We start from the raw sequence: 57,377 nt of genomic DNA on the forward strand, positions 1-57,377 counted from the left end.
CATAGACATCATAGCCAGTCCGACTTCGCTTGCGTAATTCTTTGAAGAGTTGGTCATCAGAATAAAGTTGTAATCCTTTTTTGACGCGTTTGGCTTTATCAACTTCGCGAAATAACGAGGCGATGAAGTGACTGATCAGGGGCGCCTGTTCGACTTGTAAATCCTGCCGCTGCGCTTTTTTAGCGACTGTCAAGAAGCCCGGTGTTCGTAACGGCCGAGGGGCGAGTTCCAGTGCCCGTTGATCGAAGGCACGGTAAATCAATACGCCTACGTGATCTGGGATTTCAGCTTGGACTTCTTGATAAAGTTGTTGCGGCAAGACAAAGTAATTGTAATGACCGATAAAGGAAAGCTTGGCTTTAGAATGAAAGTCAGCTTTAGTGACTTTTAATTCATAGCAGCGCCATTCAATCTGGCCATCCGGGAGTTGTTGGTAGCTTAACGTATCAACAATCCCCTTATCAGCGGGCATTGCAACTTCTTCAACCACGTAAGCGCCCTGTTCCAGACAGTACTGGTAGAGCGTGCTTTCAAGTTGCTTAGTTAATTTAGTCTTCATTAATGAGTCACCTCCGTTTGGTGCCAAAAGTTGGTAATGGTCGCTTCGAGCTGCGGCACTGATTGGATCGTCTGATAGTATTGCCAGTGTGCTGGGAATAACTCAGTGTAGCGTCGGCTGGCAAAACGTTGGTCTAATAACAGCACGATTCCGGTATCCTTGGCGCTACGAATTAGGCGACCAGCTGCCTGTAGGACGTTGTTCATCCCTGGTAGCTGATAAGCGTAGGCAAATCCCAGGCCATTTTGATGGTCGTAGTAGTCCCGAATCAAGTTGGTTTCGGGATTGATCCCTGGCAAACCAACGCTAACGATGGCAACTCCGATTAAACGATCGCCACGTAAATCAATACCTTCAGAGAAGATGCCACCCAGTACGCAGAAACCGAGTAAGGTTTGCGCTGGGGCTGACTGAAACTGGTTCAAAAAGGTCTGCCGGGCTGTTGCATCCATCGTCGAGGCTTGCGCAGTAGTTGCGACATCGGGATAGGCGGCTTCAAAGGCTGTCTTAATCTGCAGCAGATAGCCATACGATGGGAAGAACACGAGGTAGTTGCCGCGTTTAGCTGTCAACATGGCGTGTAAACTAGCAATGATCCGGGGCACGTTATGTTCCCGCTCGTGATACGTCGTTTGAACGTACTGAGTGACGAGGATGGCCTGATGTTTTGGTGGAAATGGCGATGGCAGTTGGTAGGCCAAACTATTGGCTTCACCACCGAGCACCCGCTGGTAATATGCCATGGGGGTTAGTGTTGCAGAGAAAAGGACGGCACCACTACCCAGTTCTAGGGAACGGTTAAGAAAGTCACTTGGATCAAGGCAGAGTTCCTTGATCGTCAAGTGATGGCCATCAAGGACGAAGCGTGTCTGATAGCTGCCATCGTACAGATCGCCAATCTTAACAAAAGTCAGACAGGCGAAGAAATAGTCACGGACGGCGTCAAGCAGCGGTCCCGGCTTTTGCTGCGCTAACCAGTCGATCACAAATTCGTTAAAAGTTCTTAGGGTGCGTAATAATTTGTCCGGGGGATCAGGTAATACTTGTTCGGTGACTTGATCGTCAAGCAAGGTCTTACTGATCCGTGTAAAACTGCGCCGAACCTTTTTGAGTTCGCGTTGCAAGTCATCACTAGGTTGACTTTTATCGGGTTTGGCAAGCTTTAGTAACGCACTAATCGGTTGATTGCTAATCGCTGCTGAGTACATATCACGAGATCGACTAACTAGGTTGTGAACTTCATCGACAAGAAAGAAGTTGTCGTCATCACTTTCGCTAAAGAATCGTTGTAAATAGACTAACGGATCAAAGAGGTAATTGTAATCGCAAATAATCACATCACAGAAAAGCGATGTATCGAGGGAGAATTCAAATGGATCGATAGTATGCTTGCGAGCATACTGTTCAATAATGGGACGAGTAATCTGGTCTTCATGAGTCAATAAATCCTTGAGTGCCGGCTTAAGCCGGTCGTAGTAGCCAATCATATAAGGATTATCTTCGGGAAGCATATCTTGTTCTTCAGGAAAGCGAATCTGATCCTTGGCGGTTAACGTAATGCTTTTAAGTTTGAGACCGTCATGACTCATTAATGTAACGGCCTCTTCAGCGACGTGGCGCGTACTTTGCTTAGCAGTCAGGTAAAAGAGGCGTTCAATCACGTCTTCGCCCATTGCTTTGATGGCCGGAAATAGTGTTGAGATCGTTTTCCCCGTCCCAGTTGGTGCTTCGACAAATAATCGTTTTTGTAATCGAATGGTCTTATAAACAGCGCCAGCTAATTCGTGCTGGCCCGGTCGAAAAGCTGGAAATGGAAATGGGAGCTCTTTAATGGAAGTATTTCGTTGCTGACGCAAATCAGCCCGTAGTGTTAGCCAATATTCATATTCTGTAATTAAGTCCTGAAAGAAGGCGTCTAGTTCGGCGCGGTGAAGAACTTGCTGAGTTTTAGTGATTTTTTCATTGATAACTTGAAAATAAGTCAGCTGTAAAGTAACTTGATCGAGGTCAGGGTGCTCTTGTAGTAAAAGGTAACCGTAGACTTTAATTTGGCCCCAGTAAAGAGTCTGTGTATTGGTACTTAAGTCTTCAAAGGCTTGATCAGAAGTTTTGATTTCTTCGATCAAAGCGCCGTCATCGTTTAATTGAATACCATCTGCCCGACCAGCAATAATATAATCGGTGGCATTCATCGTGACGACTTTTTTAAGGTAAACTTCGCTATCATAGTCTTCGCCACGACTACTCTGGAGCTGCCGGTGAATCTTGGCACCATTTAACGCAGTGTTCTGACTATTTTTCACTTCATTTAAGTCGCCTTGTCGCAAGACGAATTCTACCAGTTGTCGAATCCCAATCTTAGTTGCCATCGGAGCATCCCTTCTGAATTTAGTCGTTTCCTATTATAAAACATCTGTTCGGGTTTGTCTGCTGTTGATTGGTGAAGCTGGGTCAGACCTTGTGATACGGTCCTGAAAGATTGTTAAATCGTGTCAGTTTTCAAAGTCAAAAGCAACTAGCTGAGATTCGCTGGAAATAATTCGGATTTAGCGTAAACATACCTAATTGGTTCGTCCTGTGACGACTTCCAGGTGTTTCTGCCAATTGCTGGGACGTGGTGGACAAATTTAAGCCGAAGCTCACGTCTTAAATACTGGTCTTTCACGGTTCATACAATATTGTTGAAACGTGTTCGGTCAGACAGGAGCTTCCGGTTAAGGACGCTATGACGTCAAGCTCACCGTTTAACGTCCTAGCTGGGTTAATCCTCAGTCCCAACCCGTCTGAATCTCACACTCTGGAAACGATGAGCATTGGTGGAAATGCCTTCCGGTTGGGATGGTATGCGAATGGCGAGGGTCGGAATCGGACGCGCACATGCGGACGAGCAGGAATCTAACCAAGCTGGCACGGCTTAACAATATGGATTGAAAGTTAAATAAAAAAGCATCGCGACAAAGGCCACGATGCCGGTTGCGATGTTTAGATTAATGATTTTGATTTAGAAGAAAGTCTATCAGACTGGAAAGTTAATCGTACCAGTGACTGTGATGTTGGCGAATCGTCTTACGGAGACTGAAACCATAACTGACGATACTGGCGGTGATGATGGCTGCGAGGACTGCTAGTAACCATGAACCAGCCGTGCTGAAGTAGGTGGCATAACCAAGGCTGAGACTGGCTAATACGATTACTGGAATCAAGATCTTAGCAGGTGCTGGATGTAAGAAGACGACACCAGCAAGCCAGAGGGCCGCGGCCGTGACCATTGCATCAACACTAATTGGTGAACCGAAGCTAATACTGAGGGTGACGATGGCAAGGACAGTCCCCACGGTTAGGAGGAGAGTGGCAAACCCGTTACTTAGGGACCAAGTAAATGCTTTTTTCATCATGATCGCCTCGCTTTCTATTACCTATATTATAGGACAATTCACGCTTATGAAAGAAATGATATGCTAATAATTAAGTTTGCAATGTTATGAAAATTGAAAGTTTGTGAATAAATCCTTGAAAGCGTATCCACGATTAGTTAAACTGACATTAGGCACACTTGATGATGGATGGAGGAAAAATAGTCATGGCAAAAATATTAGCAATTAATGCCGGCAGTTCAACTTTAAAATGGAAGCTTTTCAGTGTTCCCGAAGAAACGGTAATCGCATCGGGAATGGTTGATCGGCTGGGATTGTCAGATTCCGTTTTTACAATTAAGAAAGCGGACGGTAGTAAGTATTCTGAAACAAAGGACAAAATTGACGCAAAAGAAGCAGCCGCGATGGTTCTAACACGGTTGAAGAGCGATAACATTGTGACCCACCTTAGTGAAATCACCGGGGTTGGCCATCGGGTCGTTGCGGGTGGCGAAGATTTTAAAGATTCCGTCATTATTACGCCACAAACTTTGAAAAAAATCAAAGATTTATCTGAGTATGCGCCGCTACATAATCCAACGCAGGCTTATTATATTGAAGTATTCCGTGATTTATTACCAAAAGCGACTCAAGTAGCCGTGTTCGACACTTCGCTGTATGCGGATATGCCTAAAGTTAATTACCTATATAGTATTCCTTACGATTATTATGAGAAGTTTGGCGCGCGGAAGTATGGGGCACATGGTACAAGTCACCGTTACGTTGCCAACCGAACGGCCCAATTATTAGGCAAACCGCTTGACTCACTTAAATTAGTGACGCTGCACTTAGGATCAGGAGCTTCAATCACTGCCTTTGATCATGGTAAAGCGGTTGATACGTCAATGGGGTTCACACCACTGGCTGGGATTACAATGAGCACACGTTCGGGCGATATTGACGCGTCAATTATTCCATTTTTAATGCGCCACTTAGGAATTTCTGATGTCGAGGACTTCGTGGATATTTTGAATCACAAGTCCGGTTTGCTGGGTATTTCCGGGCTATCACCTGACATGCGTGATCTTGATAAAACGCAAGATACGCGTGAACGCTCGAAACTCGCCATTGATATCTTTGTTAATCGGGTTGTGAAGTACGTTGGTAGTTATATTGCCGAGATGAACGGTATTGATGCCCTTGTCTTCACAGCAGGTGTGGGTGAAAACTCGTGGATGATTCGTGAACGTGTTACTAACGCATTGGGTTACTTTGGTGTAACCGTTGACGATGAAAAGAATCATATGCACGGCAAGGAGCAAATTATTAGTAAGGATGACGAACCGGTAACGGTCATGGTCGTCCCAACTAACGAAGAGTTGATGATTGTACGCGACGTTGAGCGACTATCTAAAGCTGAATAATTAAGTATCTAAAAACGCGTGGTCCAGATGATTGGTAATCTGGGTCACGCGTTTTAGTTACTATAAGCCTAATAATTGGTGCAACCCATTGTGCAAGCAATGTTAGGAGTAGCTAACTAATAACATCAATTTTGCGCACACTACTGGACTTGTAATGCTGGTTTGGTCATCTTGATGTGGGGTGTATGGTTGAATAGGAATGGTGCGCCGCTCGAAGTGAAGCCAAAATGCTGGTAAAAACCTTGTACTGGCACTTGGGCTTCAATTTGAATTGGCAAGTTGGAATAGTGGTCTTGAACGACTTGCTCGATGTGACTCATTAGATCGGTTCCTAGATGCTGACCACGTTGTTTTTGGTCAACCACTACCCGACCAAAAGAAAGGTGAGCGGCCTCTTTGAAGATTCGTGCGTATGCAACAATTTTGTGATTAACGGTTTTAAAGACATGATAAGCTGCCAAATCGATAGCGTCGACTTCTTGATAGATACGTTGTTGTTCAACGACAAACGTTTTGACGCGCAATTCATAAATAGCGTATAATTCAGTTGTTGTTAATTCTGAGAATGTTTTGATTGACCACATGGTAATGCCTCCTTAGCATGCCGTTAAGTTTATCACCGAATGATTGCATATGCAATAATAAAAAGGAGCTTTTATGATACCAACATTAAGATTGATGGGAACTTTGTCGCGAATTGTCATGAATGAGGGCAATCAGCGTTTTGCAAAATACGGTCTCAATAATAATCAGTTTATTTATTTAATTCGGATTTGCGAGCAACCCGGGTTATTTTTCAGTCAACTAGCTGATCAAATGAAGATGGATCGAACCACTAACTATCGGGCTGTTCAGAATTTAATAAAAAAAGGCTATGTGTCTAAGCAAACTCATCCAGAGAATAAAAAAGTGCGTTGCTTGTATCCCACTAATGCTGGTCAAGCGCTGTATCCGGAATTACATGCTTATGAACAATGGTGTGCTGACTTAGTCGGCGAACAATTAACGGCCGGACAACAACAAGTCTTGTTTGAAAGTTTGTCACTAGTAACTGCTAATGTGACTAAGCATATTGAGTAAGTTTATTCACTAAACTAGATGAATTGTGAACAATTAAAATAGCGTGGCGTTTTAGCTGAATTTTAAACGTGAAGAGTGTACCATGTAGTTATCAAGTTATAACTGGATTAATGTATGTGGAGGCAATTGCCTCAGCAAGTCGCATTAGTCGACAGTGATAATGAAAGGGGTTAATAAATCATGGCAACAACTTTGGTGTTAGGTGGGGGCTATGCAGGGATGCGGGCCGTCAAATTTTTACAGAAGAGTCTACCGACTGAGGACGAAATCATCCTTGTTGATCAGACACCAACTCACACGGAAAAGACCAATTTACACGAGGTCGCAGCGGGGACGATTGCTCCTGATCGGATTACTTATCAGATTCCAGATATTATCGGTAAGCGTGTTCAGTTCGTGCAAGCAACGGTCAAAAACGTGGATGTCGAACATAAGCAAGTAACTTTTGAAGATCATCCTGAAATGACCTATGACTACTTAGTATTAGCATTAGGCTTCCAGTCAGAAACATTTGGGGTGGCTGGTGCCGATGAAAATGCGTTGCCAATGGACGATTTGGCCACTTCACAGGCCGTTTATGAACATCTGGAAGAACGTTTTAAAGCTTATCGAACCACTAAAGACAAAAATGATTTAAAAATTGCGGTATGTGGAGCTGGTTTCACTGGAATTGAATTATTAGGTGAATTGACGCAGACATTACCGAAACTGCAAGCGAAGTATCAAACCCCCGCTGCCAAACTAGTTTGTTTGGAACGGATGCCATCAATTTTACCAATGTTTACACAGGAATTACGCGACTATGCCTTGAAGTTTATGGAAAAAAATAACGTTGAAATGCGGTTGGGAGCCGTTATTGAAGCCATTAAGCCAGGGGCGGTCGTCTACAGTGATGCTGATAAGAATGAGCATGAATTTACAGCCAATACCATTATTTGGACGGTTGGTGTCAGTGGGTCACACGTGATTGCTGATTCAGGCTTTGATCAACGTCGTAACCGAGTCGTGGTTAAACCCGATTTGTCACTAGAAGATCATCCCGAAGTATTTATTGTTGGTGACGTGGCAGCAGTGATGGATCCTGAAAGTAATCGGCCATACCCGACTACGGCGCAAATTGCCTTGGCGGCGGGCGAACAGGCTGCTAAGAATATTGGCGCGTTACGTCATAATCAATCAACCGCACCGTTCCACTATGAATCTAGTGGAACCGTTGCTTCATTGAGTGATCGTGATGGTATTGGTGAAATCTTTAGTAGTAATAAACCGGTCCACGGTTATGCCGCATCGGCTTTGAAGAAAATTATTACTGACCGTTCGCTATTGGAAAGTGCCCATTTAGGAACCGTCTTCAGTAAAGGGCGCTTTGACTTATATCATTAATCATTAAATTAATTCCAGCAGAGTGGGACAAAAGGTGGTCTGCTTGCAAGCAACCTCTTGACGCACGTTTCGACAATATTGACAGAAAAATTGTGTTCGGTTTCTTGAGAAGAAGTCTTCCCTTAAGAGACTGAACACTTTTAGTTTTGTTCGAATTTCTGTGGACTAGTTAACAGTCGAAGTACCCGGCTTGTTGATGATTCGGGCAATTAAGTAACCAGCTGTTGGGACTAACGATACGTGACGGCGGCCCTTACAATTAAAGCACGATAAGGGGGGCGGTCAAAATGACGACTAAATCAATACGAACACCAATTCAACCGTGGTTTGCCCTAGTGGTAGCAGGTAGCTTACTAACGACCTTGTTTTCTAACGCACTTTGGTGGTTGGCCAGCAGTGCGTTTTGTTCGTTACTCGTTTTGAACTTACAATTTATTGTTTTTCCAACTACGGCAGATCGGTCTTGGTTAAACCGGTTAAGTTTAGGATTAGTACTAGCGTTAGTAGTGATAGCGAATATTAAATTTTTAATCATTAGTGGTCTGATATGGCGATAAAGCGCGCAGACATTAAAGGGCCTGACTTGAAGCACTTTGTTTCAAGTCAGGCCCTTTTACTTTATAATCAGTTGTTTCTTAATGCCACTTATCCTGTGGTACTGGTTAGAACTGATGTCAATGCTAACACGGCAAGTCAATCAGTGATGCATCTTAAATTCCAAGTAACGATCATTGTACAGGCCAACTTTAGCTGGTGATAAGTCTTGGTAGATTTGGAGATGCTTAATGGTATTGTTGTCTGGATAAAATTGGCGGTCATTTCGAATTGACTTAGGTAGCAGCGCCTTAGCTTTCCGATTAGGTGTTGCATAGCCAATGTACTCTGCATTTTGCGCGGCATTCTTAGGTTCACTCATAAAGTTCAAGAAGGCGTAAATTGCCTTGAAATGTTTGGCCGTTTTTGGAATGACTAAGTTGTCGAACCATAAGTTACTTCCTTCAGAGGGGACAACGTAATGCAAGTGCGAATTGCCAGCCAACATTTCACTGGCTTCACCAGACCAGTCGACCGCGATCGCTGCCTCATTTTGGATCATGTACATCTTGATTTCATCAGCAACAACGGCCTTAACGTTGGGCGATAGTCGGTTTAACTTGTTACGAGCAGCGAGCAAGGTAGCGGGGTTGGTTGTGTTCATAGACTGGTTCATTGATGCGAGCGCAAAACCCATCACGTCGCGGGCGCTATCAATTAGCATGATCTTGTTGTGGTACTTTTGTTGCCACAAGTTATTCCAATGCTGAATACGCCCCGGTTGAACGTACTTGTCGTTGTAAATGATCCCCAGGGTACCCCAGAAATAAGGAACTGAATAGCGATTATGCCGATCGAAGTCTAAATTCATGAAGCGTGAGTCATAGTTCTGCATCCCGGTCAGCTTACTTTTATCAAGTGGTAAGAGCAGGTGGGCTTTTTTCATTTTTTCAATCATGTAATCACTAGGAACCGTTAAGTCATAGCTCGTACCGCCCTGTTTGATCTTGGTATACATGGCTTCGTTGCTATCAAAGGTCTCCACGTTAACGTGGTAGCCCGTCTGCTTCTGAAACTTGGTCAGTAAACTTGGATCGATATAATCTCCCCAAGTATATAAATTCAAGACCTTTTTGCCAGTACTACCAGAGCTTGTCTGTAAGCGTTGGGCGCCGAATGCTAGTAAGCCACAAACTGCTAGCAGGCTAACGATGATGCTCAATAATTTTTTCATTTCCGCCGCCCCCTGACTGCTGGCCGCCGGTGCCGTCGGCTATATTGATTGATGAAGTAGTAGCCAATTACTAACACTAGGGCCATCAAGAACATTAGGCCTGATAGGGCGTTGATTTCCAAGTTGATACCTTGGCGAGCCCGCGAATAGATTTCAACGGATAAGGTACTAAAACCGTTCCCGGTAACGAAGAAGGTAACAGCAAAGTCATCCAGGGAGTAGGTCAGCGCCATAAAGAAGCCAGAAAAAATTCCGGGCATGATGTATGGCACAATGATCTGACTGAGTAGTTGCCAATTGTTAGCACCTAAATCAGCCGCTGCGTCTAGTAAACTACTACTCATTTCTTGAATCTTGGGTAAGACCATTAACACCACGATTGGAATTGAAAAGGCAATGTGACTCAGTAAGACCGAGCCAAAGCCTAGCGGAATTTTAAGCGCGGTGAAGAAAATCAAAAAACTGGCCCCAATAATAACGTCGGGGGAAACCATTAGGATGTTATTTAACGATAATAAAGTATTGCGAGTTATCGGTTTGGTCGTACTATTGATACCGAGTGCTCCCAGAGTCCCGATGATAGTAGCTAACAATGACGATAAGAGTGCAATCAAGATAGTGTCGAGAAAAATGGCAATTAAGCGACTATCGGCAAATAAGTCCTGGTAGTGTTGCCAGGTAAAACCATGAAAGTTATTCATGGTCGTACCTTGGCTAAAGGAGTAGACGACCAAAAAAATAATCGGCGCGTATAGCACAATAAAGACGAGCCACAGGTATAAGTTGCGCCACTTAAAGTTACGTAAGGTCATTATTTCGTTAACCCCTTTCGTGTGCGCTTTTTACTGCCACCAGTTAGCCACATAATGATAACCATTGCGATAATCAAGACGACACCAATCGTGGAACCCATGCCCCAGTTCATCGTCGTCAAGAAGTGTTCTTCAATCGCAGTTCCCAGCGTGATTACTTTGTTACCCCCGATTAGACGAGTCAACATGAAGAGCGATAGTGAGGGAATGAAGACAGCTTGAATTCCCGCTTTAACACCGGGAAGTGTCAGTGGAAAAATCACGCGACTAAAAGTTTGCCAATTCGTTGCGCCTAAGTCACGACTAGCATTAACGTAGGACGGATTCAGTTCACTAATAGAGTTATAGATGGGTAAGACCATAAATGGAATCTGAATATAGGCTGCGACAAAAATAAAGCTAAAATTAGTGAAGAGTAGCTGCTTAGGACCAATGCCGATGAAGCTTAGAAACTGGTTAGCAATCCCCGCCTGACTGAAGATGCCAATGAACGCATAGGCCTTGAGTAATAAGTTGATCCACGTTGGCATAATGATCAGGAGTAGCCACAGTTGCGGATGCTTTGTCTCGTTGAGTAGGTAAGCTGTGGGATAGCTGATTAACAATGTTGCGAGTGTGATCAAGAAGGCATACCAAACAGAGTTGAGTGTCATCATCAAGTAAGTGTTGGATGAAAAATAGGTTTGGTAATTACTCAGTGTAAATTGCCCGTTAATGTTAAAAAATGATTGATAAATTAATAGTAATACTGGCGCAATGACGAAGAGGATGATCCACAACATGTACGGAATAAAATAGGCCGTGTTACGACTCAGCCGTTGTTTTTGCTGCATAATTGCCACCTCCTAGTCATCTTCGTATTGTTCAAGGCGGGCATCGAAGGCCGCTTCGCTTTCATTGAGCCGCATGACGTGAATGTCTTGCGGGTCAAAGGTTAAGCCAATTGGTTCACCTTCCGCTGCTGGATTAGTTGAGTGAACCAGCCACTCATTATGATCGGTATCGTAAGCGACGATTTCAAAATAGTTACCCCGGAATAGTTGGGAGTCGACAGTAACGACCAGCTTACCTTGATCAGCAGCGACGATATCGAGATCTTCTGGTCGGAGTACGACTTCGACCGGTTCATTGGGTTGCATTCCAGCATCGGCACACTCAAATTGCTTGCCAACAAATTCCACTTCAAAATCTTTGAGCATTTTGCCCGGAATGATGTTACTTTCACCAATGAAGTTAGCCACGAAATGGTTAATGGGTTCGTCGTAAATATCGACTGGCGAACCGCCTTGTAAAATTTCACCAGCGTTCATGACGAAGATTTCATCGCTCATTGCCAGAGCTTCCTCCTGGTCATGAGTAACGAAGAGAAAGGTAATGCCTAGCCGTTGTTGTAAGTCGCGTAGTTCATACTGCATATCTTTGCGAAGCTTAGCATCGAGGGCCGATAATGGCTCATCAAGTAAGAGCACCTTAGGCTGCATAACTAGTGCGCGCGCAATCGCGACTCGTTGTTGTTGACCGCCAGAAATCTCACTAATTTCGCGGTCACCCAAGTCGGCTAATTGAACCATCGCAAGTGCTTTTTGGACGCGCGTTTCAATCTCATCCTTAGCGACCTTGTGTAGTTTAAGGCCGAAAGCGACATTTTCCGCTACGTTCAGGTGTGGAAAAAGGGCGTAGTCTTGAAAGACTGTGTTGACTTGGCGTTGATTGGCCGGCAGGGTGTTGATGACTTGACCGTCAAAATAAACTTGACCAGAAGTAGCATCGGTAAAGCCTGCAATGGTGCGCAAAATGGTTGTTTTACCACAGCCAGAAGGGCCGAGTAAGGTATAGAACTTACCAGCTTCGAGATCTAAGTCGATATTTTTTAAAACTTGATGTTCCCCGTAACTTTTGGTTACGTTGGTTAACCGAATAATAGGTTGTGTATTAACCCCCAAAGTAAAGACCTCCTTAAAACGTGTACCGAGCCATTGTAACTTAAAATGGGCTCGATAGGGTGTGACATGATTATAGGTAGGACGCGGTCGTAACCAAGGTGAACGTGCAGGATGTGGTCCCTAGGTTGCGGATCTGATGCGTCTTAGTCGCGTGAAAGTATAGCGTATCACCTGCATTGGCAGTGTATTGCTGTGTGCCGAGCTGTAAGCTTAAAGTGCCGGTTTGGACCATAATGAAGGTCTCTGCCGGCGACGGCTCAAAAGATTTGAAGCGACCATTAGGAGATAGTGTAATGGTGACCGGTTCTAATTGATTGTCGTTAGAGGCTGGTACAAGCCATTTTACACGGTATCCTAAGGCTTCGTCGTCATACGTGGTCTGATCTGCAGGATGGTAGACCAATTTATGAGGAGGTTGTTCCGCCGCAAAAAAATCGCTGGGCGCACAACCAAGCACTTCAAGAATCGCAAAGAAAGTTTCCATTGAGGGTGATGATTGATTATGCTCTAACTGTGATATGTAGCCTTTGCTGAGGTCAGTTCGTTCACCGAGTTCTTCTTGTGTAAGCTGTTTTTGAATCCGTAAGTTGCGGATACGTTGACCAATGTCCATGACATTCACCTCGAATCGTTTTTGTTTTGTTAAACTAAACAATAAGTTTAGTACGAGCTTTAATTATAATGAAAAATGACGTGGTGACAAGTACTTTTTGCAATCATCGATCAGTTATTTTGCGCTTCGCGTATTGGCCCGCCGAATCACACGTGGATTAAGGGTTGGGGCAATAATGACGGTGTTTGGTTAGTGAATAAATTAGTTAGGCAGATGCGGCTGTCACTGAAGCCTGTGCTTGCTACGATAAGGAAACAATGCCAAACCCGCATTAATCCCTTATCTAGGCAATGCTCAGCTTCAACCCGCGCGCCCTCACACTCTATTGAAACGTGCTCGGTGGCGCTGAAGCCTGCGCTTGCTACGATAAGAAATCAATGCCAAACCCGCATTAATCCCTTATCTAGGCAATGCTCAGCTTCAACCCGCGCCCCCTCACACTCTAATAAAAAAGCCCAAGACATCCGTCTTAGGCCGTTAACGTTGTTGATTAATCTGCGCGGTAAACGACTTCAAAAACTTCGCTGACCATTGGAGTATCCGATGAGAGATTTTTACCGTGTTCTTCTAACGTTGGCGTAAATTCTTCCGTCTTGCGCTTACGCCAATCACCGATGGTACGGTCACCGTCACCTTCGTGATAGGCGTGTTCTGCCGAGATTCGATAAAATGGAATAAGTTCGGACACGACCGTCTTGAGTACTGCAACGGGTTTCATTTCGCCATTCAAAAGAATGTTATAGTCCCCAACTTGGGGAATCGCAACTTGTTCTGCCGTATAGCTGTCCAATGGCGTGGTCGTAGCTGTCTTCGTACCGGCCAGAATAGCCTCGGCAAGGGCCTGCACTTCGGCGGGATTGTTTTGTTGACCGAACCAACGTGTTTGATAAGAAGCGCCGTGAGTATCGGTGGTTTCATTATAAGCGTTCCATAATTGTTCTGCTGATTGTGCTGGCATAAGCTTCACCTAATTTCGATAAGAATAGTGAATTGTTGGATATGTAACCGAATTCACAATTCAAGTATAGCATGTCACTTCTGAAAACGACATGCTCGACACTGGTTTTTCAAGGAAAATTAAGTCAGTCAACAATTCAACAACATTTGTTATAATAAATATACGAATTGGAGGGCGAAAATTAATGGAAATTACACCAGTTAAAATGACGGATCTACCACAAATTATGGCAATTGAGAAGTCTGGCTTTTCGAGAGCAGAAGCCGGTAGCGAAGCTGCTTATCGTGAACGCATTGAAAAGTTGGCTGATACCTTCCTAGTTGCCCGTGATGGTGCAGTTGTACTTGGCTTTATTGTGGGACCAGCATTAGGGGCCCGCTACATTGAAGACGCCATGTTTGCAACGACTCCGACTAATTTACCGCGAGGTGGGCATCAGCTTGTATTCACATTGGCGGTCTCACCGTTAGCACGTCACCAACAAATCGGTAGCCAGTTGTTAACGGCCTTGGCTGAAAATGCACAAGCACATGGGCGTACTAGTATGGCACTGACTTGCTTGGAGCGACTAATTCCATTCTATGAGCGCAATGGGTTTGTTAATCAGGGCATTGCAGCGTCTGAACATGCGGGTGAAACTTGGTATAATTTAGAGAAAGTCTGGACTGATTGATGAAACTAGCAACTTTACAAGCACAGCTACCGAATTTTAAAATTCGATTATTAACCTTGGCTGATCAAGAGGCACTGTTAGCCTTGGAACAAAGTAATCCACGTTACCATCAGTATTTTTCACCAGAACCGTTAACAATGACCGAAATTCGACATGATTTAACTGCCCACCCAGATGAAATTGCGGCCGCACAAAAGCAGGTTTTTGGATTCTATCTCGCTAATCGGCTAGTGGCCGTCTTAGATCTTTTAAATCAGTATCCTCAAGAACAATTACTGTTTGTTGGATTGTTAATGGTTAATCAAACTTATCAACGTAAGTCAGTGGGCCAAGTGATAATGACGGGGCTTATGCAGGCTGCATTACAAAGCAATATCACGGCCATTCAATTAACGCGTGTTACCGCTGATGATGGGGTGGCTCGATTCTGGCACCGTTTGGGTTTTGAAGATGGTAATCAGTTGTTTTTACCATTGAAAGCAGGCGGCCGGTTAGCAGTGACGACAATGACACGGATGCTCCAATAGAATTCTCATGAAACTCTTAGTGATAAGGACTAGTAAGCAATATCAGGCATGTTAAACTCATGGTGACTAATAAATAGAAATGAGGTTAACACGATGATTAAGCGTTGGGGAAAGGCTGAGACCGGTATGTTGATTACAGCAATTGTGCTGTTGATGGTGATTTTTACATTCTTTGAGATCACGGCTAGTTTGACAGTCAGTGTCATTGCCTTTCCGATTAGTTTGATTGTGTTGATGGCGATTATGGAATATGCCGCAACGGAATTACGGCGAAAATAGTCGCCTTATTGACGAATGAAGTAGTAGCAGTCCGCATTTGTAGGTCCTACCTGCAGATGCGGACTTTTATATTGTCATGTTAAAGACCGGGTGCCTTAACAATTGGTAGTAGGTATGCTCGTGATGGTTTGATTAGTAATAGTAACCTACTAACTTTACCGCGATAGTTATTTTAACTTTTTCTTACCTTGTTAGTTACTGTACTATGCTGTACTATTTGGTTTAAGTAAATTACTATACGTTTATGGAGGTGTGGCTATGCAGATTGATCATAGTAGTGGCTATCCATACTATGCGCAGTTAGTAGCGGGAATTAAGCAAGATATTGCGCACGGCGTGTTAGGTAGTGGTGAACAATTACCGTCAGTGCGCGCAATGGCTCGCCGACACTTGCTCAATCCGAATACGGTCAGCAAAGCTTACAAGCAACTAGAAGCGCAACACGTTATTCAAACCGTACCCGGTAAAGGGACCTATGTGAACGTGAGTGACTCGACGGTGCTACGGCAAGAAGTCCATGAAAAGTTAGCACAAATTGTCAAGTTAGCCTACCAAAGTGGCGTGAGTATCACTGAATTGCATGGATGGCTTGATCAAATGGGGGAACCAGTATGAGTTTAGTAATTAATCAGTTAAGTAAACAAATTGACCACCGGACGACTTTAAATCAGATTAGTTTTACAATTGAACCAGGACAAATCGTAGGCGTTGTAGGGCGTAATGGGGTCGGTAAAACAACGCTTTTTCGAACGATCAATGGTCAATATCTAGCTGACAGTGGAGATGTCAGTATTGATGGCCAAGTTATTGCGACCAAGCCCCAATTGCGTACGCAACTGTGTTTTATTGATCCGTTAGCGAATTTTTTTAAAGGCGCAACGATTAAACAAATTCAGTGGTATTACCAGACTGCCTATCCAAATTTTAATAATGCTAAGTTTGAACAGCTATTAAATCGGTATCATTTGACGTCTAAGCAGAAGCTGCGTCATTTTTCTAAGGGGACTTTTGGCCTGTTCACAATTATTTTGAGTGTGGCAACTGAGGCACCTTACTTGTTCTTAGATGAGCCGTTGGATGGCTTGGATGTACTGATTCGCAAAAATATTCTCGGTATCTTGATTGACGAAGTGGCGACTGGTGAGCGTTCAATTGTCATTGCCTCTCATAACTTAGTTGAGCTAGAAGGTGTTATTGATCGAGCCCTGATGTTGAAAAATGGGCAAATTGTGAATGACTATCAACTGGAAACAATGCGTAGTAATGCACGTAAAGTACAACTGGTGTATCGTGACAAACAAATTCCAGCTGTTGTTAAGCAGTTAGGACGCATCGTCCACGTTTCTGGACGGGTAATAGTTGTAGTATTTGAGGACTTTAACGCCACGGTGCAGGCCAAGCTAGCGGCGACTAAGCCAGTGTTCCAAGAGGAGTTACCACTTTCGTTGGCTGATTTGTTTATGGCTAATCTAACGGATGAAGCGGATTTTGAATTGTTATCTTAGGGGGGGCGTTGAAATGACTAAACGGAAATTGTGGCAGTTATTATGGCGCCACTATCGGACTTTATTATTAACGGCAGGGGTTATCCTGCTTTTAGCTGGGATAAAAGAAGGATACAGTGTTACCCATAATCCTTCCCTGTATATTGCGGCCCATGCGACCAACTTTACGTTAACGAGCGTAACGGGGGTGCGGACGATTGCCAGTTTGGGTGTTAGTTTTGTATTAGGAATCTTGCTATTCTTAACCGATAATTTTACGAACTTTGACCAATATCTATTTAGTTTACCGGTAACGCGCCGACGAATCTATCGACGTAAAATCGGCTTGCTGATAGGGACACTGATCAGCGGTTATGTCGTGATGGAAGTTAGTTTTGGATTAATTGCTTGGCGGGCAATAGTTAATAGACACGTACAGATTAACTGGAATGCAACCTTGTATGAAGACCTTGAAACATTGGCAGCAATCTTAACACTTAGCTTATTGGCAGCTACGTTTGGTTTATGGGTCGGGCACGTCTTTGCGAGTGTGTTGGCGGCTTTTGTCTTCACCTGCAGTCTTGTTTTTGCGTATGATGGCTTGATTAATGTCGTTGCTGGATTAACTGGTCTGAAATATCGGCAAGTGGACGTGCTAGGACGATTACAAGGGCATCAGTTAAGTGGGGTATTGACGATCCTGGCACTGTGCCTAGTCATTAGCGGTTGTCTGTATTGGCTAGATCAGTGGGCCTTTGAGCATCTATCATTAGAAAGTAGCCAAGATTTTTTCCGCTTTCCACAGTGGCGGGGCACGGTGCTAGGATTCTCGATCGGTTACTTGATTGTGGCAATTAGTTGTTCGCAATTTGGAACGGGAATTTTGGGTATGGTGACTGATAACTACCGGGCACAAATGCCGTTGTTAGCAGGGATTATTATGGCCTTAGTTGTTGCCTACTTGACTTGGAGTTTGGGACGGTGGTTTCTATACCGGCCAGACAAATTCCGGGATGTGTGGACGTTTAAAAAATTGGCTTAGGTAACGAGATCATAACTAAAACGTGCCCGCTAGTGTCAGATTAAACTGACATTAGCGGGCACGTTTTTTAGCGGCAAATGGATTATTTTAAATTTATAACCTGATTATTTTGACAAATCGTTAACGAATTTGGTGTAAGCGCTTGGCAACAGTCTTGATATTAAGCAAGTCCCAATCCTCTAAATTATGAGAAATTGAGTTGTGTCCCCATGTTCCGCAGCCGAGTGTTAAAGAAGGGGCAACATTATCGTACTTGTAGCCAATGGCCCCCTGAGATGACGGTACGTTGATCAGCGCGCGACAAGCAGTCATTTCTAAGGCAAACTTTGTCATGACTGTCTCATCAGTGGTGTGCAAAGCGGCAGTATGACCTAAGCCACCAAGTGCCAGACTGCGCTTCATCAGATTGAAGCCTGTCGCAGTATCTTTGGCATGAACAACAGCGAGGACTGGTGATAATTTTTCACGTGATAAGACTTGGTCGCCGCCGATGCTAGGTAATTCAACAGCGAGGACTTTAGTGTCAGTTGGAACGTCGAAACCAGCCCACTGGGCAATCTGCCATGGTGTTTGTCCGGCGACTTTAGGGTCTACCGCTTGTTTATCAAGGTTCATGACGGTTGCTTCTAAGGCCTTGAAGTTGTCGGGACCGACAAAGTAAACACCGTTGTGACTTAATTCACTTTTAACTTGATCGTAAATTTGATCGGCAACGATTAGATTAGATTCAGACGCACAGATCATCCCATTGTCAAACGACTTGGAGGTAATAACGTCACTGACCGCTTGCTGAATGTTCGCCGTTTTCTCAATAAAACAAGGGACATTACCGGGACCAACACCTAAGGCTGGTTTGCCAGTCGAGTAAGCTGTTTTGACCATGCCAGCACCACCCGTGGCGATAATTGTGGCGACACCTGAATGATTCATAAGCGTGTTAGTTGCTTCTAAACTAGGTGCTTTAATCCATTGAATCCAATCTTTAGGTGCACCAGCCGCCATTGCTGCGTCACGGATAATACGACCAGTTTCGACACAAACCTTTTGAGCAAAGGGATGGAAACCAAAGATGATGGGATTACGTGTTTTGAGTGCCAACATGGCGTTGAAAATAACGGTTGATGTTGGATTCGTAACGGGGGTAACACCGGCAATGATACCGACTGGTTCGGCGACTTTCATCACGCCACTAACGGGATCATCATTAATGATACCGACAGTTTTGTCATCCTTGATGTAGTCGTAAACGTTGCGAGCAGCAAAGTCATTTTTAGCGACTTTATCACGATAATTACCGCGACCAGTTTCTTCGACAGCCATTGCTGCTAACATACCCCGGGCAGCGTGAGCAGCACGTGCCAGAGCAGCTACGGCCTTATCAACTTGTGTTTGATCCATGACTTCTAGCCGGTTAGCGGCTAATGAGGCGTTTAGAACTAACCGATCAATCGAACGCACGATATTGGTGTGTTCATCAATTTCTTTCAACATTAACGGTTCCTCCCATGCAAAAAATAACTTGTTGTTTATTTCACAATCACTATTATAAATACTTTTTCACAAATGTAAATAGTTGATTTTTGATTTCATTATTTTGCGATGCTTTAGCTTAATTGCTGATATATAGGCAATTAAAAATGTAATTAAAACTAGTGCTTACATTTTAATTTTGCCAATGGTTGTTATAACACTCACAAATGAATAACTATTGAATTTCCGGCACACCATTTTGAAAAAGGCGGTTAGAAAAATGATTTTAATAAACGTGGAAGGGCTTACAACGTGACGACTGTCCAAAAAATAGCGATTGACCGGTAATCGTTGGTTAATAAATATGACAAATCGGTTATCACTCCCATGTAAAATGTGCTAAAATGAATGTGATTCAAAAATCGTATCTCTTAATTAACCTAGGAGGGTTATTTTATGTCATTTGTAAATGCTGTTGATATGACACAAGACGCATACAAGAACCATTATGCTATTGGTGCGTTCAACACAAACAACCTTGAATGGACTCGTTGCATCTTGAAGGGTGCTCAAGACACTAACACCCCAGTTATTATCCAAGTTTCAATGGGTGCTGCTAAGTATATGGGCGGTTACAAGCTCGTTATGGACTTAGTTGCTGATACCATGGAAAGCATGAACATCACTGTTCCTGTTGTTATGCACTTAGACCACGGTAACTACGAAGCTGCCAAGGAATGTATCGAAGTTGGTTACTCATCAGTTATGTTTGATGGCCATGACCTACCATTTGCCGAAAACTTAGAAAAGACTAAGGAAATCGTCAAATTAGCTCATGCTAAGGGCATCTCTGTTGAAGCCGAAGTTGGTTCAATTGGTGGTGAAGAAGACGGTATCATCGGTGAAGGTGAATTAGCTGATGTTGAAGAAGCTAAGACTTTAGCTGCTACTGGTATCGACATCTTAGCCGCTGGGATTGGTAACATCCACGGCAAGTACCCAGAAAACTGGACTGGCTTACACTTCGATCGTCTTCAAGAAATCTCAGAAGCCGTTAAGATGCCATTGGTACTTCACGGTGGTTCTGGTATTCCTAAGGACCAAATCGTTAAGGCTGTTGAATTGGGAATTAGCAAGGTTAACGTTAACACCGAAAACCAAGTTGCTTTTGCCAACGCAACTCGTGCTTACATCGAATCTGGCGCAGACCAAATCGGTAAGGGCTACGACCCTCGTAAGTTATTGGCACCTGGTAAGAAAGCCATCGTTGATGTTGTTACATCACGGATTGGCTGGTTCAAGACTCCAGCTGTTAAATAATTGGATTTTTGATTCAGAAAAAGTCGACTCCTCGGGGTCGGCTTTTTTCATGCGCTTTTTTAGTTAGTCTTAGTAACAACCGAGCAAATTTTCGATAAATTATGACGCCAATTGGATTTTAAGTTGTAATTGATGGACATTCTTGTGGGTCACCATTCTTAAGATTGCTAAGTGCCGCTGTTAAATCGACTTAATGATTGTGATGATCGTAGTTTTAAGCCATGAACATGGTCAAGCGGTGTTACTTTAAAAATGGATAGTCAAAAGAATGATAGATTGTTATACTAATAATGTAAATAAAACCTTACTTTTTGTAAAGATGGTGTTACCTTGATTCACAATAAAATTAAAGTGTTACGAGCAGAACGCGACTGGACTCAAGCGGAGCTCGCGCAACGGTTAGGAATTTCACGACAAGCGGTTATTTCGATTGAGAAGTCTAAATATTATCCATCATTAGATTTGGCGTTCAAGATTGCGACAGTTTTTGCTTGTACTATTGAGGATATCTTTTATCGGGGGTGAAATAATGATTGAACAGGTCGGATTAGTAATAATCTTATTGACTATCATGGGAAGCTATTTGTATGCGACTCATAGAATAGCAAAGTTACAAAAGAATTATCATAATGATGAGCGGTGGCAACTGCTTAAGTTAAGGGCAGGAAACGTTACTAAAATATACTATGAGTCATTAATTATAATTATTGCTGTGCTAACGGTAATTTTATTGTGGGTTCCAACGCCAATAATGATACCACTGGATCGCATGTTGGTCATTGGAATGGTGATTATTATGGGAGGACAAGTTGTAGAATGTTTTGTCATTGCACGATTAGATAAAACGATGTGATTTTGTTGTACGTTATTGGGATGAATCTAGATGTAGAAAAATGAGGTGGGTCTGGAACAAAACTAAAAGTGTTCGGTTTCTTAAGAAAAGACTTCTTCTCAAGAAATCGAACACAATTTTTCTGTCAATATTGTCGAAACGTGCGTCAAAAGTTTGCTCGCAAGCAGCCCACCTTTAGTCCCACTCTCATCGCATTTTAGTGATCAGAATTAAAGATTAATAACTAAATATCAATCGCATCCTGCAATTGCCGTTCGTTATAAAAAATCAGTACGATAAACATGACGATGTAGAGCAGTAACGGCAACCAAGCATAGTTTAAGGTAATCATATGCTGAGTGGCAATGTTCTGCGCATGATTGGCGGTGTAGCCGCTTAAATGGAAGAGTCCGGCGGTGACTAAGCCACCAAGTCCTAAGCCGACATTAACGCCGAAGTCATCGGTAGAAGCTAAAATACCTTCTGCTTGAATTCCCAGTGCCGTACCGTAACGAATCGTGTCGGCAATCATAATTGAGACTAAGCCAATGATGAGGCCGTTACCAACGGCGTTAATCAGTGTGCCGCCAAAAACGAGGGAGAGCTGATTGATAGCCGTACCAAAGCCTAGAATTAATTGCCCCACGGCTGCAATGGTGATACCCGCCAACATGGTATTCTTCTTACCGTGGTGGTTGGCTAACCGAACAATTAAGATGACCCCAATCAGCGAGGCAAACGTAAAGCCGTTAACGACTGGAACTAAGTCTTCGCGTTGAATTAAATATTTGAAATAGTAGATGGTCGTTTGATTCTTGATAGCCGTCGTTAGCCAATATAATAGAATTACCGTGGATAAGATAAACCAAGGTTGATTCTGCTTGAGCATGCCCCACACCGCATTTAGCGATTGATGGGGCCGTTCAGGTTGGCTAAAGCGTTCCTTAACTTGGAAAAAAGTATTCAGAATTAGCACTAGTGAGATCAGACCAAATAAGACAATCGTTAATAAAAAGCCCCGTTGCTGGTTGCCCTGACCGAATAGCGCAACTAGTGGCAAGGTGAAGACAGCAACAATAATTTGCACACTACTACCGAAGAATTGACGAATCACGCCCAGTAACGTTAATTCACGTTCATTTTGGGAAAGCGCCGGTAAGATTGATGTAATTGGTAAGTTAACGGCTGTATAAAAGAAACCTAATCCTAAGTAGGTCACGTAAGCCCAGATGAGCTTGCCAGTCGCGCCAAAGTCCGGTGTGACGAAGGTTAGAACTGCGAACAAGACGTAAGGTAACGCGTACCATAAGAAAAACGGCCGGCTCTTACCGAAGCGCGAATGAGTGTGGTCGATCATGACGCCAATAATCAGGCTTTCAACGACATCGGCGAGACGCGCAACCACGAATAAAATTGCGGCGGCACTCGTCGATAAACCGTAAACGTCGGTATAAAAGAATAATAAGTACGTGGTCATCATCTGAAAGACTAAGTTATCCGCGGCATCACTGAGTCCATAACTGATTCTCTCTGGCCAAGCTGTTTGCCAAGGTTGTTTCAATATTAACACCTCTAAGTATGGTTTTGCACAATCTAATTCTAACCTAGTTGAGTGGGGAAACCTAACGTAAAGGTTTATAAAATTGAATGATCGTCAGCGTATTGATAACAGTACCAAAAATCCTTCAGTGGACTTAACCAACCTGAAGGATTTTTTGAGCGCTTATGATCATTTGTGAGTTACTTAGTAGTTAATTGACCGACCTTTGTGAGTGCGGGAATTAAGCCTAAACTATCTAACGTCTGGTTCGGTAAGACGACCGTATTGGCAGTGCCATCAGCTAGGGCTTTGACGGCTTCCGTGTTTTGGAAGATGAAGTAGTTCTCGGACGATTGTGCCAAGGCTTCATTTAAAATCCGCGTCCGGTAAGCGTCAGCGTCAGCTTCGGTTTGAATTGCCGTTGCTTTAGCTGTCGCACTATTCACTAGCGCTTCGTTTTGAGCTTTGTTGGTAGCTAGCAAGGCGCGGTTATTGGCTTCGTTTTCCAACGTTATCGACTTGCTCTTACCTTCAGCAGTGGCAATCGTGGCATCCCGTTCCCGAGTTGCCTGTAATAGTTTATTCATTGAGGCTTGAATGTCAGCGGATGGGTTAACAGAGTCGATATTGACCCGGTCGACATTTAAACCGTAACCAGCCGTGACGGAGGAGATTTCTTTGAATAGCGCAGCATTAATTTCTTGCGTTCCATTTAAGACTTCATTTAATTCTTTGTTCCCAATAATTCCCCGTAATGCTGCCCGGGTATCTTGAATCATACTACGAACGGAATCTTCATTTTTAAAGACGAAATCTTCGATGTTAGTGACGTGGTACTTGAGTGAAATTTTGACCGAGATTTCGGCGTTATCCTTGGTAATAACAACTTGTTGATTGAGATCGACCGGTGTTTGAGCCGTGTTAACGGTAATCACTCGTGAGATGAATGGTTTTATAAAATGAAAACCAGAACTGATGACGCGTTCGAACTTACCAAACGTTAAGACGACACCCTGGTTGGGCTGGGTGATGATTCGAATGGAAGCGACTAGTATTAAAACGACTAGTAAGATAATAATAATTGCAACGATGATGCCTACCATAATAATTCCCCCTATTGTTGTGGTGCGATGATCGTTACCGTTAGACCGTGCGCACTGACGGCCGTGATTTCAACGGTATCGTCGGTGTGTAGTGGTGTTGCGGCGTGCAAATGGTACAAGATGCCATAGAATGCGACGCCGTCAGTTAGATCGGTCGGTTTGATAATGAAGCGCTGACCGATTAAGCGCTGATCTAAGTATCCCTCTTGCATAGATGACCCACCTTTAATGTGATAATAATTAAATTATATGCTGTTTTTGGTGAGATTGATAGGGTGAACGTCCAAAATCAAGTTGTCCTAATACGTCATCTAGGATGGTAAATGCTGCCATGGGTGATTATCAAGGCGCTGTTAGCGGTAAATTAAGGTGCATTTATTCTTGAATCAGCTAGCGACTTAACCGTGCGTTCCCCCCGAAAAGCTGATGACACAAAAAACCTTCGTACGGGAATACGAAGGTCAAAAGGAGTAGGTCAGCATATGACGGGGAATCATATGCTGATAACCTGATGAGCGTTTATTCATATAAGCGGGGGGACGTTCACATGCCGCTCATCAGGCTGTCAAAGTTGTTACGCTTTGACGGATTTCATTACTTTGGAGGAGTAAATGAAAAGAATGTTAATTATTATAGTAGCAATCTTGGAGGGGGATCCTTAATTGCTATGACTACATATTAACAGCGAATTGTGAAGAAAATGTGATGATGATTTTTCAAAATTAAGAATTATTGATTAGATTACGAAAAGATTTATGGAATTCAATAAATTTATCAGCAATTAAAATTACGTAAGAATTATCTGTCAGCGCTTTCGCAATGGTGGCTTTTTAAATTAGAGCGTGTATCATTAATAATGATCACGGAAATTAAAGACAGGAGATGCTTGCATGTACGAACAAGCTTGTACCACGATTTTAGTTGGTAAGAAGGCGACCGTTGACGGCTCAACGATGATTGCCCGTAACGATGATACCTTTATGCCAATCACGCCACAAAAGTTTATTGTCCATCCTGCTGTTCATGGCCGCAAAGAGACGCTAACTTCTGGGAAGAACGGTTTCACCGCGCCACTTCCAGCGGATGGTTATCGCTATCAAGCTGTGCCTAACATTGAGGTTGCTGCGAAAGGCGTTTTTGAAGAAAATGGCTTTAACGAAAAAAATGTCGGTGTTTCTTCGACTGAAAGTGTCTATGGTAATGAACACACACTAACTTTCGACCCCTTCGTTCCTAACGGCCTTGCAGAAGATTCATTGCCAACCATGCTCACACCGTTTATCGATTCCGCTCGTGGCGGGGTGGCCTACTTAGGCCAATTAATTGCCAAGTACGGGTCACCAGAAGGTAACGGCGTCTTGTTCAATGATAAAGACGACGTATGGTACATGGAAATTGTCACAGGACATCACTGGGTTGCTCAACGGATTCCTGATGACGCCTACGCGGTGGCTGCCAACCAAGTTGCCATTCAATGGGTTGACTTTGATGACCCTGACAACTTTATGTGGTCCGATGGCATTCAGGAATTTGTTGCTGAACATCATTTGAACCCCGATAAAACCGGTTTTAACTTCCGCCATATTTTCGGTACTGATAACGAGAAAGATCGGCACTACAATACGCCGCGGGTCTGGTATGGGCAACGTTATTTTAATCCAGAAATTGAACAGGATCCTCAATCAAGTGAATTACCATTCATTTGTCACGCGGCTAAGAAAATCTCAGTGGCCGACGTTGAATTTGTACTCGGTTCACATTATAACGAAACAAAGTATGATCCCTTCTTGAATACGCCAGAAGCTAAGAAGTTCCGGCCAATCTCAATGAATCGGACTCAAAATTCACACGTCATGCAAGTTCGTAATGATGTACCTGAAGAACAAAGTGCGATTATGTGGATGACCTTTGGCGTGCCCGCTTTTGCACCATACTTACCTTTCCATGCGAATGTGACCGAAACCGATCCTAGTTTTGCGAACACACCATTAAAGCATGATACGAATAGTGCATATTGGCTCTACCGGACGTTGTCAATGATTGTTGAATCACACTATGCTGACTTTGTTCAAGATGATATTGACTATTTGAAGGAATGCCGAATTGAACTAGGTCAATTTGTAGCTGAAACGGATAAACAGGCCGCTAAGTTGTCTGGTGATGAATTGACGGCCTTCTTGACTGAACAAGATAAAGTGATGGTCGCAAAAATGCGTGACAAGGCCCAAGCACTGATTGGCCAATTAGTGACTAAGGGGTTAACGCTCTCAAAATTGACTTATAATGTTGACATCAATCTTTAAACTTTCTTCATTGCGGTGTCAGCGTGTATAATTAAAGTATTAAGAGGACAAGGAGCTGATGGTAGATGGATGAAAATGTCTTATTTAATCCCGGTGACGCGATTTCTGAATCGCACGACTATAATGAAGCGCTCCGTAGTGCGGACATTTATAATGCCCGCCACGGTCGTAAGCGTGGGCTCATGATTGCGCGGCCGTTAGAACAGGATCATGGTTATTCGGTATTTTACGCGGATGACTTACTAACAGCCGACACGCCAAGACCAGAAGCACGTCAATATCACGTTGAAAAGCGTATCCCGAAAGAATAGTTAGTTGAATCCCGTAGCCAGTAAATTTGGTTATGGGATTTTTGTTTGTCGAATAGTAACCCTTAATATTGATGTTGGGTTACTATTGATTTATAATAACGATTAAAATTGATTAATAGGGGTGCATAATGACAAATCAACAGGCAATCAAACACTTAACCCAGACGGCGATGGTAACCGCCTTAATTATTGTATTGGGCTTTTTTCCAGGAATTCCAGTTGGGTTTATTCCGGTACCAATTATTTTACAAAATATGGGAATCTTTTTAGCGGTAGAATTACTGGGCCGTAAATATGGAACGATGGCGGTGGGGCTGTTTTTAGGATTAGTAGCCCTAGGACTACCGTTATTATCTGGTGGTCGTGGTGGCGCAGCGGTTTTTCTAGGACCAACTGGTGGTTATCTAGTGGCTTGGCTGTTGGCACCACTACTGATTGGTACACTAATAAAGATGACGCGGGCAACGGAGAGTGGTTATTGGTGGTTAGAAGTTGGTATCGTTTGGCTGGCCGGTATCCTGTTTATTGACGTGGTCGGGGCTGGTTGGCTTGCAATTCAATCACACATGACATTGTCAGCGGCCTTATTGTCCAACCTGGCGTTTATCCCAGGCGACCTAATCAAGGCTACACTGGCGGTGTTTATTGCACGTCGAGTTCGAGCGGTCGTTGATTTTGGTATTACTACGGCTAGTGTCGTAGATGTTAGAAAACGAGGTAAGTAGTATGTCAACTAAGGAACAAGTCTTAATGGCTTTATTGGCTAATCCTGGTGACTGGCTTTCGGGTGATCAATTAGCGCAGCAGACTAAGCGTAGTCGAGAAAGTATCTGGAAGGCAATTAATGCATTGAGAAAGCAGGGCCATCAGATTGAAAGTCGCAAGAATCGGGGGTATTGCTATGTGGGCAGTCGTCGTTTAGATGCTAATGCAATTCAAATTTATAGTGACCAGCAATTTGCGGGGCCAATCGAAGTCGTTGCTCAGACACCATCAACTCAAATTTTAGCAAAAACTTTTTTAAGTCATCATCAGCCGCGACTGGCAGCCTTCTTAGCAGATGAACAGACAGCCGGCTATGGCCGACGGGGACGTGAATTCTATTCTCCCGCACAAACTGGTTTGTATTTTAGTTTGATCTTGCCTAATCCAACGAATGCATTAGCGAATGTGGGGTTATTAACAACTGGCGTTGCGGTCAGTGTCGTGAATGTTTTACAGCGTTTTTATCCCAATAAGGATTTTGCTTTGAAATGGGTCAATGATATCTATCTCAATCAACATAAAGTCGGTGGTATTATCACTGAAGCAAGCTTGGAATTGGAATCAACTTCTGCGGCAGCTTTCATTGTTGGCGTTGGGCTTAATTTAACAACAACTGATTTTCCCCAGGCATTGCAAGCACGTGCTCAATCGGTGGACCCGACAATGCCAGTAGACCGTAATCAACTAGCCGCGGCATTATTGTCATCGTTAGTAGCGTTATCGAAACGCTACGCTACAGCGGATTTTCTGCCAATATATCGTGCTAAGTCATTAGTACTAGGTCAGCAAATAACGCTTCAAGTTGGTGATGCTGTAGTAGCTGGGGTGGCTGAAGCCATTGATGAGCATGGTGGCTTAGTGGTGCGTATGACTACTGGGGAACGGCGAACGTTCACTAGTGGTGAGGTCGTTAAAGTGGGTTTACCAGCGTGACTAGCGGTGTGCCCGTCATCTATGGGTTAGGATTGGATGCTGCCGGACGTTGTCAGCACTATCACCTTGAAACCGACATTGCTGCATTATGGTGTGAACAGTGTCGGCGATATTATGCATGTTATCAGTGTCATGATGCGCTGTGCCAACACGCCTTTGTCGCAAGCACACCATTGAGTCTGGCGGTCATGTGCGGTGCTTGTCGCTATCGAATGACCGTTACCACTTATCATTTGGGCTATTGCCCACACTGTCACCGAGCTTTTAATCCACGGTGCCGGCTACACGATCGGATTTACTTTGGTGCTGACTGTGAATAGTGTATTAATAAACAGGATTAGTAGATAACTAGAATCCTTTAATCGTAAACTTGACATAATTTAATCAAAAACTCATAATGTGACTGTGAGCTAGTATTGTTAGCAACCGGTATTTAAAATAAAATTTTTTTAATTAGGTCTAGTTTATATAGTTGTTAGATTAGTTACTAAGGTTCTTAGATATAAGGTCGTTCTTGCGACAAATTGTAAGGACGACCTTTTTTGAACCTGATCTTTGCTGGTACATTTGATATTACGAGCTTGAAGCCATTAACAGAAGGGAAGCACTAGGTTTGAAATTTGAAGAATCCAAAATCTTACAGCAGTTACCAAAACAATTTTTTGCAAATTTAGTCAAGAAGGTCAATGCGAAAGTCGCGTCCGGTGCGGATGTCATTAATTTAGGTCAGGGCAATCCTGATCAACCGACTCCGGAATTTGTCGTTAAGGCGATGCAGGCTGCAACCGCCAACCCAGCGGATCATAAGTATTCGCTATTCCGTGGGCTGCCCCGATTTAAACAGGCGGCGGCCGATTTTTACGAACGCGAGTATGGTGTGAAGCTGGACCCGGAAACTGAGATTGCTGTTTTGGGTGGCAGTAAAATTGGATTAGTAGAGTTACCCTTGGCGCTTCTAAATCCTGGCGATACGATGATCCTGCCCGATCCCGGTTATCCGGACTATTTATCTGGAATAACGTTAGCACAAGTGAAATTAGCGTTACTACGGCTAACGGCACAAAATCATTTTTTGCCAGATTATCAACAGGTCGATCCACAAGTTGCGGCCGCAGCGAAGTTACTATACTTGAATTACCCGAATAATCCAACTGGAGCTGTGGCTACATCAGAATTTTTCCGAGAGACGGTCGCGTTTGCTAATAAAAATCAAATTGGAATTGTGCATGATTTTGCGTATGGTGCAATTGGTTTTGATGGTCAACGCCCCGTGAGCTTCTTACAGACCCCGGGGGCGAAAGACGTGGGGATCGAAATGTACACACTCTCTAAATCTTTTAACATGGCTGGCTGGCGCGTTGGCTTCGCTGCTGGTAACGCTGACATGATTGAAGCTCTGAATCTGATTCAAGACCATCTATTTGTCAGTGTCTTCCCGGCAATTCAAGATGCAGCAATTGCCGCTTTGAATAGTGACCAACAGACCGTTCGTGATTTGGTCAATCTATATGAACGCCGGCGCAACCAATTTTTTGCGGCGGCTCGTAAGATTGGTTGGGAACCATACCCATCGGGCGGATCCTTTTATGCTTGGATGCCTGTTCCTGAAGGGTATACGAGTGAAAGCTTTGCCGATTTACTGCTAGATCAGGTGGCAGTGGCCGTGGCACCGGGAAACGGTTTTGGTGCGGGTGGCGAAGGCTACGTTCGTGTTGGCTTACTGATTGACGAACCTCGCTTTACCGAAGCGTGCCAGCGGATTGCCAAATTGCATCTATTTGATAAGTAACCATAACACTTTAGACGGCTTTTGCGGCAACAATTGCCAGCAGAAAATTGGTGGTTGGTCATTATTGATTAGACTTCTTATTTATCACCAAGTTGTTCATTACCATTTTTAGTGGGGGCGTTCATCGCTGGCACGGTTAGGTTAATGCCATTTTTGCGCCATTCTAAGTCGAACACCGTTGTTTTACAGTTTTAGGAGCCTTAGGGTTGCATCTGCATGTGACAATATATTGGACTAGATGATCATCAAGAATCGAAAAAATAGCACGACTGGCATGAATGCTAGTCGTGCTATTTAGAGTGTTGAAATTATTATAAGTTACCAGTGCTCTTTAATCGTTTTTCTAAAAGGTAAGCGTCCATATACCCAAAGGATAATTCGACGACTTGGTCGAGCTCGATCATCGTACCGACATGGTTGATCTGGTTATCATCATCTACATTGTAGAAAATGAAGTGGCCGTTAGTCAACGTTCCAGGGTAGCCAGTCATCGTAGGAAGCATTGGGTTTTCGGTCGTAATGTGGACTAAATTATTGAAGGCTGCTGCTTGTCGTAATAACGAATCAAAAAGATCAGTCGTGGCGTCAAAGAGCCGTTCATCATTTAGTACTGGCTGAACGTTTAACTCGTATTGACGGTTCAGTTCGATAAAACCCCGCATGGTCTGCAAATAGTCCGACTGGGTCGTAACCGATTCAATCAGTGAACGACGGCAAAGGGTATAGCCCCCAAATTGGCCGGTCATGTCAATCAGATTGAGGAGCACACTGTCAGCATTCAACGCGTTAATAAAGCCAACGAAAAACATATCAGAACCATCGGCTGACCGAATTGCAATCAGATGGTGTTCAGTCAGGGCAGTCTTTAAAGTAGTATCAATGTCATTAATATCGCTGACTTTGACGGTTGGTTGATGGGTGTGGGCCGTCTTAACAAAGGCGCTTTCCAATAAAAGTTCGTTACCACAAAATTCCAGAATTTGAATATCAGCCAATGGAATTTCTTGTTGGTCGTTATTTTTAAAATTAAATTTATCAAAGGTCGTGAACGTCATTGTTTGGTCAGTCATTTGTTGAACCTGGCCTTCAAGGTAGTTTTCGTTATCTTCTAAGACTAGTAGGACAACTTGTTGATCGGCCTTGGCCTGATCAACTAACTGGTTTAGGACTGGTCGTTGCTCATCTAGAGCGACTGTTGGTTGCGGTACGCCGCTTAACCCTTCGGTGGCAGCATTCTCCAGACGAAAAGCCATGTTATCAAGGTCTTCACTCATCATTTCAACTTCATCAATGACGTCGTAGCGCATGAAGACCGCGCCGTCCTGGAGTCCGGCATCATCGTAAGTATTCACGACAACGCCATCAGGTGCCAGACGGTCGATGTAGCCGGTGTAAACCACTTCGCTGTTGGCTTGATATAGGTTGATGAGGTGAACCTGTTGTGCGGCTAATTGTAAACTCTCAATAATTGAACTCATCGTGTCTAACCCCCTTAGTTAATGTTCCCTCATCATAGCACTTTTTAGGGCTAAGACGCTATTATAAGTCATTATTCAGCTGGTTTGGTAAGTGTGTTATGACTAAATGAGAGAACGGAAGTGTCAGAGGTGGCAACCAGATGAGCGCTTGTTATTCAGACTGTGAGTGTCAGCGAAACCGGTCTATTTTTAACCCACATGGTGAGTCAAAAGGAACAGTAGCAGTGAAGTGCTTATTCGCATAGTTTTCGGCCAAAATTCTTGAAGGTAATTGAAAGATAAGTCCATGTAAGAATTAGCATTAATCAGATGATGGTCGCGTAAAATAGTTACTGTTCACACAGTGTAGTTCATGAGGTAGTGATTAAATCAGCAGTAGAAAAGAATCACGTTTTCTCAAAAAAGCCAAATTCGCGGCTTTTGAGGTAAGCCGATTGTCTGAACGCCCTTTTTAAATATTTGTTGTGGTGCCTTCATTAATGTCGGCTCAGTCGATGAGTTTTTTGTTCACTTGTGGTTATTCAATTGTAAATTGGTTGTCCCGGCTATTAAATAAACTGCTATCGTCTAAAATAGCACATGTGGTATAGCTTAAATGTTTAAAATAGTAAGGGCTTTCTTTGTTGCTTGAACAATGATGCCAAACGATAAGTGCCGGCTGATAAGAAGTAAATATTTAATAAAAAATGTTATTTTCGATGCTATTCGTCTAGTTTATCGTTATAATGTAAGCTGCGGTTCACCTTGACCGTAAATCTGTCATGACCTTTCAAGAGGCGCTTGATCGTGTTGCGACATACATTTAAGGAGTGCACTATGTTTACGATGTTTAAGACGATTGGCGATCAGTTCGCCAATTTCAAGATTATTCGGCGAATGGCGAAGTATGATGATCGGGCCACATATCAAAGCCATTACCTTGGGTTAGCGTGGGAATTTCTAAACCCGCTGATTCAAATCGGAATTTATTACTTAGTATTTGGGGTCGCGTTAAAACGTGGCGATCCGATGCCAGGAATCCCGTATTTGCCATGGATGGTAGTTGGGATTGCACCATGGTTATACATGAACAAAACGACGCTGGACGCGTCTTCTAGCATTTACCGTCAGGTTGGGTTAGTTTCAAAGATGAAATTCCCAGTCAACGTATTACCGTCAATTAAAATTTATGGTAACTTATATAGTTTCTGGACGATGATTGCTTTTGGAATCTTCCTGATGTTCGTTAATGGTATTTGGCCCTCAATTGCATGGATTCAATTTATCTACTACTTTGGTTGCATGATCGTATTAATGTATTCACTTGGGATTTTCAATGCCACGGTCAGTGTTCTGATTCGTGACTGGCATATCACGCTTCAATCCGTATTACGGATGCTGTTCTATATGAGTGGGGTGCTATTTAACTTTACAACGTCCAACTTCCCCGCCGTTTTTGTGCGCCTACTAGAACTAAATCCGTTCTACTACGTGCTCAACGGAATGCGGGAATCGTTGCTTAATCGTGGTTGGATCTGGCAACAGCCTAATATCACGTTGACGATTGTCTTTTGGCTCTTCAATCTCGTTGTGATTCTGACTGGAACGTATCTCTATAACAAGTTCCGTTCGAACTTTGTGGATTTGATTTAGGAGGCGGAACTGATGGAAAATCAATATAAGGTTGAATTGCATAATGTCACTAAAGAATATGATTTATATCGTAGTAACAACGATAAGTTAAAACACTTTTTTAACATTGGTAATGTTGATGTCCCGCGGTTTTGGTCGCTAAAAGGGGTCAGCTTAAACGTTAAACCAGGTGAAGCGTTGGGGATTATCGGAATCAACGGTTCTGGTAAGTCAACGATTTCGAATATTATTTCGGGAATCATTCCTCAAACGACTGGGACGGTGGATGTGCACGGTGATACGTCCATTATTTCAATCGGGGCCGGCTTAAAGTGGAATTTGACTGGTGATGAAAACATTCGGTTGAAAGGACTCATGCAAGGGTTGAGTATTAAAGAGATCCAAGCGGTTCGTGATGATATTGTTGATTTCGCGGATATTGGTGATTTTATTGGTCAACCAGTTAAGGACTATTCGACTGGGATGCGCTCGCGGTTAGGTTTTGCGATTGCGGTGCATATCAATCCCGACATCATGATTATTGATGAAGCATTATCAGTTGGTGATGACACCTTCTATCAAAAATGTGTGGATAAGATTATGGAATTCAAGAAGCAAGGGAAGACCATTATCTTTGTCAGCCATAATTTACGGCAAGTGGAATTACTCTGTGACCGGGTTGCGTGGATGCACTTTGGGGATCTTTTAGAAGTCGGCGAGACCAAGGAAACTGTTGATCATTACCGGAAATTTTCTAAGGACTTCAAAGCGCAAACGGCGGCTTATCGTAAGAAGTATCAGGTCGGTAAGAAGAAGGAACAAGCGGACTTTGATATTGCCGCTTATGAACGACAACTAGTTGAAGAAAAGGCTAAGGATAGCGATAAGAGTAAGCAGGCGGTTAGCCGTCAAGTTCATCGGACGCTATATAAGCAAATCTTGCCAGAAAAGATGACGATTGGCACCAAGCTCGTCATGTTAGTGGCAATTGTCCTATTCTTATTCTTTGCGCTAGTGAACGTTTCGGGTCACTCGGTTACTTCAGCGATTGAGAATCCGACAGTACTGTTACATCCAGTCAATCATTACATTAAAAGTCAGTCGGTCTTATTCAATAGTAAGTGATGGCGGCAGGTTAGTGGTTGCATTAAGTTAACATTAATATCGATGGGTGATTGCGATGGCAATCACCCATTTTTTTACGTGAATTTAAGACGGTTTTGGTTGGAGTAAAGTACAACACAGCGTCGCGCGTTATTCGGACTGGGGGACACAGATGCTGTGATTCGAGGAGACGAACTTGGGCTGACCGTACTACCGATTTGAAAGGAAAAGGTCTAAACTTCAATAAACAATTTATGAGTTGATTGTGGGTTAAATGACGTTTGATTTTTTGCGGTATTTCAACAATCGAATTATATTACTTATAATCATTAGGTTATTTTTATGGAGCATAAAGGGGATCATATCATGGATATGCCACTATTCTTCAATGTTGTCGCCTATGTGCTATTAATATTGGTATTACAATATATCAAATTCAAATTTCCAGACAGTGCCTTTATCCGTTTCTTTCAAAAATACGGGTGGTGGTTAATTGGGCTATGTTTTGTCACAATACTGGTGATTTTGGCCGGACCGCAATTTCAGAGCCCCTTTAATCCGTTAGATGTACCGACTATTGGGGTCATGTTAGTATTCGGGTACTTCTTTATTAAAGATAAAAAATCGAAACATAAGTGATGATTAAATGAGATAGCACCTCGAACGATGATGTCGTCCTGAGAGGTGCTATTTTTTTGCCCAAAAATCGATTTGAGAAGCGCTGATGTTTAGCCGTTTTAATCTAGCATTAAACGTGAACTGGGTTATTTGGTAACGAATGGGCATCATTAAAAAATCAGTTTAGCCCCTTGCAATATATCTAAAAGGTATATATACTTAACAGCGCGAAAGATTGGTGAATTTAATGTATGAATTGTTTATTTTAGGACAGTTGATGGATCACCCGATGACGGGCTACCAGTTGCGTAAAGCGCTGGTAAACGTAGTCGGTTCAGAATTAACCATTAGTTTTGGCGCGCTGTACCCGTTGCTAGATAAGTTAGCCGCGGCTGAAGAATTAACACTGGCATTTAAGCGGACCACTAATAAACGACCACAAAAGTTAGCCACGATAACAGCGGCTGGTCGCATGCAATTTTGGCAGTTGGTTATGACGCCAGTCGCGCTCAACAAGCAAACGCAGTTAACGTTTCAAATAAAGCTAAATTTTTTACATTTATTAAGTCGAGATCAGCAGCAAGTGATTTTGTTGGATTTTCAGCAATTTGCACAGGGACAGGTCGCACGCTTAACAGCGCAGCACAAACGAGTGATGACGAATACCCACATGCTTGCAGCTGATATTCAAGATGCGTTGATGGTCAATGAGTTACAACGGGTACGAGCCCAAGCACAATTAGACTGGCTTAACCGCCAGTTGCGCAATGGAGGGGAAGTTAAGGGATGAAAACAATGTCGTTTGCGACTGATCCACAAATTCAAAAGCATCGCTGGTGGATACTGGTTGCAGTCTGTTTATTTACGTTCATGTCAACGCTAGATGGAAGTATTGTGAACATTGCCTTGCCAGTCATGAGTAAGGATCTAGCGATTCCAATGAACCAGGCGGAATGGGTCGTCTCGATTTATTTGATTGTGATTTGTGCGTTATTGTTATTATTTGGTAAATTAGGTGATATTTACGGTAAGATTCGGGTGTTTAAAATCGGGTCCTTACTATTCATTATTGGATCGTTATTGTCAGGATTCAGTGTGGGCTTGCCATTTTTACTAATTGCACGCAGTATTCAAGCAATTGGGGCAGCCATGACGATGAGTACGAATAACGGGATTATTACCGAAGTTTTCCCGTTCAAGGAACGTGGCCGGGCGCTCGGAATGATTGGTTCATTTGTTGCTTTGGGTAGTATTGCCGGACCGGGCATCGGTGGTCTGATTCTAGCTCACCTGAGCTGGGGCTATATTTTCTGGATCAACGTTCCGGTGGGGATTTTGGCGATGATTTTAGGCGCAATGATTTTACCAAAAGACGTTACAACGACGCAACAACCATTGGATAAGACCGGGGCGGGGTTATTTGCCGTACTCATGGTTGCACTATTTGCAGGTGTGTTTATCGGGCAACAGATTGGGTTCTTGCAGCCGGTTATCTTAGCCTTGTTTGCAGTGGCAATTGTGACGCTGATTATTTTTGTTCGCGTCGAGTTACGCCATGAAAATCCGCTGCTAGCGCTGCAATTATTTAAGAATACCCGTTTTAGCATTAGTATCTTATGTGCGTTATTAATTTTTATTGCGAACTTTTTCTTTAACGTGATTGCCCCGTTTTATTTAGAAAATGCTCGGGGGCTAGCAGCAAACTATGCGGGCTACGCCTTGATGGTATTCCCAATCGTACAAGTGGTGGTCGCCCCGATTGCTGGGACGATTTCTGACAAGATCGGACCAGAATTGTTAACGTTCGTGGGATTGGTTCTGATTTCAATCAGTCAAGTGGGCTATATGGTTGTGGGGCTAGCCACGCCACTTTGGTTCTTCTTATTATTCGTCGGCTTGGTTGGATTTGGCAATGGTATCTTCATGGCACCCAATAATTCGATCGTGATGAGTTCAGTGGCGGTCAAAGACTTGGGCGTTGCTGGCGGGATTAACGCGTTAGCCCGTGAATTAGGCATGATCGTTGGAATTTCGGTTGCAACGACCGTGCTGTATTCGGCCATGAGTCAATCAGCGGGGTATAAAGTCACGTCATATTTACCAGCGCATCCGGAGATCTTTATTAATGGTATGCACATTGCGTTCATGGTCTCATTAGGGATTTGTTTAGTTGCGACTGTTATTACCGGTGTTCGGTTGTTAAAGCGTCGACGTACAATACTTGCTAAGTAAAAATTAGCGAGTTAAAAAACGTGTTGCGAGAGATCTGAAATGATTTCTCGCAACACGTTTTTGCGTTACCTGTTACCGCGCACCTGCTGTTGTTGATTGGTGGAATCAGATATGGTTGAATTGGGCTTGTTTAAAAAAGCAAGACGGCCAGTTTAAGCTTACTGTAAAAAATCGGATTGGCGACGTTATGACACCAAACTCGCCACTTAAAGCCCTAGCTAGACAATCCTTAGTTTCGCTCCGTCTGAACCCCACACGCTTGTGGTGCTGCGCATTGGTAGAAACGGGAGGTCGGAGGGGACGACCAGCGCTGACGAGCAGGAATCCAACTGTTGGGTTTGCCCATGATTTCAGTTACCGGAATCGTTGTTGTTTATCTAGCAGTTGGGCTAGCTGACCACGGAATTCATCACTGTGATGTTGAATGTTCGTCAAGTCGTGGCTCATTTGAACCGTGTAGTCAGCGACCTCGCCGTGTTCACCTTGATCGAGTCCGAGTTCTTCTTCTTGTTCGTCAACCCGCATTCTGATAACCCGCTTCAATAATACGATAATAACGATGCAGACGAGGGTAGTAAAGACAATGGTAAAGGCCGTTGCAAGTAGTTGTAGTCCAAATAACTTAACCCCCCCACCGTAGAAAAGACCGTTCAGAGAAATCGTATTGTTAACAGCCTTGCTTGCAAATAAACCGGTCATGATACTGCCAATCATGCCGGAAACGCCGTGGCAACCAAAGGCATCGAGTGCATCGTCAATTCCTAAGCGTGGTTTGATAAACGTAATGAAGCCGTAACTAGTTAATGTGGCAATGAGGCCAATCCAAAAAGCACCAGAGATAGTCACGTAGCCGCAAGCAGGCGTAATCGCAACGAGACCACAAAGGGTTCCTGTGCAGACACCGACTAGGGTTGGCTTGCCCTTCGTTAGCATGTCAACGACCATCCACGTCATCATGGAAGTCGCGGTAGCAACGGTTGTGGTTAAGAAGGCTTGGATGGCAATGTCATTCATAGCGAGTGCCGAGCCGGCGTTGAAGCCATACCAGCCAATCCATAAAATAGCGGTACCTAGTAATACCCATAAAATGTTGTAATGTTGGGTCGCGTCTTTGCCATACTTGTGGCGAGCACCTAAGAAGGCTGATAAGACTAGGGCGGTGATACCAGCATTGATGTGGACGACGGTGCCGCCCGCAAAGTCGATAACACCGAGTTTAGCTAATAGGCCGTTATCCCAAACCATATGAACCATTGGATAATAGATGAGTAGTGACCAGAAGATGATGAAGGTTAGCAAGAACTTAAACCGAATACGACCAACTACGGCGCCAACGAATAACGCTGGTGTGATGATAGCGAACATCATTTGAAAGATGAGATACAAACCGTTGGGAATTTTAGTCGCAGTGAGAGCGGTTAAGTCCACACCGTGCAACCAAGTAGCTTTTAGATTACCGACAATACCGCCAAGGTCGCCGGAAAAAGATAGTGAATAGCCAAATGCGAGCCATAACAGAATTGCTAGCCCACAAATCATGAAGACGGATAACATGGTGTTAACGACGTTTCGTTTGGAAACTAAACCACCGTAGAAAAAAGCCAATCCGGGTGTCATGAATAATACCAATATACTAGATAAAACTAAAAACGTTGAATTTGCAGCGTTCATACTCCCAACCCCTATCCATACCATTTGATGTTAGAAATTATAACATTGATTATTGAGTGACGCACTCTTTTTTTATATTTAGGTTAAATACCAAACTTACAATTGCCCTTTATCGCGATTATGAAGATGTTAATGTCATGTTTTGTGACGTGTGATTTGACTAATGGTGTAAGCTAGCAGATTGCGAATGATTATTAAAGTCAGTCTTGGTGTACTAAATAAGGGGTATTTGCAGTCAATTGCTAACGTTAATCAATTAGTTTGGTAATGAAAACAATTAGCAAACTAGCCGTTACTGATTAATTATCTTAAATAAAATAGGCTTGAAAGTAATGAAATTAGCGTTTTTTGCTTAACATAATAATGATATGAAAGTTGAGGCGCTTTCAGTGGTTGACCATTGCTAACACGAGCAGTAAGGTTATCATCACATAAATTAAAAGATGATGAGAATATTACATAACATCTTAATAATTAAAACGGAGGATTAGCTTATGCGAAAATATGCGATTATTGGGGTCGGACACGTTGGTGCAACGATTGCCTACACATTAGTATGCAAAGGGATTGCGGATGAATTGATTTTGATTGATTCTAATGCTGCCAAGGCCCGTGCGGAACAATTAGATTTACAAGATGCGCAGGCACGGTTAGACAGTCGCACGATTATTAAGATTAATGATTATAATGAATTAGACGATACGGATATTTTGTTTGTCACTAGTGGGAATATTCACGCGTTAGACCATGCTTCGGGTAATCGGTGGGCGGAATTTGAGTATACCAAGCAAATCGTTCAAGATATCGCTCCAAAGGTTAAAGCGACGAAATTTAATGGCGTAGTTATCGATACGATGAATCCGTGTGATGCTATTACGCATTATTTCCAGCGGGCAACAGGACTATCGCGGCAACAAGTCTTCGGTACGGGGACGTTTTTGGACACAGCGCGGATGCAAAAGGTCGTTGCGGAGGCCTTTGATTGTGATCCGAAAAATATTAGCGGGTATGTTTATGGTGAACACGGGGAATCACAATTCAGTGCGTGGTCAACGGTTCAAGTTAACGGTATTCCAATTACATCCTTGGTTGATCAGTACCACCTAGACTTGGATGCGCTAGAAGCAGCTGCTCGTCATGGTGGTTGGGCCGTTCATTCCGGCAAGGGTTACACCAGTTTTGCCATCGCGACTTGTGCAGTTAAGTTGAGCGAGGCGGTCTTTGCGAATGCCCGCTTAGCATGTCCGGTGTCGGCGTACAGTGAAACTTTTAAGACATACGTGGGCCAACCAGCAATCATTGGCAAAGATGGGGTTGAAAGTGTTACTACTTTAACTCTGACTGCGGCTGAGCAAGCTAAGTTCCGCAATTCGGCGGATACGATTATTGAGAAGTTCCACGCTTTTGATGATGTCTTGAGTGCTCAGTCGGTACAAAAACGGCAACAAGCTTAAAAAATGACGGGTGTTAATTGTCTCGTTTGGCAAATTTCTACCAAAATGTTAAAATTTTACTAAGCAGAACGTTGACTGCATTAACTATATGGTGGGATGAATATGCACCGACAATTAACGAACCGGCAACGGTGGCTAGTGATTGTAATCGCGACGATTCTGGGTGTCGGCTGTGCCTTGCTAGGTCAATGGGGCCAGTTATTCGGGGTCATCGCAGCAACGCTTGCACTAATGTTGTTAACCAGTGGCTGTTTGACTTTTTGTCATCGTCGCGGGTGGCAGCCTGGGAGTGGAATGTTACTAGCATTAGTCACGGCTACAGGGTATGTACTAGTTATTTTAGGGAGCTATGGTTATTTATTACACAGCTAAGCGAAACACTTTGGTATGGGGACACCCGGACCAAAGTGTTTTTTAGTGCTTAGATGTGAGTGTGGGACAAACCGCTGAATTGTAGCGTTAGGCTTGGAATCTAATAGCTTGTAAACAAGTGGTACTAAATAAATTATTGATAAGGTTAACGGATGTTTATTGTAATTGGCCACCAGGATGGTTATTTTGCAATACGAGTCCCAAAATAGTAAAAAAGGTCGTGATTTATCATCGCGACCTTCCTGGGCATAGCGTTGATTATGTTAACCAAAGTGGGGTCGCCATACCCAAGGCATTAATGGCAAACCTGCATCTAAAACTTTGCCTTATAGTCGGCCGACTGGTAAACGATAACGAGTGCGGACGGCCGCACTATCAGCTGCGCTAATGCCGTTATAACGATTGTCAGCTAACATGACACTGTGACGATCACGACTATGTTCTAGGCCGATGGTGTGTCCTAGTTCATGCTCGGCTACATGGACTTGATCCGAATAAGAATAGTGGTAGAGCGCAAAGTTACGAGTCAGCAAGTACACTTGCGCTTTCGTGTAATAGCCATTGGGATAGCCGGTTGAAAAAGTAATTCCTGCCAGCCGATAGTATTGACCGTTCGTAGCAGAACTGGTCCCTAGTGTCACTTGATGGTGAGCAGTGGTTCCCGGAACAAATTTGAAGTGCCCGGTCGCGTTCCAAGCATGAATAGCAGCTTGATAGACGTGACGCTCGTATGCCGAGGCCTGAATGACGTAAGTGACTTGTGCGTGTGGCCACCGACTACGTGAAAAGGGTGTGGCAATTGTTTTAGCGTTAGCAATCGGGGTCAAAGCAATCCCGATAATGACGGTTAATGTTGTCAGACCTAACTTAACACTGCTTTTATTCTTCATTGTTGTAACCCTCTCTCCCCCAAAAACGAAGGTTGCCATCAATAATTATATTTTAAAACGTTGTTAAGACGGGTGGTGACCTACAGGCTTGAAATGTTGTGTAAATATCATTTTTTTGCTAGCAATGAAGTTAGTTAAATAGGCTATCGCGTGCTATGATGAAAGCATCTTATGATGATGGAAGGAAATTGATATGACGATTAAACAGGCAATCGTACAACAAGCCTTAACGTTGATTAAACCACAGATGGTGGTTGGCTTTGGTGGTGGTTCGACGGTTGGTGAACTGGTCAAAGAGGCCGCTAACCACGTGAATGAGATTACGGTCGTGACCCCGTCACCGACGACGCGCCAGTTGGCAACAGTGCTGGGTTATACCGTGGTCGATACCGCTTATTGCGATCGGGTCGATATTGCTTTTGACGGCTGTGATCAATTAGATCATCACGGTAATGCGCTCAAAAGTGGTGGTGGGATTCATGCTAATGAGAAGATTATTGCCAGCTTGGCGGATGAATATTGGCTGCTGACGATGCGCGACCGGCTAGTTGATCAATTTGATATTAAGACGCCGTTAGTCTTAGAGGTCTTACCAGCGGCGTTGTCATTGGTCATGCGGACGGTGAGTGATCTTGGCGGTCAGGCGACGCTGCGAGTAGCTGATAATCGGGATGGGTTCACGTTAACTGATAATGGCAATTTGTTGATTGATTGCCATTTTCCAACATATGCTAAGCTCACAGCTCTAAATGCTGAATTAGCAACTTTGGCTGGCGTTGTTGAAACGAGCTATTTTGATCATTTGGTGACGAATGCTTGGTTGGGCGATACGGCCACGAATACGGTTGAGGCACTATTTTAAGTGGACACGTTTACCCTAATGGCAAGAAAATGAATGCTGAAATCCCGTTTGACACTTCTTTAAAATAATTCTAAACTGAAGGTGGCGTATTAAAGCGTCACCATTTTTTGAATCTAAGTTATTTTAACTATTTAAGGGGATGTCAACATGGCAAAAAAAGTCTATACTGATTATTTTTTTGATGAACCTGCTTACAACACACATGACGGTGGCTATATTCCACTAGTTACACCGAAAATCGATCCACAACCGTTAGCGATTCCGCCGTTATTGAAGCCGGACCGTCAAACGGATACGGATGACTACTACACCGTGACGGCGCAAGAAAGTGAAACCCAGTTTTTGCCTGGTAAGAAGACTAAAACGTGGGGCTATAATGCGGGCTTTCTAGGTCAAACCATCGTCTTCCGTAATGGTAAGCAGACCCATATTGACTTGGAAAATAAACTCCCAGAATTGACGACTTTCCATTGGCATGGCTTGAACGTGCCAGGGCCGATTACCGATGGTGGCTGCCACGCACCAGTTTATCCAGGGGAAACAAATCACATTGATTTTAAAGTCCACCAACCAGCTGCAACGACTTGGTTACATGCACATCCATGTCCATCGACTGCGACGCAAGTCTGGAAAGGCTTAGCAACGATGGTGATTATTCAGGATGATGTCGAAGACCAGTTACCATTGCCTCGTAATTATGGCGTTGATGATATTCCATTGGTATTACAAGACCGTGAATTCCACGATGACAATCAATTTGATTATCGGGCGGACTACGATCCAGATGGTGTTCAAGGGCATACGGCGTTAGTTAATGGGACGGTCAACCCATATTTTGATGTGACGACGCAGCGGGTGCGTCTACGAATCTTGGATGGGTCGAACCGGCGCGAATGGCGTCTGCACTTCAATGACGATTTAGAATTTGCGCAAGTCGCTTCCGATGGTGGCATTTTGCCGGCGCCGGTTTATATGACCAAAGTGATGATGACCTGTGCGGAACGGGACGAAATTGTCGTTGATTTCGGTCAGTATCAACCAGGTGATGAAGTCACGCTGATGACCGATGACACGCCACTATGTCGTTTTCGGATCAAATCGTTCGTGCCAGATGATACGAAACTACCAGAGCATTTAGTTGATATTCCTGATGAAACGCCAACACCGGACTTACCTGTTCGCACAATCACGATGGATGGGATGGATGATGAAGTTGCGCTTGATGGCAAGAAATTCGATATGAGCCGCATTGATGCTCGGCAAAAAGTTGGGGATGTCGCCATTTGGGAAATTCGCAACACCAACAGTACTGAAAACGGCATGGTTCATCCATTCCACGTTCATGGGACTCAGTTTAGAGTTTTGGCACGGAATGATGGCCCGGTTTATCCTAATGAACATGGGTTGAAGGATACGGTCGGTGTCAACCCTGGCGAAACGGTGCGAATCAAGGTTAAATTTGAGCTGACAGGGGTTTACATGTATCACTGCCATATCATCGAACATGAAGATGGTGGGATGATGGCCCAAATTGAATCATATGATCCTCAACACCCACAAACTTATCATTTAATGGATATGGACACCTTACGGAATGCTTTTGCGAAGGAACAAGGCATCAAGCCCGAAGATGTTTGGATGCCCGGTATGTAAGTGTAGATTAAGCTAATTTGGTAATGAGATGTGAATAAAGGCCGGTTACTACTACCAAACACATTGTTTGCTAGTAGTAACCGGCCTTTAGCATTTGATAGTAATCACTAAGTCAAAGCGATTGCTTTTTTAACCTATTTTCAGCTATAAATATAATATATGACACGCATTGTGTTAGTTAGGCCATGAATTATGATTAAAACGTGCTGGTTAGGTGGGGTGTTGTTCGTCAGCACGTGTGCGTCCTAGTCCGACCTCCGGGGCTGGGTGCCAATTGCTGGAACGTAGCCGACGTCGATTTGAGCTCACGCAGAAGCCCACTACGCAATCTCAAATACGAGTCTTATTCTAAGCCGGAAGCAGATCACTTCCAGCTAAGAATAATTTGGCTACTGAGCATTGTCACCCAGCCCCTCCGGTCTAAAAGCCTGTGCGGGGCCACAGGCTTCAGTGACCCAGAGTACGTTTTAATCATGATTTATCCCAAACAGTAACTAGCACAACACGCTATATATTTTTACTGTTTAGTATCGGTAACTGGTACAATTCAAGTAAGGACCAAAAAAGGAGGGGATTAGGATGCACATTGCAGCAATGATTATGGCAATCGTGGTTGCCGTTGAGCATTTATTTATCTTGTGGTTGGAAATGTTTAATGCAGATAGTGAGATGGTCGCAAAAGCGTTTGGAATTCCACGGCAAACGTTACAGTCACCGTCAGTGCAATTATTATTTAAAAATCAGGGGTTATATAATGGCTTCTTGGCCGTTGGTATTTTATACAGCTTGTTTGTGATTCCGGCCGTTGCGAGCGCCGGTGCAACTCTATTTTTCTTAGCTTGTGTGATGGTTGCTGCTATTTATGGCAGTATTACGGTTAGTCGGGCGATTGTCGTGATTCAGGGCTTACCGGCATTAATTGCCTTTATTCTGATGTACTTAGCTTAAATGCTTAGTTTAAGATAGTAGCATCGTAGCAGTAATCACAAAAAACGTTGTTATGGGAACTTCCATAACAACGTTTTTTGTATTATTGGCGTGAATCGTTGAATTGGTAATAACTGGATTACGTGTCCGTTATACCTTGCCAATGACCGTCGTTTTAGCAGTTGCTAGCACGTGACCGGCAATGGCATCATGAAATTCGTTGAGCCAGTATCCAGGTTGGAGGTCTAACTCAGTATCAAGTGCAAATAGTTTGAATGAATAGCGATGATCCTTGTCAGGCGGGTACGGGCCGACGTAGTGTTGGCTAACTTTTGGATCAGTCTCGTGAACATAGGCGCCCGCTGTGGAATTATTACCTTGGACCATCGGAATAGCACCGGTCTGACTGGCATTTTCAGGAATGTGGGTCGTGGTTGCCGGTAAATTGGCAGCAATCCAATGAATCCAGGTGAAGCCACCTACTGGAATCGCATCGTGGTCAACGAAAGTGAACGCCAGTGAATGGGTACCAGCTGGCACATCACTAATGTCAACGGGAAACGAGATGATGGGGTGGCCCTTGTACGTTTGGGCCACCGCGGCCTGCTTGGAATAGGTGGCAGCAAGGGCCCCATTGATGGTCGGAATTGATAGTTGCATTGCAAATCCCTCCTCGTGTAATTAATCTTATTATAACGCTAATAATCGCTGGCGTAGTGCTGGGTCAACCGCATAAATGTAAAGCCCATAACGCCCACGTTTCATCAAGACGTTAATTGAGTTGAAAATGATTTGTTGCTTAAGGGGGAGGAGGTCACCTAAATCTGATCGCTGTTTGAATGCTTCTTGGTCTTCATAGCGTTCAGGGCGAACGACGATCTGATCATGGGCTTCATCATAGCCCACAGAAGGGCCAAGAATGACCCCCGCATAATTCAAATCAAACCCTTGAATGGTATAAATTGAACCAACCTCATTCAGCGTCTCAGGGCGCAAGGCCCAGGGATCATCAGTTAAGTTGACTTTATCCCACGGAAGCTTCAATTGTCCGGCTGTTACGTACCAAGTACCATGGTTAACGACGTACGGAAAGTCAGCGGTCGCCACCATTCGGGCGAGTCCATACTGCTGGTCACGTTGTTTGATCAGGTCGTATAAGGGTTGCCCGTCATCAAAAAAACGCAAATCAAAGTTATCGCTAACGGGTTTTGGTTGTAATTGCCCGCGGGTAAAATCATCGATCCAGTCAACAACATCGGCGCCACCAGTGACCCGGAATTGCTCGTCTAAGTTGTAGCTCGCGTGTGGGTACTGGTCTAAAAATGGCTTGAGATCGTTGCTATGCCAGTAGCTCTTTAACTTCAAGACTTGTCGGGTATCGAAGACGAGGACAACGACGCGACTATGATTGATCAGTTCTGTCAGTTGATTGTGGCCGGTGAAGCGGTTATAGCGGTCTGGCTGCGTGAGTAATAGGTGCGCTTCGTCGATAAAAACAACGTCTGCTTGCCGATGCTCTTTTGCCAACCGGTTGATCAACGGGTTGGGCTTTTGGAAGTCTTTTTTGCGTAAGACGGGGTCGTCACCAGCTAAGCGTTTATAAATTTTGAGCATTTCATTGTGGTTGACGACGAGATAGTTGTCAGTGGCCTGCAAATCGTTTGGCGTCAAGCTACGATTGAGGGCTTGTAGCCGAGCAAACGCGGCGGCTAATACGGCACTCTTGCCAGTTCCTGCATCACCATGAATGACAAAGAGACTCGGCTGTTTTTGCTGGCGATGGGTACGGATAAAAGTTAATAGTTGGTGCTCTAATGATTGTTGTGCCGGTGACAACGCAGCTTGATCATTTAGCTTGAACGTTGCGGCACTGATTGTAGATGACATATTTTTTCACTCCCAAACACATTATACCTGCATATTGGGGCTAATTGAAATGAGAGTCATTACAGTTGGTGGTAGAATAGAATTATGACAAAGTGTGGGAGGAAGTAACATGAAACTTGATTTTTCGGTGGCGGTGCATAGCATCCTGTACCTAGATGCACACCGTGATAGTAAGGTCGCTAGTCGGGAACTTGCGCAGTCACTGCATCTTAATCCGGTGATGATTCGCAATATTTTATCAGTTCTACATAAGCATGGGTATTTAACGGGGACGGTTGGTAAAAATGGAGGCTACCAATTAGACTTGGCTTTGGCCGATATGAACCTCGGCGATCTATATGATTTGACAATTCCCCCAACAATTAGCTATGCGCGCTTCATTACGGGTCCATCCAAAACGGATGAACAGGCTGATCAATCCCCGATTGCGGCCAATATTAGTGAAACGTTGACGGATTTATTTACAGTAGCTGACCGTCAATATCGGGCTTACTATCATCAGTTTACAATGGCTGATTTACAAGCCGACCTGAACCACCACGGCACGTTTTTACAACACGAACAAGATTCAGAATCTTAAGTAAAAAGCGTCACTTGATTGAAAAATAAGGCGATTTTCGTTAATAACCTTAATTTGAAACGGCTTGTCTGTTAGGGATTGTCAGGTTGAAAATTCAGTGCTATCTTATAGGGCATTATCAAAATAGCAGTGAATCTGAAAGGGGCCTTGGCAATGGCAGCACGGTTAGTGTTAATTCATGAGGTTGGCCGCTATCGGGAATTGTCCGAGCAGCGGTACTGGTTAGAATCAGCTGATTTTTGGGGTGTCGATGGTCGTGGCGAGACGGTGAACGAGGCAGTTGGCAATTTTTTGACTAACCTTGTTCAGTACTGTCAAGATTATTACCAGCGCGGATTATGGCAATTGGATGATCGGTTATTACAGTTGGATCATGTTGACGCGGTATTGGCGTATGTTCAGGCTGGTAAATCACCAGCGCCACTATTCCTATTCAAACTATTGCCGTTAGATCGGCAATTAGCATCAGCTTAAAGCAAATATTGACGAATTCTTAAAGAAGCGTTCATACTTCCACCACACTCCTGCGCTAAACTATGCGTTATAATCAAAGCGTAAATTAATTGGAGGGTGTTGTATGGAATTAGATAAGATTTATCAGTTAATGGACAAGTTTGAACAAAGCAGTTTAACTAGTTTTGAGTATCGGGACCAAGATTTTGAAATTCAAATGGGTAAGAAGGGACACGGCAAGACGACGGTGACCCCGCAACCGGCGCCACTTCCTAATCAGCCGGTGATTGACCCCACGCCGGTCACACCGACACCGGTCTCAACGGTTAGTACCCCAGTTGTTGCGGAGGCGGAACCAGCTCCCGTAGCGACGAGCGTAGCCAGCAATCCGACGAGCGTTGTAACGCCTGATCCTGAACCAGCACCAGCGCCGATTGATCCTAAAGAATGCGTGACGGCACCGGTCGTAGGAATCTATTACCCAGCGCATTCCTCAGAAGAAGCGCCATACGTTAAGTTAGGCGACCACGTTAGCGTAGGTCAACAAGTTGGCCTCATTCAAGCGATGCAGATGATGCGGCCAGTGGTTGCTAAGCAAGCGGGGACGGTTAAAGCCTTCCTAGTGAAGAATGGTGAAGAAGTCAACTTCGGTCAACCATTGATTCAATTAATCCCAGATACGCCGGATGACATTTAATCAGGTACGGTCAGTGGTTGCTGAGCGTATTAAGCACTTTGAGTAGCACTATGTCTTGATAAAAGCGTGACGCAAAACTAAAAATGAACCACTTCAAGCGCACATGATAATTGTGCAAGCTGAAGTGGTTCATTTTTTAGCTTAATTAATGACGATTGGTAGTGGTTTATTTAGGTTGGTCAATGGCTGCCACGGTTTCTAAGAACCACTTGTTGAAGGCAGCCGCATCGATATCGACACAAACGGTCGCGTTAGTCTTGCCGTCGTGATAAGCGCCACGAATATCGCCAACGGTTTCACCATTAGCGGGGCCCTCCGTCTGGACATCAATCCACATCTTTTCAGTCGTAAAGGCTTCTGGGTGTAGTAAGTAGAAGAGGGTATTGACATCATGCATCGCAACGCCAGTCTGGTTGCGGTCATTGTAGTGACCAAAGAGGGCGTGGAGCATTTCACCAGTTTTTCCAAGTGCCGGTAACCGGTCGATGGATTCACGTGTTAAGAGTGCTTTCATCGTTACATCTAAGCCGACCATGGTAATCGGTACGCCAGATTGGTACATGATTTCAGCAGCGTGTGGATCGGTAAAGACGTTGAATTCGGCGGCACTGGTCATATTACCTTTACCCAAGGCACCACCCATCGCAACGATCTCTTTGATGTGGGGCATTACCTCTGGATACGTCTTGAACAGCAACGCGATGTTAGTATAAGCGCCGGTTGGGACGAGCGTAATGGGTTGCTCCGCAGCCATAATGTAATCGCGTAGGGCTTCAACCGCCGTTTCGGGTAACGGATCAGCTAAGTCAGTGGGAAAGTCATAGCCGGGCATCCCAGAAACCCCGTGAATTCGGACGGCATCTTCGAAGGGCTTGATTAGCGGCTGGGATGCCCCACCCGCTACGGGAACGTCACTGTTGAAGAAGCGCGTTAGTTTGAGCGCATTCAGCGTCGTTTTATCGACCGTCACATTGCCGGCGACCGTTGTAATTAATTGTAAGTCCAAGTCAGGATGATTTAACGCAAAGGTGATTGCGGCGGCATCATCAATACCAGGGTCGGTGTCCATGATAATCTTTGTTGACATGTTCATTCCTCCAATTAAATTGACGTGCTTGAAATTAGTTCTATTTTAGCATACTACGGGCAATGAATTCGATTGCAATTGCGAAGGGTTTGACGTAGCATGACAGTAAATACAGTTAACGATGGAGGAACGGATTATGAGTCAACCACGGGTTATCTTAATTACGGGTGCGTCTTCAGGCATCGGCAAGGCCACTGCTTTGAAGTTGCAAGCTCAGGGCAATATTGTGTATGGCGCCGCCCGACGAATTGAAAAAATGACGGATCTAGCCGCTGCCGGGGTGCATGTTTTGAAAGTCGATGTGACGGATGAAGCCACGTTAATCGCGGCTGTCAAAACAATTCGGGTGGAACAGGGCCGCATTGATGTCTTGATTAATAATGCGGGGTACGGTTCATACGGTTCCTTGGAAGATGTACCGGTTACAGAGGGTGAATATCAATTCAAGGTTAATGTCTTCGGTGTGATGCGCTTGACACAGTTGGTTTTACCGTTGATGCGGGCCCAACATCGTGGACGGATCATCAATGTCTCTTCCATTGGGGGTAAAATCTACCAACCATTAAGTGCTTGGTACATGGGGACCAAGCATGCGATTGAGGGAATGAGTGATTCACTACGGATGGAAGTGGCACCGTTTGGTATTGACGTTGTCATTATTGAGCCTGGTGGGATTAAGACTGAATGGGCTGGTATTGCGGAAAAGAAATTGTTGGCAGTTTCCGGTGAGACAGCCTACCATGAGCAAGCTGTTAAGGTTGGTGCGATGCTGTCATTGTTCGATCAGTTTGCTTCCAATCCGGGGGTGATTGCCAAGTTGATGGTTCGGGCGGTCAACGATGTCAAACCGAAGACTCGCTATCACGCGGGGATGGGAGCTGGGGTTTCATTGACGGCTCGTCAGTGGTTGAGTGACCGTCAGTTTGACCGCATGATGAACTCAGCCGTCAATGGTGCGGCAAAGTTGTCAAAGATTACGCGGCACAAGGATCGGCGGACAGGCAGTCGGCATTATCAGCATGGAAAAGGACCGGCCGAGAATAATTAATTTGAATCACAATATTAAGAAGCGAACCTAACTATCACAATGTTGGTAGGGGTTCGCTTCTTTAGTTTGAATTTCAGTATTAATGATGCAAACAATGGTTGTAATAGTCCAAGTTTAAGTTCAAAAACAGCCGACTTAAGGCTCGTATTTGAAATGATATAAGTTAGGTGTGGGTACCAATCGACGGCCGCGATGGGTTTAGTGATTATCAGCCGGCTCCGGTGGTTTTAATAGGGCGATTGACGAATCACAAGTCCGGTATATTTCAGTAATTAGTTATGCTGTGTCGTCTTACGCCAGACATTATAGTTTTGTCATCACCGCTGTCAGTGTCGTCGTTGCAGTGGTCATCGTGGGATCATCTGTGGTGTGATAAGTGATAGTGAGGTCTGGAAATTCTTCAATGATGGGAATCAGCTCTTGCCATTGTGACAGGTCTGGCTGGTCAGTTTCTGGGACTTGCCAGTTGTTTTGCCGCCAACTTAAATAACGTTGTTCACTAATGATCGCGGCAACCGGTTCCGTTGTCGTGTGAACGTGAACGGGCAAGTCGTGGCGTTTCAGAGTGGAAAGGGCAGTGATTAGTGCCCTTAACGTTAGCTGAGTTTCGGTGTGCCCGTAGCCACCATTGTTCAGCGCTTTTTGATGATCGGCATAACGCAGAATCACGACCCAAGCGGCCGGGGTAGTTGCCGTGACGTGCTCCGGCTGGTGAGGGGTGCTTGCAAGATAAAGATGAATAGTAGCCATTGGTTGTGGCCTCCTTAAAAGTAATGACGTTCAAATTAGTGGTTCATCAAGTAGTTTCGTAAAAACTGGGACTGGTCATTTAAAATAAAGAATAAAATTTATTTGGAACTTCAAAAGTTACAAAAACATCAAATTTTCGGTGCGTATTACTATGATTTTTATAGGATTATGCTAGGATTAAATACATAGATAATTAAGAAGTTATTAATTAATAAAGGTGAGCAATGGGAGGAAAATATGCAGACCCTAATACAGACATTTATGGATCGACGCGGGGATTTATTGACTGCGCTATGGCAACACTTGGGTATTTCATTAGCGTCATTAGTAATCGCAATGGTGATTGCGATTCCATTAGCTATTTGGGTCGTTCGGCGACCACGCTGGGCCGAGGGACTATTACAGCTCACTAGTGTGTTACAAACGATTCCGTCGTTGGCACTGTTAGGGTTACTGATTCCATTGGTTGGGATTGGGACGGTGCCCGCAGTGATCGCTCTCGTCATTTATGCCCTCTTACCGATTTTTCAAAATACGTACTTGGGTATTTCAGAAATCGACGCTTCAATTGAGGAAGCCGCCGATGCTTTTGGAATGTCACGAATGCGTAAATTATTTAAAGTTGAGCTACCAATTGCTTTGCCGCAAATTATTGCTGGTATTCGGACGGCCTTGGTATTAATCATTGGGACGGCAACGTTAGCAGCTCTGATTGGGGCTGGGGGGCTCGGGACTTTCATCATGCTCGGTATCGACCGCAATGATACCTCGTTACTATTAATTGGGGCCATCTCATCGGCATTGCTGGCCATTCTACTGAGTGCACTCGTACGTTGGTTTCAGACGGCCAAGCCACGGCACGCTTTAATCGTCTTTGCGGGAATTTTATTGTTACTTGGTGGCGGTGGTGCTTATAGTGTCTATGCCAATCGAGTTGAAACAATTACGATTGCAGGTAAGCTGGGCTCCGAACCGGAAATCTTAATTAATATGTATAAGCAGTTGATTGAAGCGGAAGATGACCACGTGCATGTTACCCTCAAACCGAACTTCGGGAAGACCACGTTTCTATTTAGCGCTTTAAAGCATGATCAAATTGACATTTATCCAGAATTTACGGGTTCAGTGTTGGAGACCCTCGTTAAGGGAAGCAATCCGGCAAATCAGACGGCTAGCCAGACTTATCAACTTGCTAAGCAACGGCTTGCTAAGCAGGACCAGATGACTTATTTAAAGCCGATGCAATATAACAACACGTATGCCTTAGCTGTGACTAAAAAGTTCAAGCAGGCGCACCATTTGAAAACCATCAGTGATTTAACGCAGGTCGAACCTATTCTTAAACCTGGTATGACCCTAGAATTTATTGATCGTGATGATGGTTTGAAGGGGATTAAGAAGACTTATGGTTTGGACGTGACCGCTAAATCAATGGAACCGGCGTTGCGTTATGAAGCTATCAGTAAAGGCAAAATCAACTTAGTAGATGCCTATGCGACGGATAGTGAATTACGGCAGTATCATTTGGCTCTGTTGAAGGATAATAAGCACTTTTTCCCAACGTATCAAGGCGCACCATTGATGAAGACGAGCTTTGCCAATAAACATCCTCAGATCGTCAAAGCATTAAATAAGCTAGCTGGAAAAATTTCCGAAACTGACATGCAAGAGATGAACTATGAAGTTAATGTTAAGAAACAGTCCGCTTCGACGGTTGCACATCGCTATCTCGTAAAGCACGGCTTGTTAAAGGAGGGACGCTAAATGACAGCAGCAATTGAATTTCAACACGTCCAGAAAGACTTTAATGGGCAGACAGTGATTCCTGACCTTAATTTAACAATTGACCAGGGCGAGTTATTTGTTCTGGTGGGAACTTCCGGGAGTGGTAAGACAACGTCACTTAAAATGATCAATTGTTTAGAACCGCTGACGGCCGGTAAAATCCTAGTTAATGGTACTGATACGACAACGATACCGGTACGACAGCTACGTTGGCAAATGGGCTATGTCTTGCAACAAATTGCTTTGTTTCCAACCATGACAGTGGCGCAAAATATTGCAGTGATTCCTGAAATGAAAGGAACGGCTAAGAAGGCCATTAATCAAACGATTGATGAGTTGTTGACGGAAGTTGGCCTTGATCCTAATGAGTATCGTGATCGGATGCCGTCAGAATTATCCGGTGGGGAGCAGCAACGGATTGGTATCTTGCGGGCAATTGCGGCACAGCCAGATATTGTCTTGATGGACGAACCATTCAGTGCGCTGGACCCAATCTCGCGGCAGCAGTTACAAGACTTAGTTTTACGATTGCACGCGCGTTATCATAATACGATTGTCTTCGTAACTCATGATATGAACGAAGCTTTGAAGCTGGGAGATCGAATTGGCGTGATGCAACACGGTCAGTTGGTGCAAGTTGATACACCGACTGAGCTTGCTCAACACCCAGTTAACGAGTTTGTTCGCAACTTCTTCGGTGCCAGTCGAGCCAAGAATGTCTATGATGTCTATATTGGTCGTGTGGGACTCATTCAGGGGTATCTCAAAGAACAACCTAAAGTTGCTAGTGGCCGAATTCAAGCATTAGATATTCAGGCCACTTTACGAACTGCTTTCACCGCACTAACTGAACATGATTACTTAGCTGTTACGGAAGAGCAGCGAGTGATTGGCTATCTTGACCGTCAGCGAATTGTGGCTTACTTGAGTCAACATGAAGAAGTGTCATAATCGTCAATTAGAGTCAAATCGTTTAAACTATAATTGTGAAAACTGACGGTAGTTAATGAATCTAAGGGGGAATTTCGGATGACGGAACAGTACGATGTTGTTGTGATTGGTGGCGGTCCGGCCGGCACTGCTATGGCCAGTGGCTTAAAGGCCCACGGTAAGAAGGTGCTGATTGTTGAAGCGGATTTGTGGGGTGGCACTTGCCCTAACCGTGGTTGTGATCCCAAAAAAATTCTGTTAAGTGCAGTTGAAGCCCAACAATCAGCTCAACACTTGCAAGGCCAGGGTCTAACGGGTACACCTAAAATTGACTGGCCAGCGCTGATGGCACATAAACGCGGTTATACGGATGGCATCAATGATGGAACGTTGAACGGACTAAAGGGGCAAGATATTGCGACGTTACATGGTCAAGCGCATTTTCAATCCGACGGTCAGTTAGCGATCGGAGATCAAGTGGTCAGTGCGACTGATTACGTGATTGCCACTGGTCAACGTCCTGCAATCTTACCGATTACCGGGCACGAATATTTTAAGACGAGCACTGATTTCTTAGATTTGGATCAGATGCCCAAACGAGTGACATTCGTTGGTGGTGGCTATGTCGGCTTTGAATTGGCGACGATTGCCAATGCCGCTGGCGCCGATGTTCATGTGATTCATCATAATGACCGTCCGTTGAAAGAATTCGATGCAGATTTAGTTAGAGATTTAATGGCAGCGATGACGGCTGATGGCGTGACGTTTGATCTGAACACAGATATCCACGCCATCACCAAAACGGCGACTGGGCTGCAGCTAACGGCTGATGATTTTGAATTGACGACGGATTTAGTCATCAGTTCAGCGGGACGAATTCCAAATGCGGATCAGTTGGAACTAGCCAACGTGGGTGTAACCTTTGATCGGCATGGCATTCAAGTCAATGATCACTTACAGACGGCTAATCCACATATTTACGCCATTGGTGATGTTAGTGACACGCCGGTACCGAAGTTAACTCCGGTAGCAGGTTTTGAAGCGCGTTATTTAGTTGGCGAATTGACGCAAGCCGGTGCGGCTATTAAGTATCCAGTTATCCCAACGCAAGTTTTTGCGGCACCCAAGCTAGCACAAGTCGGTATTGGGGCTACTGTAGCTGCTGAGCAAACTGATAAATACCGCGTCAATACACTGGATATGACCAAATGGTTTACCTATTACCGATTCAATGCTCAGCAAGCGCAAGCCAAAGTGGTCGTTGAACAGGCCAGCGGTCAGGTCGTTGGGGCTACTTTGTTGAGTGATGTGGCTGACGAAATGATCAATTATTTCACATTACTGATTGAAAAGCACGTGACGTTAGCGGAATTGCAACGGTTAGTGTTGGCTTACCCCACCCCTGCTAGTGATTTACAATATTTATATTAATCGTGTCAGTGTATGGATGACCGATTTGTCTGTTAAGGCTGTGTATCAGGCGGGACCAGATACACAGCCTGGTTTTCAATTCAAGTAAATACCAATAATCAATAATAACGAGCGGCTTGCTTTTTGAGGCCGATCGTTTTTTTGTTCTAACTAGGTGGTCCATTTCCCCCGGTCACTGTTACTAGCCGAACTGAAAACTTTCAGGACCGTTTTCTTTCAATTTTTAACTAGCGACAGTCGGATAATTCTGCTAGTAAATTAATTATTTTATGAAACTAGTAGCAAATAATTAAAGCCCTGATTGGTTGGTGTGACAACGATAAAATGTTTCATAGTGAAAACTAGTTTTAAAGTAAATTCAATTGTGCAAAATTTAATTTATGCAAATCTATTCACAAAATGGTCGCGACATGTTATGATTCAATCATCAATTATGATAGCGTTTTCATAAAGCTGTCGTTACTAAGGAGTGAAACACCATGACCGACAAGTACATTATGGCAATTGACGAAGGGACAACCAGTACCCGCGCCATTATTTTCGACCATGCAGGCCATAAAGTGGCCGACTCACAACGGGAATTTCCACAATATTTCCCGCAGCCGGGCTGGGTCGAACATAATGCCAATGAAATCTGGAATGCTGTCTTGTCTACTATTGCGAATGCCTTCATTGAATCGGGAATCAAACCCGCTCAAATTAGTGGTATTGGAATTACGAATCAACGGGAAACAACCATCGTTTGGGACAAGCAAACTGGCTTGCCAATCTATAATGCCATTGTCTGGCAATCGCGACAAACCGCGCCAATTGCCGAAAAGCTGGTTAAGGATGGCTACGGTGATTTGATTCATCAACATACTGGTCTAGTAACCGATGCTTATTTTTCTGCGACTAAGATTCGCTGGATCTTGGATCATGTCAAGGGCGCGCAGGAACGGGCGGAAAAGGGCGAGCTGCTCTTTGGAACGATCGATACGTGGCTTCTCTGGAAACTGACTGGAGGGGCGACTCACGTGACCGACTACTCGAATGCGAGTCGGACGATGCTCTTCAATATTCATAAGTTGGCATGGGATCAAGAAATTTTGCAATTATTAAATATTCCTGCCGCAATGTTGCCAGAAGTGCGAACCAACTCCGAAGTTTACGGCAAGACTAAGGATTACCATTTCTTTGGTTCAGAAGTACCTATCAGTGGGATGGCTGGTGACCAACAGGCGGCTTTGTTCGGTCAGCTGGCATTTGAACCAGGCACCGTTAAGAATACTTACGGGACTGGGGCCTTTATCGTGATGAACACCGGTGAAAAACCCCAATTATCTGATAATAACCTATTGACCACGATCGGTTACGGCATCAACGGTAAAGTGTACTACGCCTTGGAAGGCTCGATTTTCGTTGCCGGTTCAGCGATCCAGTGGTTGCGTGATGGGATTCGCCTAGTTGAAAGCGCTCCCGATTCTGAACGGGCGGCGCGCGAATCGCATAATGAAAATGAAGTTTATGTGGTTCCGGCCTTTACTGGTTTAGGGGCACCATATTGGGACTCTGAAGCACGCGGCTCAGTCTTTGGCTTGACGCGTGGCACGA

At 44.1% G+C, this 57,377-nt stretch carries 58 protein-coding genes (2 of these 58 only partly in view); 37 read left to right on the forward strand and 21 right to left on the reverse strand.

Going from position 1 to position 57,377, the window contains the following annotated elements; translation table 11 throughout:
* The 3 genes from LP667_RS01310 to LP667_RS01325 all read right to left on the reverse strand — a co-directional run.
* Positions 1–559, reverse strand: the 5' portion of a protein-coding gene (locus LP667_RS01310) for a hypothetical protein (protein WP_021731994.1). The gene continues 158 nt to the left of window position 1, outside the view; the window shows 559 of its 717 coding nt (coding positions 1–559); its start codon is at positions 557–559; its stop codon lies beyond the left edge, outside the window.
* Complete coding sequence (locus tag LP667_RS01315; RefSeq protein WP_021731993.1) at positions 559–2,928, reverse strand: ATP-dependent DNA helicase; 2,370 nt, start codon at positions 2,926–2,928, stop codon at positions 559–561. The genes LP667_RS01310 and LP667_RS01315 overlap by 1 nt, the downstream gene beginning before the upstream one ends.
* 660 nt (positions 2,929–3,588) lie before the next feature.
* Positions 3,589–3,954 carry a hypothetical protein gene (locus tag LP667_RS01325; RefSeq protein ID WP_021731992.1) on the reverse strand — a complete coding sequence of 122 codons (366 nt, stop codon included), beginning with the start codon at positions 3,952–3,954 and terminating at the stop codon, positions 3,589–3,591.
* Positions 3,955–4,139: 185 nt separating this feature from the next.
* Between LP667_RS01325 and LP667_RS01330 the strand changes: the two genes are divergently transcribed.
* Positions 4,140–5,336: an acetate/propionate family kinase gene (locus LP667_RS01330; protein WP_021731991.1), complete on the forward strand. Its 1,197-nt coding sequence runs from the start codon at positions 4,140–4,142 to the stop codon at positions 5,334–5,336.
* Positions 5,337–5,476: 140 nt separating this feature from the next.
* Here the strand turns inward: LP667_RS01330 and LP667_RS01335 are convergent, their stop codons facing one another.
* Positions 5,477–5,920 (reverse strand): GNAT family N-acetyltransferase, encoded by a 444-nt coding sequence (locus LP667_RS01335; protein ID WP_021731990.1) that lies wholly within the window; start codon positions 5,918–5,920, stop codon positions 5,477–5,479.
* Between the two features lie 73 nt (positions 5,921–5,993).
* Between LP667_RS01335 and LP667_RS01340 the strand changes: the two genes are divergently transcribed.
* From LP667_RS01340 to LP667_RS01350, 3 genes are all read left to right on the forward strand, one after another.
* A complete protein-coding gene (locus LP667_RS01340; RefSeq protein WP_021731989.1) occupies positions 5,994–6,416 on the forward strand; it encodes a MarR family winged helix-turn-helix transcriptional regulator in 423 nt (140 codons plus the stop codon).
* A 180-nt stretch (positions 6,417–6,596) separates the two neighbouring features.
* Positions 6,597–7,799, forward strand: a complete 1,203-nt coding sequence (locus LP667_RS01345) for an NAD(P)/FAD-dependent oxidoreductase (protein ID WP_021731988.1) — start codon at positions 6,597–6,599, stop codon at positions 7,797–7,799.
* Positions 7,800–8,086: 287 nt separating this feature from the next.
* Positions 8,087–8,356 carry a hypothetical protein gene (locus LP667_RS01350; RefSeq protein ID WP_021731987.1) on the forward strand — a complete coding sequence of 90 codons (270 nt, stop codon included), beginning with the start codon at positions 8,087–8,089 and terminating at the stop codon, positions 8,354–8,356.
* A 140-nt stretch (positions 8,357–8,496) separates the two neighbouring features.
* Here the strand turns inward: LP667_RS01350 and LP667_RS01355 are convergent, their stop codons facing one another.
* The 6 genes from LP667_RS01355 to LP667_RS01380 form a co-directional block, all read right to left on the reverse strand.
* Positions 8,497–9,567 (reverse strand): ABC transporter substrate-binding protein, encoded by a 1,071-nt coding sequence (locus LP667_RS01355; protein WP_021731986.1) that lies wholly within the window; start codon positions 9,565–9,567, stop codon positions 8,497–8,499.
* Positions 9,564–10,379, reverse strand: a complete 816-nt coding sequence (locus tag LP667_RS01360) for an ABC transporter permease (RefSeq protein ID WP_033610035.1) — start codon at positions 10,377–10,379, stop codon at positions 9,564–9,566. Before LP667_RS01360 ends, LP667_RS01355 begins: the two co-directional genes overlap by 4 nt.
* Positions 10,379–11,212 carry an ABC transporter permease gene (locus LP667_RS01365; protein WP_021731984.1) on the reverse strand — a complete coding sequence of 278 codons (834 nt, stop codon included), beginning with the start codon at positions 11,210–11,212 and terminating at the stop codon, positions 10,379–10,381. Before LP667_RS01365 ends, LP667_RS01360 begins: the two co-directional genes overlap by 1 nt.
* Before the next feature lie 12 nt (positions 11,213–11,224).
* A complete protein-coding gene (locus LP667_RS01370; protein ID WP_021731983.1) occupies positions 11,225–12,322 on the reverse strand; it encodes an ABC transporter ATP-binding protein in 1,098 nt (365 codons plus the stop codon).
* A gap of 70 nt (positions 12,323–12,392) precedes the next feature.
* Positions 12,393–12,935: a helix-turn-helix domain-containing protein gene (locus LP667_RS01375; RefSeq protein ID WP_021731982.1), complete on the reverse strand. Its 543-nt coding sequence runs from the start codon at positions 12,933–12,935 to the stop codon at positions 12,393–12,395.
* A gap of 490 nt (positions 12,936–13,425) precedes the next feature.
* On the reverse strand, positions 13,426–13,893 hold the full coding sequence (locus LP667_RS01380; protein WP_021731981.1) for an ASCH domain-containing protein: 468 nt from the start codon (positions 13,891–13,893) through the stop codon (positions 13,426–13,428).
* A 184-nt stretch (positions 13,894–14,077) separates the two neighbouring features.
* Here LP667_RS01380 and LP667_RS01385 point away from each other — a divergent pair, with 184 nt between their 5' ends.
* From LP667_RS01385 to LP667_RS01410, 6 genes are all read left to right on the forward strand, one after another.
* Entirely contained in the window at positions 14,078–14,566 is a 489-nt protein-coding gene (locus tag LP667_RS01385; RefSeq protein ID WP_021731980.1) for a GNAT family N-acetyltransferase, read from the forward strand.
* Positions 14,566–15,093, forward strand: a complete 528-nt coding sequence (locus LP667_RS01390) for a GNAT family N-acetyltransferase (RefSeq protein WP_021731979.1) — start codon at positions 14,566–14,568, stop codon at positions 15,091–15,093. Before LP667_RS01385 ends, LP667_RS01390 begins: the two co-directional genes overlap by 1 nt.
* A gap of 93 nt (positions 15,094–15,186) precedes the next feature.
* Positions 15,187–15,372: a hypothetical protein gene (locus LP667_RS01395; RefSeq protein WP_021731978.1), complete on the forward strand. Its 186-nt coding sequence runs from the start codon at positions 15,187–15,189 to the stop codon at positions 15,370–15,372.
* 258 nt (positions 15,373–15,630) lie between these two features.
* A complete protein-coding gene (locus tag LP667_RS01400; protein WP_021731977.1) occupies positions 15,631–15,987 on the forward strand; it encodes a GntR family transcriptional regulator in 357 nt (118 codons plus the stop codon).
* Positions 15,984–16,877, forward strand: coding sequence for an ATP-binding cassette domain-containing protein (locus LP667_RS01405; RefSeq protein ID WP_021731976.1), 894 nt, complete (start codon positions 15,984–15,986; stop codon positions 16,875–16,877). Before LP667_RS01400 ends, LP667_RS01405 begins: the two co-directional genes overlap by 4 nt.
* A gap of 13 nt (positions 16,878–16,890) precedes the next feature.
* Positions 16,891–17,898, forward strand: coding sequence for a hypothetical protein (locus LP667_RS01410; protein WP_021731975.1), 1,008 nt, complete (start codon positions 16,891–16,893; stop codon positions 17,896–17,898).
* 120 nt (positions 17,899–18,018) lie between these two features.
* On the opposite strand, the gene LP667_RS01415 is transcribed toward LP667_RS01410, so the two are convergent.
* Entirely contained in the window at positions 18,019–19,389 is a 1,371-nt protein-coding gene (locus tag LP667_RS01415; RefSeq protein WP_021731974.1) for an aldehyde dehydrogenase family protein, read from the reverse strand.
* Between the two features lie 435 nt (positions 19,390–19,824).
* Between LP667_RS01415 and fba the strand changes: the two genes are divergently transcribed.
* The 3 genes from fba to LP667_RS01430 all read left to right on the forward strand — a co-directional run bounded on the left by fba (position 19,825) and on the right by LP667_RS01430 (position 21,541).
* Positions 19,825–20,688 carry a class II fructose-1,6-bisphosphate aldolase gene (gene fba, locus LP667_RS01420; RefSeq protein WP_021731972.1) on the forward strand — a complete coding sequence of 288 codons (864 nt, stop codon included), beginning with the start codon at positions 19,825–19,827 and terminating at the stop codon, positions 20,686–20,688.
* Positions 20,689–21,039: 351 nt separating this feature from the next.
* Positions 21,040–21,213 carry a helix-turn-helix transcriptional regulator gene (locus LP667_RS01425; RefSeq protein ID WP_420828546.1) on the forward strand — a complete coding sequence of 58 codons (174 nt, stop codon included), beginning with the start codon at positions 21,040–21,042 and terminating at the stop codon, positions 21,211–21,213.
* A gap of 4 nt (positions 21,214–21,217) precedes the next feature.
* Complete coding sequence (locus LP667_RS01430) at positions 21,218–21,541, forward strand: hypothetical protein (protein ID WP_033609523.1); 324 nt, start codon at positions 21,218–21,220, stop codon at positions 21,539–21,541.
* A gap of 223 nt (positions 21,542–21,764) precedes the next feature.
* Here LP667_RS01430 and LP667_RS01435 read toward each other — a convergent pair whose 3' ends face one another.
* The 3 genes from LP667_RS01435 to LP667_RS01445 form a co-directional block, all read right to left on the reverse strand.
* Positions 21,765–23,081, reverse strand: coding sequence for an MFS transporter (locus tag LP667_RS01435; protein ID WP_021731970.1), 1,317 nt, complete (start codon positions 23,079–23,081; stop codon positions 21,765–21,767).
* A gap of 179 nt (positions 23,082–23,260) precedes the next feature.
* Positions 23,261–24,163, reverse strand: a complete 903-nt coding sequence (locus LP667_RS01440) for an SPFH domain-containing protein (RefSeq protein WP_021731969.1) — start codon at positions 24,161–24,163, stop codon at positions 23,261–23,263.
* Between the two features lie 11 nt (positions 24,164–24,174).
* Complete coding sequence (locus LP667_RS01445; protein ID WP_021731968.1) at positions 24,175–24,375, reverse strand: hypothetical protein; 201 nt, start codon at positions 24,373–24,375, stop codon at positions 24,175–24,177.
* A gap of 678 nt (positions 24,376–25,053) precedes the next feature.
* On the opposite strand from LP667_RS01445, the gene LP667_RS01450 reads away from it, so the two are divergent.
* The 6 genes from LP667_RS01450 (at position 25,054) to LP667_RS01475 (ending at position 30,264) form a co-directional block, all read left to right on the forward strand.
* Complete coding sequence (locus LP667_RS01450) at positions 25,054–26,466, forward strand: C69 family dipeptidase (RefSeq protein WP_021731967.1); 1,413 nt, start codon at positions 25,054–25,056, stop codon at positions 26,464–26,466.
* A gap of 65 nt (positions 26,467–26,531) precedes the next feature.
* Positions 26,532–26,777: a hypothetical protein gene (locus LP667_RS01455; protein ID WP_003641910.1), complete on the forward strand. Its 246-nt coding sequence runs from the start codon at positions 26,532–26,534 to the stop codon at positions 26,775–26,777.
* 128 nt (positions 26,778–26,905) lie between these two features.
* Complete coding sequence (locus LP667_RS01460) at positions 26,906–27,502, forward strand: biotin transporter BioY (RefSeq protein WP_056988337.1); 597 nt, start codon at positions 26,906–26,908, stop codon at positions 27,500–27,502.
* Between the two features lies 1 nt (position 27,503).
* Positions 27,504–28,475 (forward strand): biotin--[acetyl-CoA-carboxylase] ligase, encoded by a 972-nt coding sequence (locus LP667_RS01465; protein WP_021731965.1) that lies wholly within the window; start codon positions 27,504–27,506, stop codon positions 28,473–28,475.
* Positions 28,472–28,795 carry a CHY zinc finger protein gene (locus LP667_RS01470; RefSeq protein WP_080235693.1) on the forward strand — a complete coding sequence of 108 codons (324 nt, stop codon included), beginning with the start codon at positions 28,472–28,474 and terminating at the stop codon, positions 28,793–28,795. Before LP667_RS01465 ends, LP667_RS01470 begins: the two co-directional genes overlap by 4 nt.
* Positions 28,796–29,088: 293 nt before the next feature.
* Positions 29,089–30,264 carry a pyridoxal phosphate-dependent aminotransferase gene (locus tag LP667_RS01475; RefSeq protein ID WP_021731962.1) on the forward strand — a complete coding sequence of 392 codons (1,176 nt, stop codon included), beginning with the start codon at positions 29,089–29,091 and terminating at the stop codon, positions 30,262–30,264.
* A gap of 311 nt (positions 30,265–30,575) precedes the next feature.
* Here LP667_RS01475 and LP667_RS01480 read toward each other — a convergent pair whose 3' ends face one another.
* Positions 30,576–31,742, reverse strand: a complete 1,167-nt coding sequence (locus LP667_RS01480; RefSeq protein ID WP_021731961.1) for a hypothetical protein — start codon at positions 31,740–31,742, stop codon at positions 30,576–30,578.
* Positions 31,743–32,558: 816 nt separating this feature from the next.
* Here LP667_RS01480 and LP667_RS01485 point away from each other — a divergent pair.
* The 5 genes from LP667_RS01485 (at position 32,559) to LP667_RS01505 (ending at position 37,307) form a co-directional block, all read left to right on the forward strand.
* Positions 32,559–33,374: an ABC transporter permease gene (locus LP667_RS01485; RefSeq protein WP_021731960.1), complete on the forward strand. Its 816-nt coding sequence runs from the start codon at positions 32,559–32,561 to the stop codon at positions 33,372–33,374.
* 12 nt (positions 33,375–33,386) lie between these two features.
* The gene (locus LP667_RS01490) at positions 33,387–34,478 is read left to right on the forward strand and encodes an ABC transporter ATP-binding protein (protein WP_021731959.1); all 1,092 of its coding nucleotides are present in this window, start codon (positions 33,387–33,389) and stop codon (positions 34,476–34,478) included.
* A 345-nt stretch (positions 34,479–34,823) separates the two neighbouring features.
* A complete protein-coding gene (locus LP667_RS01495) occupies positions 34,824–35,096 on the forward strand; it encodes a hypothetical protein (protein ID WP_021731958.1) in 273 nt (90 codons plus the stop codon).
* Positions 35,097–35,322: 226 nt separating this feature from the next.
* Positions 35,323–35,865 (forward strand): PadR family transcriptional regulator, encoded by a 543-nt coding sequence (locus tag LP667_RS01500; RefSeq protein ID WP_021731957.1) that lies wholly within the window; start codon positions 35,323–35,325, stop codon positions 35,863–35,865.
* Complete coding sequence (locus LP667_RS01505) at positions 35,862–37,307, forward strand: MFS transporter (RefSeq protein ID WP_021731956.1); 1,446 nt, start codon at positions 35,862–35,864, stop codon at positions 37,305–37,307. Before LP667_RS01500 ends, LP667_RS01505 begins: the two co-directional genes overlap by 4 nt.
* Before the next feature lie 354 nt (positions 37,308–37,661).
* On the opposite strand, the gene LP667_RS01510 is transcribed toward LP667_RS01505, so the two are convergent.
* Positions 37,662–38,978 (reverse strand): ammonium transporter, encoded by a 1,317-nt coding sequence (locus tag LP667_RS01510; protein ID WP_021731955.1) that lies wholly within the window; start codon positions 38,976–38,978, stop codon positions 37,662–37,664.
* 494 nt (positions 38,979–39,472) lie between these two features.
* On the opposite strand from LP667_RS01510, the gene LP667_RS01515 reads away from it, so the two are divergent.
* The gene (locus LP667_RS01515; RefSeq protein ID WP_021731954.1) at positions 39,473–40,432 is read left to right on the forward strand and encodes an L-lactate dehydrogenase; all 960 of its coding nucleotides are present in this window, start codon (positions 39,473–39,475) and stop codon (positions 40,430–40,432) included.
* Positions 40,433–40,534: 102 nt separating this feature from the next.
* Positions 40,535–40,804: a hypothetical protein gene (locus tag LP667_RS01520; RefSeq protein ID WP_021731953.1), complete on the forward strand. Its 270-nt coding sequence runs from the start codon at positions 40,535–40,537 to the stop codon at positions 40,802–40,804.
* A gap of 326 nt (positions 40,805–41,130) precedes the next feature.
* Here LP667_RS01520 and LP667_RS01525 read toward each other — a convergent pair whose 3' ends face one another.
* Positions 41,131–41,694, reverse strand: coding sequence for a M57 family metalloprotease (locus tag LP667_RS01525; RefSeq protein WP_021731952.1), 564 nt, complete (start codon positions 41,692–41,694; stop codon positions 41,131–41,133).
* Between the two features lie 193 nt (positions 41,695–41,887).
* Between LP667_RS01525 and rpiA the strand changes: the two genes are divergently transcribed.
* The 3 genes from rpiA to LP667_RS01540 all read left to right on the forward strand — a co-directional run bounded on the left by rpiA (position 41,888) and on the right by LP667_RS01540 (position 45,157).
* The gene (gene rpiA / locus LP667_RS01530; RefSeq protein WP_021731951.1) at positions 41,888–42,556 is read left to right on the forward strand and encodes a ribose 5-phosphate isomerase A; all 669 of its coding nucleotides are present in this window, start codon (positions 41,888–41,890) and stop codon (positions 42,554–42,556) included.
* A 147-nt stretch (positions 42,557–42,703) separates the two neighbouring features.
* Positions 42,704–44,209, forward strand: a complete 1,506-nt coding sequence (locus tag LP667_RS01535) for a multicopper oxidase family protein (RefSeq protein WP_021731950.1) — start codon at positions 42,704–42,706, stop codon at positions 44,207–44,209.
* 579 nt (positions 44,210–44,788) lie between these two features.
* Entirely contained in the window at positions 44,789–45,157 is a 369-nt protein-coding gene (locus LP667_RS01540; RefSeq protein WP_021731949.1) for a DUF1304 domain-containing protein, read from the forward strand.
* Positions 45,158–45,286: 129 nt separating this feature from the next.
* On the opposite strand, the gene LP667_RS01545 is transcribed toward LP667_RS01540, so the two are convergent.
* Positions 45,287–45,796, reverse strand: a complete 510-nt coding sequence (locus LP667_RS01545; protein WP_003641932.1) for a YbhB/YbcL family Raf kinase inhibitor-like protein — start codon at positions 45,794–45,796, stop codon at positions 45,287–45,289.
* Positions 45,797–45,826: 30 nt separating this feature from the next.
* A complete protein-coding gene (locus tag LP667_RS01550) occupies positions 45,827–47,023 on the reverse strand; it encodes a DUF2075 domain-containing protein (protein WP_021731948.1) in 1,197 nt (398 codons plus the stop codon).
* Positions 47,024–47,132: 109 nt separating this feature from the next.
* On the opposite strand from LP667_RS01550, the gene LP667_RS01555 reads away from it, so the two are divergent.
* The 3 genes from LP667_RS01555 (at position 47,133) to LP667_RS01565 (ending at position 48,753) form a co-directional block, all read left to right on the forward strand.
* Entirely contained in the window at positions 47,133–47,603 is a 471-nt protein-coding gene (locus LP667_RS01555; RefSeq protein ID WP_003646440.1) for an RrF2 family transcriptional regulator, read from the forward strand.
* A 153-nt stretch (positions 47,604–47,756) separates the two neighbouring features.
* Positions 47,757–48,077: a hypothetical protein gene (locus LP667_RS01560; RefSeq protein WP_021731947.1), complete on the forward strand. Its 321-nt coding sequence runs from the start codon at positions 47,757–47,759 to the stop codon at positions 48,075–48,077.
* A gap of 103 nt (positions 48,078–48,180) precedes the next feature.
* The gene (locus LP667_RS01565) at positions 48,181–48,753 is read left to right on the forward strand and encodes an acetyl-CoA carboxylase biotin carboxyl carrier protein (RefSeq protein ID WP_021731946.1); all 573 of its coding nucleotides are present in this window, start codon (positions 48,181–48,183) and stop codon (positions 48,751–48,753) included.
* Positions 48,754–48,919: 166 nt separating this feature from the next.
* Here the strand turns inward: LP667_RS01565 and rihC are convergent, their stop codons facing one another.
* Positions 48,920–49,840 carry a ribonucleoside hydrolase RihC gene (gene rihC / locus LP667_RS01570; RefSeq protein WP_021731945.1) on the reverse strand — a complete coding sequence of 307 codons (921 nt, stop codon included), beginning with the start codon at positions 49,838–49,840 and terminating at the stop codon, positions 48,920–48,922.
* 136 nt (positions 49,841–49,976) lie between these two features.
* Here rihC and LP667_RS01575 point away from each other — a divergent pair, with 136 nt between their 5' ends.
* The gene (locus LP667_RS01575) at positions 49,977–50,888 is read left to right on the forward strand and encodes an oxidoreductase (protein ID WP_021731944.1); all 912 of its coding nucleotides are present in this window, start codon (positions 49,977–49,979) and stop codon (positions 50,886–50,888) included.
* A gap of 303 nt (positions 50,889–51,191) precedes the next feature.
* On the opposite strand, the gene LP667_RS16660 is transcribed toward LP667_RS01575, so the two are convergent.
* Entirely contained in the window at positions 51,192–51,638 is a 447-nt protein-coding gene (locus tag LP667_RS16660; protein ID WP_021731943.1) for a hypothetical protein, read from the reverse strand.
* A gap of 237 nt (positions 51,639–51,875) precedes the next feature.
* Between LP667_RS16660 and LP667_RS01590 the strand changes: the two genes are divergently transcribed.
* The 4 genes from LP667_RS01590 to glpK form a co-directional block, all read left to right on the forward strand.
* Positions 51,876–53,402: an ABC transporter permease/substrate-binding protein gene (locus tag LP667_RS01590; protein WP_056988338.1), complete on the forward strand. Its 1,527-nt coding sequence runs from the start codon at positions 51,876–51,878 to the stop codon at positions 53,400–53,402.
* Positions 53,403–54,374 (forward strand): ABC transporter ATP-binding protein, encoded by a 972-nt coding sequence (locus LP667_RS01595; protein ID WP_021731941.1) that lies wholly within the window; start codon positions 53,403–53,405, stop codon positions 54,372–54,374.
* A 78-nt stretch (positions 54,375–54,452) separates the two neighbouring features.
* Entirely contained in the window at positions 54,453–55,784 is a 1,332-nt protein-coding gene (locus LP667_RS01600) for a dihydrolipoyl dehydrogenase family protein (protein ID WP_021731940.1), read from the forward strand.
* A 479-nt stretch (positions 55,785–56,263) separates the two neighbouring features.
* On the forward strand, positions 56,264–57,377 hold the 5' portion of the coding sequence (gene glpK, locus LP667_RS01605; protein ID WP_021731939.1) for a glycerol kinase GlpK. The gene runs 404 nt beyond the window's last position; 1,114 of the gene's 1,518 nt are visible here — the first part of the coding sequence; the start codon lies at positions 56,264–56,266; its stop codon lies off the right edge, out of view.

This window comes from Lactiplantibacillus paraplantarum (assembly GCF_003641145.1).
GTDB lineage: Bacteria > Bacillota > Bacilli > Lactobacillales > Lactobacillaceae > Lactiplantibacillus > Lactiplantibacillus paraplantarum.

Bases quoted from the DNA above. Each gene is read 5' to 3' on its own strand.
- LP667_RS01335 (WP_021731990.1), bottom strand. From the start codon at position 5,920: ATGTGGTCAATCAAAACATTCTCAGAATTAACAACAACTGAATTATAC.
- LP667_RS01315 (WP_021731993.1), bottom strand. From the start codon at position 2,928: ATGGCAACTAAGATTGGGATTCGACAACTGGTAGAATTCGTCTTGCGA.
- LP667_RS01485 (WP_021731960.1), top strand. From the start codon at position 32,559: ATGTTTACGATGTTTAAGACGATTGGCGATCAGTTCGCCAATTTCAAG.
- LP667_RS01500 (WP_021731957.1), top strand. From the start codon at position 35,323: ATGTATGAATTGTTTATTTTAGGACAGTTGATGGATCACCCGATGACG.
- LP667_RS01415 (WP_021731974.1), bottom strand. From the start codon at position 19,389: ATGTTGAAAGAAATTGATGAACACACCAATATCGTGCGTTCGATTGAT.
- LP667_RS16660 (WP_021731943.1), bottom strand. From the start codon at position 51,638: ATGGCTACTATTCATCTTTATCTTGCAAGCACCCCTCACCAGCCGGAG.
- LP667_RS01505 (WP_021731956.1), top strand. From the start codon at position 35,862: ATGAAAACAATGTCGTTTGCGACTGATCCACAAATTCAAAAGCATCGC.
- LP667_RS01340 (WP_021731989.1), top strand. From the start codon at position 5,994: ATGATACCAACATTAAGATTGATGGGAACTTTGTCGCGAATTGTCATG.
- LP667_RS01480 (WP_021731961.1), bottom strand. From the start codon at position 31,742: ATGAGTTCAATTATTGAGAGTTTACAATTAGCCGCACAACAGGTTCAC.
- LP667_RS01345 (WP_021731988.1), top strand. From the start codon at position 6,597: ATGGCAACAACTTTGGTGTTAGGTGGGGGCTATGCAGGGATGCGGGCC.
- LP667_RS01365 (WP_021731984.1), bottom strand. From the start codon at position 11,212: ATGCAGCAAAAACAACGGCTGAGTCGTAACACGGCCTATTTTATTCCG.
- LP667_RS01405 (WP_021731976.1), top strand. From the start codon at position 15,984: ATGAGTTTAGTAATTAATCAGTTAAGTAAACAAATTGACCACCGGACG.
- LP667_RS01350 (WP_021731987.1), top strand. From the start codon at position 8,087: ATGACGACTAAATCAATACGAACACCAATTCAACCGTGGTTTGCCCTA.
- LP667_RS01600 (WP_021731940.1), top strand. From the start codon at position 54,453: ATGACGGAACAGTACGATGTTGTTGTGATTGGTGGCGGTCCGGCCGGC.
- LP667_RS01490 (WP_021731959.1), top strand. From the start codon at position 33,387: ATGGAAAATCAATATAAGGTTGAATTGCATAATGTCACTAAAGAATAT.
- LP667_RS01555 (WP_003646440.1), top strand. From the start codon at position 47,133: ATGAAACTTGATTTTTCGGTGGCGGTGCATAGCATCCTGTACCTAGAT.
- LP667_RS01535 (WP_021731950.1), top strand. From the start codon at position 42,704: ATGGCAAAAAAAGTCTATACTGATTATTTTTTTGATGAACCTGCTTAC.
- rpiA (WP_021731951.1), top strand. From the start codon at position 41,888: ATGACGATTAAACAGGCAATCGTACAACAAGCCTTAACGTTGATTAAA.
- rihC (WP_021731945.1), bottom strand. From the start codon at position 49,840: ATGTCAACAAAGATTATCATGGACACCGACCCTGGTATTGATGATGCC.
- LP667_RS01325 (WP_021731992.1), bottom strand. From the start codon at position 3,954: ATGATGAAAAAAGCATTTACTTGGTCCCTAAGTAACGGGTTTGCCACT.
- LP667_RS01385 (WP_021731980.1), top strand. From the start codon at position 14,078: ATGGAAATTACACCAGTTAAAATGACGGATCTACCACAAATTATGGCA.
- LP667_RS01440 (WP_021731969.1), bottom strand. From the start codon at position 24,163: ATGGTAGGCATCATCGTTGCAATTATTATTATCTTACTAGTCGTTTTA.
- LP667_RS01595 (WP_021731941.1), top strand. From the start codon at position 53,403: ATGACAGCAGCAATTGAATTTCAACACGTCCAGAAAGACTTTAATGGG.
- LP667_RS01430 (WP_033609523.1), top strand. From the start codon at position 21,218: ATGATTGAACAGGTCGGATTAGTAATAATCTTATTGACTATCATGGGA.
- LP667_RS01540 (WP_021731949.1), top strand. From the start codon at position 44,789: ATGCACATTGCAGCAATGATTATGGCAATCGTGGTTGCCGTTGAGCAT.
- LP667_RS01550 (WP_021731948.1), bottom strand. From the start codon at position 47,023: ATGTCATCTACAATCAGTGCCGCAACGTTCAAGCTAAATGATCAAGCT.
- LP667_RS01360 (WP_033610035.1), bottom strand. From the start codon at position 10,379: ATGACCTTACGTAACTTTAAGTGGCGCAACTTATACCTGTGGCTCGTC.
- fba (WP_021731972.1), top strand. From the start codon at position 19,825: ATGTCATTTGTAAATGCTGTTGATATGACACAAGACGCATACAAGAAC.
- LP667_RS01355 (WP_021731986.1), bottom strand. From the start codon at position 9,567: ATGAAAAAATTATTGAGCATCATCGTTAGCCTGCTAGCAGTTTGTGGC.
- LP667_RS01395 (WP_021731978.1), top strand. From the start codon at position 15,187: ATGATTAAGCGTTGGGGAAAGGCTGAGACCGGTATGTTGATTACAGCA.
- LP667_RS01445 (WP_021731968.1), bottom strand. From the start codon at position 24,375: ATGCAAGAGGGATACTTAGATCAGCGCTTAATCGGTCAGCGCTTCATT.
- LP667_RS01520 (WP_021731953.1), top strand. From the start codon at position 40,535: ATGCACCGACAATTAACGAACCGGCAACGGTGGCTAGTGATTGTAATC.
- LP667_RS01455 (WP_003641910.1), top strand. From the start codon at position 26,532: ATGGATGAAAATGTCTTATTTAATCCCGGTGACGCGATTTCTGAATCG.
- LP667_RS01510 (WP_021731955.1), bottom strand. From the start codon at position 38,978: ATGAACGCTGCAAATTCAACGTTTTTAGTTTTATCTAGTATATTGGTA.
- LP667_RS01400 (WP_021731977.1), top strand. From the start codon at position 15,631: ATGCAGATTGATCATAGTAGTGGCTATCCATACTATGCGCAGTTAGTA.
- LP667_RS01525 (WP_021731952.1), bottom strand. From the start codon at position 41,694: ATGAAGAATAAAAGCAGTGTTAAGTTAGGTCTGACAACATTAACCGTC.
- LP667_RS01515 (WP_021731954.1), top strand. From the start codon at position 39,473: ATGCGAAAATATGCGATTATTGGGGTCGGACACGTTGGTGCAACGATT.
- LP667_RS01590 (WP_056988338.1), top strand. From the start codon at position 51,876: ATGCAGACCCTAATACAGACATTTATGGATCGACGCGGGGATTTATTG.
- LP667_RS01380 (WP_021731981.1), bottom strand. From the start codon at position 13,893: ATGCCAGCACAATCAGCAGAACAATTATGGAACGCTTATAATGAAACC.
- LP667_RS01390 (WP_021731979.1), top strand. From the start codon at position 14,566: ATGAAACTAGCAACTTTACAAGCACAGCTACCGAATTTTAAAATTCGA.
- LP667_RS01560 (WP_021731947.1), top strand. From the start codon at position 47,757: ATGGCAGCACGGTTAGTGTTAATTCATGAGGTTGGCCGCTATCGGGAA.
- LP667_RS01565 (WP_021731946.1), top strand. From the start codon at position 48,181: ATGGAATTAGATAAGATTTATCAGTTAATGGACAAGTTTGAACAAAGC.
- LP667_RS01375 (WP_021731982.1), bottom strand. From the start codon at position 12,935: ATGGACATTGGTCAACGTATCCGCAACTTACGGATTCAAAAACAGCTT.
- LP667_RS01410 (WP_021731975.1), top strand. From the start codon at position 16,891: ATGACTAAACGGAAATTGTGGCAGTTATTATGGCGCCACTATCGGACT.
- LP667_RS01575 (WP_021731944.1), top strand. From the start codon at position 49,977: ATGAGTCAACCACGGGTTATCTTAATTACGGGTGCGTCTTCAGGCATC.
- LP667_RS01450 (WP_021731967.1), top strand. From the start codon at position 25,054: ATGTACGAACAAGCTTGTACCACGATTTTAGTTGGTAAGAAGGCGACC.
- LP667_RS01460 (WP_056988337.1), top strand. From the start codon at position 26,906: ATGACAAATCAACAGGCAATCAAACACTTAACCCAGACGGCGATGGTA.
- LP667_RS01465 (WP_021731965.1), top strand. From the start codon at position 27,504: ATGTCAACTAAGGAACAAGTCTTAATGGCTTTATTGGCTAATCCTGGT.
- LP667_RS01495 (WP_021731958.1), top strand. From the start codon at position 34,824: ATGGATATGCCACTATTCTTCAATGTTGTCGCCTATGTGCTATTAATA.
- LP667_RS01330 (WP_021731991.1), top strand. From the start codon at position 4,140: ATGGCAAAAATATTAGCAATTAATGCCGGCAGTTCAACTTTAAAATGG.
- LP667_RS01545 (WP_003641932.1), bottom strand. From the start codon at position 45,796: ATGCAACTATCAATTCCGACCATCAATGGGGCCCTTGCTGCCACCTAT.